Source organism: Hymenobacter aquaticus (assembly GCF_004765605.1).
In the GTDB taxonomy this organism is placed as follows: domain Bacteria; phylum Bacteroidota; class Bacteroidia; order Cytophagales; family Hymenobacteraceae; genus Hymenobacter; species Hymenobacter aquaticus.
Window position 1 is genome coordinate 2350191 of sequence record NZ_SRLC01000001.1, and the last position, 55547, is coordinate 2405737.

The window sequence follows — 55547 nt, forward strand, 5'->3', positions numbered from 1 at the left end:
CGCCGCCAACCGGCCCGACGTGCCCCCGCAGTTTGTGGGCGGGTCGGAAAAGCTGAGCGAGTTTTTTCAACAGCAGGTAAAGTATCCGGAGGCGGCCCGCGTCAAGCAGGTTACCGGCTCGGTGCTCACCCGCTTCACCATCGAGGCCGATGGACGGGTGAGCAACGCCGGCGTGGTGAAAAGCCTCAGCCCCGAGTGCGACGCCGAAGCCCTGCGCGTGCTGGGCCTGATGCCGGCCTGGAAGCCCGCCACCCGCAAGGGCCAGCCCGTCGCCATTCAGGTGCAGCTGCCCGTGCCCTTCGCCGACGCCAGCACGCTGAAAGTAGAGCCGGGCAAAACGAAATTTGAGTAAATGCTTGTCGTGCGGCCTGTTTACGGGCTGGTCATTAGATAAATAAATCCGGCCGCTAGCGGCTCCCATGTCTTTCGCAGCTGCTTACCGCTGCCCTTAGCCTGCTCCCGCCCCTCCCTACCCCCCACGCACCAAGCACCACGCACTAAGTACCCAGAATGGCCAGAAGTGGAATGAATACCAGCGGCACGACCCTCGATCCGGATGTGCCCAAAAAGAAAATTACCAAGGAAAGCTTCCGGCACGGCCTGCGGATTTTCCGCTACGTGCTGCCCTACCGCCTTAAGTTCATTGTCGGCATCGTGCTGCTCACGCTGTCCAGCGCCACGACCATGGCCTTTCCCTGGGTGATTGGCAAGCTCACGGACACGGCCAACGGCAAGCCCTTCGTGCTGCCCAACGGCACGGCGGTCAGCATCACCCAGATTGCCGCCGGCCTGTTTGCCGTGATTCTGTTGCAGGGCACCTTCTCGTTTGGCCGCATCTGGCTGTTTACCCAGGTCAGCGAGTTTACCGTGCGCGACATCCGGCAGGCCCTCTACCGCAAGTTCGTGACCCTGCCCATTCCCTACTTCGAGAAGCACCGCGTGGGCGCCATCACCTCGCGCATCACCTCCGACGTAGGCCAGATCCAGGACTCGTTTTCCCTGACGCTGGCCGAGCTGTTCCGGCAGGTCATGACGCTGATAGTCGGCATCACCTTTATCATGCTGGTATCGGTGAAGCTGTCGTTGTTTATGCTGCTCACGTTTCCGCCCATCGTGGTGGTAGCCATGATTTTCGGCCGCAAAATCCGGGTGCTGGCCAAGGCCACCCAGGACGAGCTGGCCAAAACCAACGTCATCGTGGAAGAAACCCTGCAGGGCATCAACACGGTGAAGGCCTTCACCAACGAGGAGTTTGAAACCCGGCGCTACACCTCGTCTCTGACGCGCACGGTGCAGGCCGCGCTGCGCAGCAACCTCTACCGGGGCGGCTTCGTGTCGTTTGTCATCATCGGCTTGTTCGGGGGCATTATTCTGGTGCTGTGGCGGGCCGCCACGCTGGTCGCCGCCGGCCAGATGACCATCGGCGACCTGACCTCCTTCGCCCTCTATACCATCTTTATCGGAGCTTCCGTGGGCGGCCTGGGCGAGCTGTACGGCAAGGTGCAAAGCACGCTGGGCGCCTCCGAGCGGATTCTGGAAATCCTGGACGAGCCCAGTGAGCCCACCCACCGGCCCCGCGTGGCCGGCACCGCCCCGCTGCTGGTGCGCGGCGACATCGAGTACCGCAACGTGGCCTTCAGCTACCCCACCCGCCCCGATCTGCCGGTGCTCAAGAACATCGACTTCGACATTCAGGCCGGCGAGAAGATTGCCCTGGTGGGCCCCAGCGGCGCGGGCAAAAGCACCATCGTGCAGCTGCTGATGCAGTTCTACGAGCTCAGCGGCGGCAAAATCCTCATCGACGGCCGCGACATTCAGTTCTACGACCTGACCGAGCTGCGCCGCCACATCGGCATCGTGCCCCAGGAAACGCTGCTCTTCGGCGGCTCTATCCGGGAAAATATTGCTTATGGCAAAACCGCCGCCACCGACGAGGAAATCGTGCTGGCGGCGCGCAAGGCCAATGCCTGGCAGTTTATTTCCACCTTCCCCGAGGGCCTCGACACGCTGGTGGGCGAGCGGGGCGTGAAGCTCTCGGGCGGACAGCGCCAGCGCATCGCCATTGCCCGGGCCATCCTGAAAAACCCCGCCATCCTGATCCTGGACGAAGCCACCTCGGCCCTCGACTCGGAAAGTGAGAAGCTGGTGCAGCAGGCCATGGACGAGCTGATGCAGAACCGCACCAGCATCATCATTGCCCACCGCCTGAGCACCATCCGCAAAGTCGACAAGATCCTGGTTATCGACGGGGGCCGCATCGTGGAGCAGGGCACCCACGACGAGCTGAGCAGCAGTGAAAACGGGCTGTACGCGAATTTGCTCAAGCTGCAGTTCGAGCTGAGCTAGACCACGGACTTTAGATGAATTAGTCGGATTTTGTAGTTAATAAAAGGACGAAGCGGGGCTTCGTCCTTTTTCGTTGTATGCTGGCTTATTGCTATCTTATCGGTTTACGCCGATACCTATGGCCAGCAGCACTGTATACCGTATTCGCCGCCCTGTGCCAAGCCTGCCCGATTTGGGTCCTTGGGCTGGAATTATGTTCATACTATGCGCCCTGATGATGGCTTCCGGCGGCCGGTTCAAGCTGCCCGTTCCGCCAGTCGAGGTGCCCACCGGAACCCACAGATCCACAGTCTGCACCCTCACCGAGAGTCCGATGATAGTACTCTCTATTGACGCCAAGAACCGCGTTTACCTAGATACCGAACAAGATACGGCTCTACAAACCGCCCTGATTCAGCGGGTGGCCCAGCAGCGGGGCGCTTTCGGCGGCCCAGTTGCGGCAAGTTGGGCAGTTGCCCTTTCTGGATCAGCGCGTGGAGCAGCTACCGGCCTGGCTGGCAGCTTCCCCGGCCCAACGGCTTACCTTTACCGTGGGCATTCCTCATGGAGCCAGCGACGACCAGCTTTCGACTTACGTTGCCGCCAGCATTAGCGCCTACCAAGCAGAATTCAATCATATGCCCCTTTTCGGAATCCGCGCGGACCGGCGCCTGAGCTTTGCGCAGCTTAAGCATATTACTGGCTTGCTGCAAAAGCAGGGGATTAACCGGTTCAGCTTATTAACAGATGCCCAATCTTACTAACTGCTACCCAATAACGCTTAGCCTCCTTGCCGACTGCTGCCCTTTCTCGCTCCGCTCCCGTTCAGGTAGCCCCCACTGCCGTTTCCTTCGCCGAGTACCAAGCCATTCACCAGGAGCAGCAGCGCCGGCGCCACCCCGCGCAGGAGACGCCCAAGCCCGAAACCGCCGACCCGTGGAAGATGAAAGTGCAGCGCTGGGCCGCCGTGGTGGCGGCCGGGGCCGCGGGCAGCTTCTGGCTCCAACCTAAAAAGCTGGTGGGCTGGCTGGTGCTGGCTACCGTGGGCACAGCGTTGGGCCTGCTGCACCAGTGGTGGGAATACCGCCGCGCCTACCGGCAAGGCCCGGCCCAGCAGGCTTCCACTAGCTTCGCGGCCGAGGCGCGGGGCATCTATGTCGAGCAGGCGGGCAAGCGCCGGTTCTACCGCTGGCAGGAGTTCTACAGTATTCAGCCCGTGGGCCACTGGCTGCTGCTCTACACGTCCGTGGAGCACTGCTACTACCTGGATTTGAACCGGATAGAGCAGCCGGCTACGGCCGACGAGCTGCGGGCACTGCTGCCGGCGGCGGCAACGGCGGCAGAATAGCCATCTTTGCGCCGATGCAGCCTATTGTCTTCGCCGACGTGCGGATTTCCTACCCCGAGTTTCAAAAAATCAACCACCGGTTTGCGCTGAAACAGCGCTGGTACCGGTTTCTGCTGCTGCCCCTGCTGGTCTTTGCGGCGCTCTGGAGCGTGGCTTCCGGCCAGGATGACCCGTCTACCGTGCCGGTGCTCATCGGGACGGGGCTGGCGGTGTCGGCCCTGGCCCTGGCCTACGCGGTGTTCAACTTCAACCGCAGCCTGAAACACCAGTACCAGGCCAGCCCGCTGCTGCAAGCCACCGCCACCTACACCCTAACCGACCAGGGCATCCAAGTCGACAGCCCGATCTGGCGCGGCACTACCAGCTGGGCGGCGGTGCTGGGCTACCGCAAGATTGATGGGTGGTATTACCTGGCCGCTTCCGCCGCCGCCGGCTTTCTGCTCGACCCCGGCTGCCTGCGGGCCCCGGCTACCGTTGCCGAGGTAGACCAGCTGTTCCGGCTTCACGGCCTTCGTTCCCTGTAATTTCCCTGCTTATGCCCGTCGTTACGCTGCCGGAAGTCCGTTTGTCCTTCCCGCAATATTTCCGCACCAATCTGCGCCTGCTGTTCAAGAAGCAGCCGACGCTGTGGTTCATTTTGCTGCCCGCGCTGTCGGGGCTGACGGTGCTCTACGTGCTGCTCACCGGCCAGGCCTCCCTGGCGCAGCTTTGGGCAACTAGCAAAGTGGGCTTGTTCATGGCCGCTTTCGTGGTGGGCTGGCCCGTGCTGCTGTGGTTCAGTATGCGCAAGCAGTACCGGAGGGCTACAGTGCTGCAAGCCCCGACGCGGTATGCGGTGAGCGAAACGGGCCTCGCGGTGCAGAACGAGCTGGTGCAGGAGGAGCTTAGCTGGCCGGCGGTGCAGGAAGCCTGGCACATCGGCGCTTGGCTGGTGCTGATGACGGGCAGTGCCAGCGGCTATTTCCTGGATCTGCGGCGGGTGCAAAGTCCGGCCGACGCGGCCGGGCTGCTGAGCCTGGTGCGGGCCGGCGGCGTGACCATAAAGTAGCGGCCCGCACGATTAGCCGCTCCAAAACCCGCGCATGCAGCGGGTTTTGCTATTTTTACCCCGATTAATCTCCACAATTCCTCTCGTATGCTTTCTACTGCCCTTCTGAAATCCTCTTCCCGCACCCTGGGTGCTACCCTGCTCGTAGGCGGCCTGCTGCTGAGCGAAGCGGCCACGGCCCAGATTACGACGCCCGCCGCCAGCCCCAAAAGCACCGTCACCCAGCGCGTGGGCCTCACCGACGTGACCATTACCTACTCCCGCCCCAGCGCCAAGGGCCGCGCCGTATTTGGCACGCTGGTGCCGTTTGGCAAGCGCTGGCGCACGGGTGCCAACCAGACCACGACCATCAAGTTCTCGGACGACGTGACGCTGGAAGGTAAAAAGGTGCCGGCCGGCGAATACGGCCTCTACACCATCCCGAACAAGACCGAATGGCTGGTCGTGCTCAACAAAAGCACCAAGCAGGGTGCCGACGTGGACGGCTTCAAGGACGACCAGGACGTGGTGCGCTTCTCGGCCAAAACCTACAAGCTGGGCGCCAAAGCCGAAACGTTCACCATGGGCTTCTCTGACATGACCCCGGCCACCGCCAACGTCGACATGCAGTGGGAGCTGACCGGCGCCAAGTTCAAGCTCAGCACCGACGTCGACCCCAAGGTAATGGCCCAGATTGACGAGAAGGTGGTGAAAAACGCCAACGCCTCGGCCAACGACATGGCCGCCGCCGCCGTGTATTACTACGACAACGACAAAGACCTGAAGCAGGCCCTGACCTGGATTCAGAAAGCCAACGAGAAGGACCCCAAGTTCTGGAACGTCCACACCGAGGCTAAAATCAAGCTGAAGCTGAAGGACTACAAAGGCGCCACGGCCTCGGCCGAACAGTCGCGCAAGCTGGCCCTCGACGCCAAAAACGCCGACTACGTGAAGATGAACGAGGACCTGATTGCCCTGGCGAAGAAAGGCAAATAGCCGGGTAATGTGCTGAGGTGCTAATGTGGTTGAATGTGCTAATGCTGAACTCGTGTCCTTGCGAGCAGCGCGTAGCTAATCCGTCTTCTGCTTAGTACGACCCGTCCTTTTACCAGAAAGCCCTTTCCTACCGCGTGTAGGAAAGGGCTTTTTGCTGTAACGCGAAGTTCCACTTCGCGAGGCGTTGCACGACAGTCGTTGCAACGGCGCGGCCGGCTCGCGAAGTGGAACTTCGCGTTACACTGCAGTAAGCAGTGGCGCATCGCCCCCATTCCTCAGGCGCGCATAGGAACCCGCTGCGGCTCGGGGTGGAGCTTCTGGCTGAGCAGGCTGATGCCCATGACCAGGGCGCAGCCGATGATGTTGTACCAGAGGTAGGCAATGTCGGTGGTGAAGAACAGCAGGAAGATGAGCAGCTGGGCGGCAATGGCGGCCCGGAACACGGCCCGGCTGCCGATGCTCTTCATAAAGAAAGCCACCACGAAAATGCCCAGAATGGTGCCGTAGAAGATGGACCCCAGGATGTTGACGGCCTGAATCAGGTTTTCGAGGCGGGCGGCAAACAGGGCGAAGCCGATGCCCAGCACGCCCCAGCCGACGGTGGCCCAGCGCGAGGCCCGCACGCAGTGCAGCTCGCCCAAGTGGGGGCGGCTGGGCTTGTAGAGGTCGATGATGGTGGTGCTGGCCAGAGCGTTGAGGCCGGCGGCGGCCGAGCTCATGGCGGCGCTCAGCACCACGGCAATGAGCAGGCCCACCAGGCCGTGGGGCAGGTAGCGCAGCACGAAGCTCAGAAAGATGTAGTCGGTATCCTTGGCTTCGGCGGTGGGCGCGGCCTTTTTCAGGAACTCCTTGGTGTCGGCGCGCAGGCCCTGGGTGGCGGCTTCCGTGGTTTGCAGGTAGGCGCGGGCGGCGGCAATCAGGTCGTCGTTTTCGGTTTGCAGGGCCGCTACCAGCTCGGTGGTGGCGTCGCGCTTGGCCAGAAACAGCCTGGTCTGGCGCTTTTCCAACTCCATCAGGCCCCGGGCATACTGCGGGCTTTGGGCAATCTGCTCGCGCACGGGAATGTTGAAGGTGAGCGGGGGCTGATTGAACTGGTAGAATACGAACAGCAGCACGCCGATGAGCAGAATGCCGAACTGCATGGGCACTTTCACCAAGCCGTTGAAGAGCAGGCCCAGGCGGCTTTCGGTGGTACTCTGCCCCGAGAGGTAGCGCTGCACCTGGCTTTGGTCGGTGCCGAAGTACGACAGGGCCAGGAAGAGGCCGCCGGTCATGCCGGTCCAGAAGTTATAGCGGTCCTTGGGGTCGAAGTGGAAGTCGATGAGGTTCATCTTGCCGTGGAAGCCCGCCACCTGCACGGCCTCGGTGAAGCCCACGTTGGCCGGCAGGTAGTGCACCAGCAAGTAGCCCGACACGACCATGCCGGTGAAGATGACGCCCACCTGCCACTGCTGGGTGACGGCCACGGCGCGGGTGCCGCCGGCCACGGTATAGCTGATCATCAGCCCCCCGATCAGCCAGACGGTCAGGCTGACGTTCCAGCCCAGGATGGCGGATAGCACCAGGGCCGGGGCGTAGAGCGAGAGGCCGTTACTCAGGCCGCGCTGCACCAGAAACAGGATGGCGGCCAGGGTGCGGGTCCGGCGGTCGAAGCGGGTTTCGAGGTATTCGTAGGCCGTAAAGACGCGCAGGCGCTGGTAGATGGGCACAGCCACGGCGGCAATGAGCACCATGGCCAGCGGCAGGCCGAAGTAGAACTGAATGAAGCGCATCCCGTCGTCGTAGGCCTGACCGGGGGTGCTGAGGAAGGTGATGGCCGAGGCTTGGGTGGCCACGATGCTCAACCCGATGCCCCACCAGTTGGCCTGCCGGCTGCCCAGCAGGTAGGCATCGAGGGTGCGGCTGCCGCGGGTGCGCCAGGTGCCGTAGCCCACGATAAACAAGAGCGTGCCGCCGAGCACCAGCCAGTCGAGCAAACTCATGCGAAGGCGCGGGTGAGAATGAGGAATAGCACCAGCTCGGCGGCCAGGGCGGCCATGACCAGGGCGTACCAGGACCGCCAGGTGGGCAGCAGCGGTGGTTTATCAGTTTCGGGAGCAGCGGGCAAGGGCAGGCAGGTTAAAGGGCGGAATCAGGCGGCAAGATAGGTTCCGGTGGCTGGATACTGGTAGGGAATGGCGGGCGGTTGGTAGGAGCTATGTGGCGCTTGGTAGGGAATGTCTGTCCGGTGGTAGGAGAAGACTGGCGGTTGGTAGGAGCTATCTGGCGGACGGTAGGAACTATCTGGCGGTTGGTAGGAGAAGACTGGCGGACGGTAGGAACTAGCTGGCGGACGGTAGGAACTAGCTGGCGGACGGTAGAGGCTATCTGGCGGACGGTAGGAGCTTGCTGTCCGTTGGTCGGAACTGTTTGCATGTGGCTTAAAGGCTCCGGCTTGTGACGCATTTTTACCGCCCTGCCCGCTGATTCGCATTGCGGGAGAGATGCTTCGACTCCGCTCAGCATGACGAGTACCATTGCACACGAGATGTCTCGCCCTGCTCGACCTAACCAGCCCGCGAGATGCTTCGGCTGCGCCTCTGCATGACGGGCTGGTTTGGTGCCTTGGTACTGATAGACGCTATTCCGGGCTCAGCGCTGCTTGGGGGCCGGCAAAGGCGGGCAATTGGACCAGCTGGCCGGCCAGAAAGGTGAAGAGCACCACGAGCCAGACGGAGAACAGCACGTCGGAGAGGTAGTGCATGTCGAGCACGAGGCGGCCCAGGCCGATGAGCACGGGGAAGATCAGCAGCGGCAGGCGCTGGCGCGGGTAGGCCACGGCCAGGGGCGCAAACAGGCTGAAATAGATGGCCGTGTGGGTAGAGGGGAACGAGCCGGTGTTGGGCGCGTCGTAGCCGAAGCCCAGGTCGTGGTAGGAGCCGGCGAACAGGGCCACGGGACGCAGGCGCAGCAGCACGCCCTTGAGCACCCGGGCCGCCACCATGCTCAGCTCGTGGGTGAGCAGCAGCACCAGAAACAGGCCGGCGGCCGGACTTTTCAGCACCCACCGGCCCACGGCATAGGCCGCGCCCAGCAGCAGAAAAATGGCCGGAATACCCAGCCCGTGCGTCATGCTCACGTCGTGCGCCTGGTCGGCGGTGCTGGTCAGCGTCTCAAAAAACGGCCGCAGGGCCGCGCCGTGCCGGTGGATAAACAAGGCCAGGGGCTGGTCGAAAAAGACAATCAGCAGGGCGCAGGCGGGCAGCAGCAGGATGGTAAGACGCAGAAACTGACGCGGGGTGAGCAGCGCGGGACACGGCATAGGCAGGCGGCGGGTGGAAGACGTGAAGCTACGTAGTGGCGCTTTGCAAACCCAGCCCGGCGGGTGGTTCGTTCCGTTTTCGCCTGAGGAAGAGCCGTGCGGAAACGAGTCGAGCCGCGTAGCGGCAGCATGTCTATAGCGCCCGTCAGCAACGTGTTGTTGAGCCGCGTAGCGGCGCCATGTCTATAGTATCCGACAACGAGGTGTTGTTGAGCCGCGTAGCGGCGTCATGTCTATAGTATCCGACAACGAGGTGTTGTTGAGCCGCGTAGCGGCGGCATGGGTATAAAACGACCCATGACGCACGATTATGCCGCGTGGACGACCAATGCCGCCGCTACGCGGCTCAACAACACGTTGCTGACGGGCGCTATAGACATGCCGCCGCTACGCGGCTCAACAACACCTTGCTGACGGGCGCTATAGACATGCTGCCGCTACGCGGCTCAACAACACCTTGCTGACGGGCGCTATAGACATGCTGCCGCTACGCGGCTTTTGTACCTGATAATACCGCTACGCTAATGGCACCTTGGCACATTCCTCACATTCGCGCATTAATAATCCTACTTGCCCAACGACACCATGTTGGTCAACAACCGGTAGGCGCCGGGGACGCCGGCGGGCAGCTCGCGGAAAAGGCTGAGGCCGGTGTAGATGTAGTGGCCTTTGCCGTAGTCGGCGACGAGGATGGCGCTTTCCTTGGCGGTTTCGCCGGGGTCGTGGCTGCTGATGACGGTCTGGTATTTGGGGTCCCAGCTGCTGGGGTAGTAGAGGCCCTGCTCCTGCTGCCAGCCTTCGAAGTCCTTGGCGGTGATTTTGTTGGGCGAGTTCAGCAGGGGCTGCTTGGGGTTGAGGAAGGTCACGGCGGCGTTTTCGACCGTCACCCGGTCGGAGCTGAGCTTGAGCGGGTACGGGCCGATTTCGGGCAGCACCGTGCCCCGGTTCACCACGTACTGCACCACCACGTTGCCGCCGTTTTCGACGTACTGGAGCAAGTTAGGCTGGAGCGTTTTGAGCCGGTCGACGGTGTTGTAGGCCCGGATGCCGAGCACCACCGCGTCGAAGCGGCGCAGGTAGTCGGCGCGGATATCCTCGGGCTTGAGCAGAGTCACGTTGTAGCCGATCTGGCGCAGGGCGTCGGGCACCTCGTCGCCGGCCCCCATCAGGTAGCCGATTTCCTGGCCTTTGCGCTTGAGGTCGAGCTTGACGAGCGGGGCCACGGCTTCGGGAAACAGCGTCTGGGTCGGAATGTGGTTGTACTGAATGGCCTGGTAGCCGCGCGAGTACGCCTGGCCCTCCACGGTAGCCACGGCTTTTACTTCCGATTTACCCTCGGCGGCCCCGGCCCCGGGCTGCACCTGGAACAGCACGGTTTGCTCGGCGTCTTTGGCGGCCAGGTCGAAGCTGGCGGTGGCGGGCTCAGCTTTCCAGCCGGCGGGCAGCGTCAGGGCCAGGGTGCCTTTCACGCCGGCCTTCCCGGCGCGCAGGGTCACGGGGATGGTTTTGGGCAGGTTATCGGCGAAGACGTAGGCCCGGCCCCCGATGTTGACGGCCACGGGCGGCACCACCGTCAGCGGGCGGTACTTCTCCCCTTCTACCGGGTCGGTGCTTTTATACTGGACAGGGACGGTAAATGTAATGGTGTCTGTTGCACCGGCCACCCCCTGCATTTGGCTGACAAGCAGCTTCACCTGCACTGTAGCAACAGGTTGGTTTTCAGGTTTGCCTCGCTGCAACTGGTTGGCTACGCTGTACATGCCGACAGTGCCGGTTTGACTTAACCAATAGGGCTCGGTTAAAGAGCCTGTAGTTGGCAGGATAAGCTTCTTGCGAATCGTAAAAAGCTTTTCCTTGTCTAAATAGCGGCTAATTGCTGTATCCTGCCCCACCTCTGGGAAACGCACCGATTCCAAGCGCACAAAATTCACTTTTCGATTTGCGTCTGGCCCACGGCTTACGATATCCAGATTGACTGTCAGCGGTTGCCCCACTGCAATTTGTGCCTGTGCTGAATTTGCCTCCAGATATAGGCCCATACAGGCCCTGATTAGCTGTTCAACTTCACTTTCTTTCTCGTCGGACCAGAATTTATTCGCCTGCCCACTTGATTGCCAGTTCTTGGTAAGCTCTTTCCGCACCTTCAGCAGCCCCGCCACGCTCGCCACTGGGTTACTCGGGTCATACTTGCGAATCACCTCGTCAATTAGCTTGCCCACGGCCGCGCCGCCGGGCACCCGGTTCCAGGTCATGTCCACGCCCTCAAACAGGTCCTGGGCGGCCTTGGCGCCTTTCACGGGCTGGAAATATTCCAGGGCCTCGCCCCGGGTAGCGGCCGAGCCGAAGCCCTGGCTTTTGTGCTGGGAGCGGCTGCGGGCGGCAATTTCGCCGTAGCTCTGGCCCAGCAGCGGGTTGTAGCCGCCGGCATCGAGCTTGAGGTAGCCGTCCATGTTTTCGCCGGGCTTCACGAAGAAGGAGCCGGTGTTCCAGAACAGGCGCTTGGGCTGCCAGGGCTGCACGTACTTGAGCTGCTCGGGGAAGCGCTTGGGGTCGCCGGCGGCGTCGAAGGCTTCGGCGGCCAGGATGGCGGAGGCGGTGTGGTGGCCGTGGCCGGCGCGGGCGTCGGGCGGGAAGCGGGTGATGAGCACGTCGGGCCGGCGCTGCCGAATCACCCAGACCATGTCGGCCAGGACCTGCTCCTTGTCCCAGATGGTGAAGGTTTCCTCGGCGGTTTTGCTGAAGCCGAAGTCGTTGGCGCGGGTGAAAAACTGCCGGCCGCCATCAATGCGGCGGGCCGCCAGCAGCTCCTGGGTGCGAATCACGCCGAGTCCTTCGCGCAGCTCGGGGCCGATGAGGTTCTGGCCCCCGTCGCCGCGGGTGCAGCTCAGGTAGCCGGTTTCCAGGAGGCGGCCGTTGGCCATGTAGGCAATCAGGCGGGTGTTTTCGTCGTCGGGGTGGGCGGCCAGGTAGAGCACCGAGCCCAGCACGTTCAGCTTTTTCAGGCCCAGCAGGATTTCCGAGGAAGTGTAGGTTTTGGGGGCCTGGGCGGTGGCGGTGAAGGTGTGCGTGAGGGAAGGAGAGAGAAGCAGGGCCAGCAGCGCGGCGCGGAGGCGGGTCAGACGCATGAGGAAGGGCAGGTGAAAGAAGAGGCGGTAAAGGTAAGCGGGTTTTGACGTTGGGGTAGCGTTGTTTGTGCTGGCCCCCGTCTGTCATCCTGAGTGGAGCGAAGCGGAACGAAGGACCTTCCTCGCCTACCCCACTGCTGTTCTTGCCCATGTGACCAGGCTGTTTAAACGATGTAGAGACGCCACCTTGCATTTGCCACGCTGTTGCGCTGTTGCCAACAGCTTGGTCACGTTGAATTGAGCTTGTCACTCAGGTGAGGAAGGTCCTTCGCTTTGCTCAGGATGACAGACGGGGAAATGACAGGTTAAACACCAGTCGCCGGCACCATCGGGAACATATAGCGGGCCGAGAATGGTTGGGAGCTGAAAACCCGCTGACGCGGCAACGGTTCAGGCAAATTAGCGTCAGTGGTCTATCTTTCCCCGCATCTTCTCCCCGACTATCTGCCGCATGAGCGTATTTCCGCATTCCTTTCTGACTTCCCTGGGCCTGGCTCTGCTGCTGCCCGCGGCTACTTTCGCCCAAAGCGCGGCGACGCCCACCCCGGCCCCCGCGCCCACCGTGCAGCAGTGGACCCACCTCGACCCGACCAAGGACAAGGTGATGGGCATCAGCACCCAGCGCACCTACGACGAGCTGCTGAAAAACCGGACGGCCTCGCCCGTCATCGTGGCCGTTATTGATGCCGGCATCGATACCACCCACGAGGATCTGAAGCGCGTGCTGTGGAAAAACCCCAAGGAAATCGTCGGCAACGGCATCGACGACGACAAGAACGGCTACGTGGACGACATTCACGGCTGGAACTTCCTGGGCGGCAAAGACGGCCGCAACGTCGACGTTGACCTGTATGAGGAAACCCGCCTGGTGGCCAAGCTCAAGCCGCTCTACGAGGGCAAAACCCGCACGGCCGTGCCCGCCGCCAAGCGCGCCGAATACGACCTCTACCAGAAGGTAAAAAAGGACTACGCCGAGAAGGTAGACGACGAGAAGCAGCAGCTCAAGGACATTGACATGACCCTTGGCAACCTTATTCCCCTCGCGGCACAGCTGAAAATAATGCTGAACGTGGAAAAGGTTGATACCACGGCTATTAAAGGAATAAAAACGGATGAGCCGCGGGTTAAGCAGCTTCAAAAGGCCATGTATGAGTATCTGGTAGCCACCGGGGCTCCTGATCTGGACTCGGCCATCAACCAGATCAAAGACGCGGGCACCGAAACCAAGAAGCACCTGGAATACTCGCTGAACCTGGACTACAAGCCCCGCGCCATCGTCGGCGACGACGAAGACAATACCAAGGACCGCAGCTACGGCAACGCCGACATTACCGGCCCCGATGCCCTGCACGGCACCCACGTGGCCGGCATCATCGCCGCCGACCGCGACAATAACCTGGGCATTCAGGGCGTGGCGGGCTCCTCGGTGCGCATCATGGGCGTGCGGGCCGTGCCCAACGGCGACGAGCACGATAAGGACGTGGCCAACGCCATCCGCTACGCCGTCGACAACGGGGCCAGCATCATCAACATGAGCTTCGGCAAATACTACTCGCCCCACCGCGACGCCGTGGATGCGGCCATCCGCTACGCCGAAGCCAAGGGCGTGCTGCTGGTGCACGCGGCCGGCAACGAGTCAAAGAACATCGACGCGGTGGTGCACTACCCGGCTCCCACGCCGCTGTCGGGCGCTACGTATGCCAACTTCATTACCATCGGCGCCTCGGGCAGCACCAACGACGAGCTGCTGACGGCCAACTTCTCCAACTACGGCAAGAAGGTCGACGTTTTCGCGCCCGGCGTGGGCATCTATTCCACCATGCCCGGCAGCAAATACGGCAACGAAAGCGGCACCAGCATGGCCGCCCCCACGGTGGCGGGCGTAGCGGCGGTGCTCAAGTCGTACTTTCCCCAGCTCACCGCCGCCGAGCTGAAGCGCATCATTATGCAGTCGGCCGCGCCGGTACACACCAAAGTGCCCCAGCCCGGCGAGAAAAAAGCCGTTGATTTTACCCAGCTTTCGAGCACCGGCGGCGTGGTAAACCTCTACAAAGCCGTGCAGCTGGCCACCCAGCAAACCCAGAAGGGCAGCAGCTCGGGCCAGTAAGTAACTGTAGCGTACAGTAGTGCGAAAAGGGCTCCGGCGCAGGCTGGAGCCCTTTTTGTTTTTTCGCGCCGGCCATCATCTGGCCTACCATCTGTCATCCTGAGCCGGCGAAGAACCTTCATTAGGACTTCGAACGACTAGCACAACCACTGCTTGTGCCTGGGTTATAAGGTCCTTCGCAAGCTCAGGATGACAGCCAAGCAATGGTGTTGGTAACTCCTGCCCAGGGTCGTTGCGGCGGGCTTTCCTTAACGCAAGCTCCTGCCGGGCCGTACTACCGAGCAACGCCAGACCATTCCATGCTTATTCCCCAGCTTATTACCCTCGACAAGCTCCGCAAGCAGCGGCGCTCCGAACCGCCCCGGCGGCGCTACCGGCGGCCCCCGCGGGCCCTGGCCGCGCTGCGCAACCGGCGCTGGTGGCGGCGGCAGCTGACCAACGTGGCCTTTCTGGCGGCCGGCATCTTTTCGGCGGCCCTGGGCCTGAAGGGCTTTTTGCTGCCCAACGGGTTCATCGACGGCGGCGTGACGGGCATTTCCCTGCTGGTGGCCCGGGTGTTCGGGTTGCCGCTGCCGCTGCTTATCGTGCTCATCAACATTCCCTTCGTTATTCTGGGCTACTTCCAGATCGACCGGATATTTGCTTTCAAGACCCTGCTCACCATTCTGGCGCTGGCCGGCGTGCTGGTGGTCATCACCTTCCCCATCCTGACCCAGGACAAGCTGCTGATTTCCGTGTTCGGGGGCTTTTTCCTCGGGGCCGGCATCGGGTTGGCCATGCGCGGCGGCGGCGTGCTCGACGGCACCGAAATCCTGGCCGTGTACCTGAGCAAGAAAACCAGCCTGACCATCGGCGACATTATCCTGGGGCTCAACATCCTGATTTTCGCGGTGGCGGCGGCCGTGCTGTCCTTCGAAACGGCCCTCTACTCCATTCTGGCCTACTTATCTGCTTCCAAAACCATCGACTTCATCATCGACGGCATCGAGGAATACACCGGCGTCACGATTGTCTCGGGCCGCAGCGACGCCATCCGGCGCATGATTACCGAAAAGCTGGGCCGCGGCGCTACCGTCTACAGCGGCAAGCGCGGCTACGGCGTGCGCGGCGAAGTGCCCCAGGCCGTCGACATCGTCTTCACCGTCATTACCCGCCTGGAGCTGGGCCGCCTCACCGACGAAGTGGAAAAGATTGACCGCAGCGCCTTCCTGGTCATGCACAGCGTGAAGGAAACCAAAGGCGGCGTCATCAAGAAACGCCCCCTGCACTAGAATGAATGTGCTGATGTGCTACTGTGGGGAAGGTGCTAAAGCTTTGCAACGACACCTTTTCCACCTTCCACTACAGTCGAAATACATTAGCACTTGAGCACATTCAACCACATTAGCACGCATTAGCATTCAAGCACATTCAACCACACTAGCACCTTAACACGCATTAGCATTTTAGCACATTCAACCACATTAGCACCTTAACGCGCATTAGCACTTGAGCACATTCAATCACATTAACACCTTAACGCGTATTAGCACTTGCGCCCATTAACCCCTTCCTTTGGGGCATGGCCACATCCCTTGTCCTTTCCGACCTCTACATCTACCCCGTCAAGTCCCTGGGCGGCATCCGCGTTACCGAAGCCGTGGTGGAGCCCCGCGGCCTGCGCCACGACCGCCGCTGGCTGATCGTGGATGAGCGCAACCAGTTTATGACCCAGCGCCAGACGGCGGAAATGGCCCTGCTGAAAGTACTGCCGGCCTACAACGGCTTTCTGCTGACCCACGCGGCCCGCCCCGAGTTGCTGCCCCTCTACATTCCCTTCGAGGCCACGCCCGAGCGCACCCTGTTCGTCACCGTCTGGGACGATATGGTGTTTGCCTGGCGCGGCACGCCCCAGGCCGACGCCTGGCTGAGCGAGGCCCTGGGCCGGCCCTGCAAGCTGGTCTACATGTCGGATATGGTGATGCGCGGCACCGATGGTGGGGCCGTGGAGGGCCACGTGAGCTTTGCCGACGCCTACCCGTTTCTGGTTATCGGCCAGGAGTCTTTGGCGGATCTGAACCGCCGCCTGGCGCAGCCCGTGCCCATGGACCGCTTCCGGCCCAACCTGGTCTTCAGCGGCGGGCAGCCCTACGAAGAAGAAACCTGGCGCGACTTTCTCATCGGCGACCTGGCTTTTCGGGGCGTGCGGCCCTGTGGGCGCTGCGTAGTCACGACCATCGACCAGGCAACGGCCCAGAAAAGCGCCGAGCCCCTGCGGACGCTGGCCCCTTACCGTACCGACGGCAGCAAGGTGATGTTTGGGCAAAACGTAACCGGCCCGGCCCGGGGCGTGCTGCGCGTCGGCGACGCGGTAGCCGTGCGGAGCCTGCTCAGCTAAAACGGCGGTTACGGCCCGTAGAATGCGCTTTTCGCGGCACCATTTGCCGGTTTCACGCCTGGCCTTAAACCCTATAAGGTCAAAAAGTTAGCGGGCGGCTTGGCGGGCGACGAATTTCACCTTAGCTTTGAAAATCAATTTAAACCGTAAATAATTCAACTGCGCTTCTGGTAGCCGGTTTCGCCGGAGGCAGTTTTGGTTTACTTGGTGCCCGTAGCGCTGCTACTGCCTTTTCCGCCGACCTGCCCTCCTACTCTGACACCTGATTTGCGCATGAAGAACCCCTCTGCATTTACCTGGCTGCTGGCACTCCTGACGTGGTTTGCCACCAGCCTGCCCGTAGCGGCCCGCCCCGCAGAGGATGCCCCCGCCCCCGCTTCGCTGCACAGCCCCTGGACCGACCTGCTCCGCAAGCACATCACCCGGGACGGATTCGTGGACTACGAGGGCTTTATCGAGGACGAAGACCAGCTCGACGCCTACCTGCAAAGCCTGCGCAAAACGCCGCCGAATGCCGCTACCTGGTCGAAGCCCGACGTGGAGGCCTACTGGCTGAACCTCTACAACGCGGCTACGATTTACACCGTGCTGCAGTATTACCCCGTGGCCAGCATGAGCGAAATTCGGGTGAAGGTGCTCAAGGGCTATAAGTCGGCCTGGGAAGACAGCTGGATCAATGTGGGCGGCAAGCTCTACTCGCTCAATACCATCGAGAAGGAAGTGCTGCGGCCCCAGTTTCAGGACCCCCGGGTGCATTTTGCCCTGGTGTGCGCCGCTACTTCCTCGCCGCCTATGCTCAACGAAGCCTACGACGGGGCCCGCCTCAGCCAGCAGCTCGATGCCCAGGCCCGCCGGTTTCTCACCCACACCACTCTCAACCAGCTGGCTCCCACGCAGGTGCGACTGTCCAGCCTGTTCGACTGGTATGCCGCCGAGTTTGGGGAGGGCGAAAAGCTCATTGCCTTCCTGAACCGCTACGGCATCGTCAAGATTGACCCTAAGGCTACCATCGAGTTTCTGTCGTTTAGCTGGGCCCTGAACAACGGCCGGCAAACGCCCGATACCCAGGCCCTGCGCCAGCGCTAAGCCCGGCTCCCGGCTTGGCAGCCACGCCCCAGCTCCGGTTTCCTTCGCGGGAGGCCGGAACTGTTGTTTTTTAGCGGTTTTTTCATGCGCTCCGGCAGCTTTTTTCCGGCTTTTGGTGTTATCCTACCCTATGAATCGACAATTTCTTCTGACGTTTCTGCGCGAGCTGGCGGCCAACAACCACAAGACCTGGATGGATGCCAACCGCGCCGACTATCACAAGGCCCGGGCCGTCTTCACCGAGTTTACCGCCGAGCTGCTGGAGCGCAGCCAGCGCTTCGAGCCGCGCCTCACCGGCCTCACGCCCTCCGACGTGATGTTCCGCATCAACAAAAACGACCGGTTTCAGCAAAGCAACGAGCCCTACAAAACCCACATGGGCGCGGGCCTCAAGCCCGGCGGCCGGCACAGCCCCTGGGCCGGCTACTTCGTGGCCATCGAGCCGGGCGGCGAAACCTACGTGGGGGCCGGCCGCTGGATGCCCGAGCCCGCCCAGCTGGCCCGCATCCGCCAGGAAATTCACTACTCGCCCGATACTTTTCACCAGCTGCGCCAGGATGCGGCCCTGCTGCGCGAGTTTCCCGCCGGCCTCGACATGAGCCAGAGCCTGCGCACCGCCCCGAAAGGCTACGACCGCGCCGACCCGGAAATCGAGTGGCTGCGGCTGAAAAGCTTCTTCGTGTGGCGCTCCTTCCCCGACAAGGAAGTGCTGCGCGCCGATTTTCCCGACCGGGTGCTCACGGCCTGGGAGGCGGCCCAGCCCTGGGTGCATTTCCTGAACGAAGCCATGACCGAAGGCTAAACCCGCTCCTGCTGGCAAGCAAAAAAGGCCCGTTGAATCCTCAACGGGCCTTTTTTAGTGCGTAGCCGATTCTAAAACAGCCCGAACAGGGTGCTGTTGATTTTGTCGATGATGATGCCCAGATCTTCGGGGTTGTTCACGTAGTCGAGGTTGTTCACGTCCACGATCAGCAGCTTGCCGTAGCTGTAGTTGCTGATCCACTTTTCGTAGTGCTCGTTGAGGTTTTTGAGGTACTCAATCTTGATGTTGTTCTCGTAGTCGCGGTTGCGCTTGTCGATCTGCTGGATCAGCTTGGGCAGGTCGGCTTTCAGGTAGAGCAGCAGATCCGGGGCGTCGACCATGCTGATCATCGACTCGAACAAAGCCAGGTAGTTCTGGTGGTCCCGCTCGCTCATCAGGCCCGACTCGTGCAGGTTGGCCGCGAAAATGTGGGCATCCTCGTAGATGGTGCGGTCCTGAATAACGCCCTTGCTGGCACTTTGCAGCTTCTTGATGTGCTGGGTCTGACGGAAGCGGCTGTTGAGAAAATACACCTGCAGGTGAAACGCCCAGCGCGGCATATCGTCGTAGAAATCCTTCAGGTACGGGTTGTGGTCGACATCTTCCAGGAAGACTTCCCAGTTGAAATGATGCGCCAGTTTATTAGCCAGCGTGGTCTTGCCGGCTCCAATGTTGCCGACGATTGCAATATGCATGAGCGGGGTGCGGTAGCGAAACGAAAAAAGAGCTTACAAAAGTAGCGGAAAGCTACCAACCACCCGCAGGTAAAAGCCCGGCTGTACCATATTGCCCTTGCCCCGGAAATTTCGTAACTTATTAGCCCGACCTGTTTCTTACTAAGGTGGTTTCCTGGGGGCTGCTTGCCCACGCCCTGCTGCTGAACCGCCCTTCCTCTGCCCCCAACCGCCTGATACCCTTCTATGCCAGCCCCGTCCACAGTCTACACCGACCTGGGGACCGTCCTCGACGCGCACGGTCAGCCCATTGCTTCCTTCCGGCTCTATCCTGAGCAGCAACTGCTCTACATCTGCTGGACGGGCAACCTCACCGGCACGGAAGTCATTAAAGTAGCCACGGCGGCCGGCCCCATTCAGCAGCAATACCACTGCCCGCTGCTACTCAACGACAAAACCGACTCCACCGGCGACTGGTCCGAGGCCCTGCCCTGGCTGGAATACGAATGGCTGCCCCAGGCCATGGAAGAAGGCCTGCGGGCTTTTGCCTACGTATTTTCGCCCGACATGCAGAACCAGAGCATCAGCGTAGAATTTGCTGAGCGCGTCGGCAAGCACCTGCCCATCCAGCTTTTCTACGACGTCGACTCGGCCTGGGACTGGCTGCGGCGGCAGCGGGCGGCGGCCTGAGCCACAAAAAAAGGCCTCCCTGCGGAGGCCTTTTGATTTTGGAAGCTGGCGGCGGGGCGCGGCTATTCTTTCATGATGTCTTTCACGTCGCGGGCCTTTTCCAGGGTCCGGAACTCGGCCTGCATCGAGCGGATGCGCACCCGCTCCTCCAGGGGCAGCTGCTCGCGCACCTGCTCGTAGCGGGCGTTCAGGCGCTCCAGCACGGCGCTGGCGGCGCTCCAGTCGGCCTGCGTCCAGGTGCGGCGCCTTTCGCGGGTGGTTTCCAGCAGGTGCAGATACAGCTCGGGCAGCTCGTTGGCGCGGGCCTTGCTGATGGTCACGGTTTCGTTTAGCAGGCGGCGCTGGGCCGCGCTGGCGGTTTCGGGCTCCCGGGCCGCGGCATCCAGGCTGTCCTGCTTGGACTCCCAGCTTTGGTAGCGGCGCTTCTGGGTGCTGTATTCGCGCTTCGACTGGCTCGAAAGGCTGTCGACGGCTTTATCGAGGCGGCGGCTCTGGCGCTCAAAATCCTCCTTGATGCGGGGCAGCTCGCGGCGCACACCCACTTCGGCGCGGTCCAGCTTGTCGTTTACCCAGTCGCTGAACACGTCCAGGTCCCGCTCGATGGCCGAGGGCGTAGACGCGGAGGGCTGCTTGGCCGGGGTGGTTTTTTGCTGGGCGGCGGTGTCCAGCGGGGTGGCGCTGAGGCCGGCGGCCACGAGGCAGATCGGAAGCAGGAATCGTTTCATAAGGCAGGGTACAGGGCGAAAGAGTACGAACGACGGGGAAAGGAACCGTCGTATGCCGCTTGGCAATTTCTGGCCCAAAACGTGGTTTGGCGCGGTTGAGGTTCGTTTTTTCGCTAAAAAATGCCGTTTTTGCACCATATGTCTGCTTCCTCTGCTCCTGCCGTTACCATTCAGCCCGCCACGCTGGCCGATATTCCTACCATTATTCAGCTGGCCGAAGCTACCTGGGAGCCGACCTACCGCTTCATCATCTCGAAGGACCAGATCGAGTACATGTACCGCGTGATTTACACGCCGACCTCCCTGCAGCGCCAGATAGCCGAGGAAGGGCACACCTTTCTGCTGCTCTACGCCGATGGGCACCCGGCCGGCTACGCGTCCTTCTCGCGCCTGCCCGCGGGCGACGCGCTGTTTAAGCTGCACAAAATCTATATTCTGCCGTCGCACCAGGGCCAGGGGCTGGGCCACAACCTGCTTGAGGCCGTGGAGGAAGCCACCCGCCAGATGGGCGGCAAAACCCTGGAGCTGAACGTAAACCGCCACAACCCGGCCATTTCCTTCTACGAGCGGCTGGGCTTCCAGCGCCACCGCGAAGAAGACATTGCCATCGGGCCCTATTGGATGAACGACTACGTAATGCGCAAGGAACTGGCGTAATTGCGCCGTCTTTGAAGTTTCCTTTTTCCTTCTCTATGGGTGTTTCTACTGCTTTTTCGCTGCGCCGCCTGGCGGCCGTGGCCACGTTTGTACTGCTCAGCCAGCTTAGCTTCGGCCAGATTCTGAAGCAAAAGCACCTGGAGCTGATCAAGGCCCGGAGCGAAACCTGGAACAAGGCCTTCAACAGCCGCGACACCACCGCTTTCTACGGCCTGTTCAACCCCGGCATCACCGTTTCTTCGGCCAGCGGCAGTCGCACCACCGAGGCGGCGGCCCGGCAGTGGTTTCGCGGCCGCTTCCGCCAGCGCCCCGACGTGACCTGGATGAACCGCACCATGAACGTGGAGGTCAGCGACCTGGGCCAGCTGGCCTACGAAACCGGCGAGTGGGCCGAAGCCTGGACCGACCCCCAGGACAAAAGCAAAAACCGCATCATCGGCAAGTACTGGCTGATGTGGAAGTTCGAAAACAACGCCTGGACCATCCTCTCGGCCACCTATACCCCCCTTTCCTGCGCCACCCGAAACTGCCTCGACTAGGCGGGTCGGGGGCTCATCCCGCATTTTTTCACTTAGATTTTTCTCTTTTTCATGGCTACCAAACTTACTGTACTCAACAACGGCTCCCTGCGCGTAGAGGGCGACTTCGAAATTGTGGATGCCCAGGGCCAGCCCTACGGCTTGGCCGGCCGCGAGCGGGTCAGCATCTGCCGCTGCGGCCTGTCCAAAAACAAGCCCTTCTGCGATGGGTCGCACAAAGGCCACTTCGAGCACAACGCCGAAGCCTTCGACCTGCCCGCCCCTAAAGTATAGCCCGGCGGGCTGAGCGTAACGCGAAGTTCCACTTCGCGAGGCGTCCGCGTCGTTGCAACGATTGTCGTTCAACGCCTCGCCAAGTGCAACTTCGCGTTACCGCAAAAAGCCCCTTACTACTGCTGGTAGTAAGGGGCTTTCTGGTAAAAGGGCGGTTGTCAACAGCAGAGGACGGATTGCTTCGTGCCTCACAATGACAAGAATTATCTAGGCACCTTGAAACAAGGAATTGACCAGCTCCACGTATTCCTGACGGGCGGCGTCCTTGCTTTTGCCGCTGAGGCTGGCCCAGGCGTCGTATTTGGCAATGCCCTTGAAGTCGAAGCCGCCGGGCCGGTCGCCGGATACGTCGCCTTCGGAGGCTTGCTTGTAGAGGGCGTAGAGCTGGAGCAGCACCATGTTGTTGGGCTTGGTGGGCAGTTGCTGGGCGCGCTGGGCGGCGGCTTCAAATTCTTCGTGCGTAGCCATGAAAAGCAGGAAAAGAGAAGAGGATGGTGGAGAAAGGCCCCGCACCGGCAGGGCCGCCGTCAAGGTACGGATTCCGGCGGATTTAGGCGGCATGCAGCGTTTTTCTATGTCGTACCTTGATGCCCCACTTCCACCGCTGTTTCCATGCTCGCACTTCGCCCCTCGGCCCTGGTGGCCGCCCTGCTTTGCTCCTTTTCCCTGACCCCGGCCCTGGCCCAGAAAACCTACCTGCACTGCGGCCGCCTGCTGGATATGCGCGCCGCCAAAGCCCAGCCCCAGACCGAAATGACCCTGGTAGTGGAAAAAGGCCGCGTGGTGGCAGTGCAGCCCGGCTACACCACCGGCAGCGCCGCCGACCAGGTTATCGACTTGAAGAACAAGACGGTGCTGCCCGGCCTGATTGACTGCCACGTGCACCTGGAAGGCGAAACCAGCAAGGACAGCTTTCTGAAAGAGCTGACCGAAAACCCGGCCGACGTGGCTTTTGGCTCCCTCGACCACGCCCGCAAAACCCTGCTGGCCGGCTTTACCACCGTGCGCGACCTGGGCGGCTCGGGCGTGAACGTGGCCCTGCGCAACGCCGTGAACCGCGGCCAGGTGGTAGGTCCGCGCATCTTTACGGCCGGCAAAGCCATATCGGGCACCGGCGGCCACATGGACCCCACCAACGGCTACCGGCAGGATTTGATGGGCCTTCCCGGCCCTGCGGATGGCGTGGCCAACGGCCCCGACCAGTGCCGGCAGGCCGTGCGCGAGCAGTACAAGCGCGGCTCCGACCTGATTAAGATTGCCTCGACCGGCGGGGTGCTGAGCGTGGCCAAAGACGGCAGCAGCGCCCAGATGACCGAAGAGGAAATAAAAGCCGTGGTGGAAACGGCGCGGGATTTAGGCCTGAAAGTAGCCTGCCACGCCCACGGCGCCGAGGGCATGAAGCGCGCCATCCGGGCCGGCGTGGTCAGCATCGAGCACGGCACGCTGATGGACGACGAGACGATGAAGCTGATGAAGAAGTTCGGGACCTGGTACGTACCGACCATCACGGCGGGCAAGTCGGTGGCCGACTCGGCCAGGATTCCGAACTACTACCCGCCCCTGGTGACGCCCAAGGCCCTGAGCATCGGCCCCAAGCTGCAAACGACTTTCGGGAAGGCGTACAAGGCGGGAGTGAAAATTGCGTTTGGCACCGACGCCTCCGTGTATCGCCACGGCGTGAATGCCCTGGAGTTTCAGTACATGGTGGAGGCCGGCATGCCCGCCTACGAGGCCCTGCGGGCGGCTACGGTGGCGGCGGCCGAGCTGCTGGGCCAGACCGACAACCTGGGCACGCTGGAAGCCGGCAAGCTGGCCGACGTAGTGGCCGTGGATGGCGACCCGACCCAGGATATTACGGCCATGCAGCGGGTGCGCTTCGTGATGAAGCAGGGCGTGGTGTACCGGCAGCAGTAGCCACTGACAGTCAGTGGGTACCGGGCGCGCAATTCGTCCTTAGCGTTGAGCTGACCCGGTATTTCGCACGGAGGAGCTTGCCGAGACAGAGGGCTAACCTAACGCGCAAAAGCCAGTATAGAGGCTCAAAACCCGCTTTGCTCCGTCCCCCTATGAAACAGGCTGATATTGCTGCCCTCGTCAAGCGTTTTATTCAGTACAAGCTCACGCTGGCCTTTGCCGAAAGCTGCACGGCCGGCCTGCTGCCCTCGGGCCTGATTGAAGCCCAGGGTGCCAGCAGCGTGCTGCTGGGCTCCATCGTAACCTACCACCCCATCGCCAAGCGCAAGCTGCTGGGCGTCAGTCAGCAGACGCTGGACGTGTACACGGCTGAGTCGCAGCAGGTGACCAACGAGATGGTGATGGGCCTGCACAAGAAGCTCGGGGCCGACGTGTGCGTGGCCGTGACGGGGCTGTGCGCGGCCGGCGGCTCGGAAACCGACGAGAAACCCGCCGGCACGCTGTTTTTCACCTTTCTCTACCAGAACCGCGCCGAGGAGCACCGCCAGGAGTTTGAGGGTAGTTGCCAGAGCGTGCGGCAGCAGGCCGTCGACTTCGTGTATACCAAGCTCAACGAGCTGCTCGACCGGTTTCCGCCCGACCAGAACAAGCTGACCGATTAATAGGGGCGCGGGCGGGCCAGCAGCATCATTTTCAGGTTTTGATGCACCACGTCGCCCATGTTGCGGCACCGGTCGAAGACGTCAGTGCCGTAGTGCAGGTTGAGTTCCTGCTTGAGCTGGGCCGTTTTTTCGGGCGTCGACACGTCGTCGCGGCGCATCACGTCCATCAGGTCCTTGAGGCGGTAGCGCTCCAGGCGCACGCGCCGGGCAATGAGGGTGCGCTCCTCGGCCTGGTACTGCCGGATGGTTTCGGCCTTGAGCAGCTTGCCGCACATCTGCACCACCGGGCGGTTATCCTTGAAAAACTGGGGCAGGTACATGTTTTTCTTGCCCTCGTAGCTCTGCTGGTCGAAGTCGATGGCCCGCACGCGGTACTGCTCGTCCTCGAAGTCGGGGGTGGCGATGATGACGTAGTTGTAGGCCCGCATGTCGCCGAGCAGGCGGGCAAAGCAGCGCTCATTAAACTTGACGAACTCCTTGGCGATGCGCACCTGGTTGAGGTGGGGCCGCTGCAGATGGTCGCGGATAAAATCGTCGCCGGGAATGCCGGCAATGTGTTCCTCAATGAGCGAGTCGCCGCAGACGAGGTAGTTGATACGGTTCGGCGACAATAGGTGCTCCAGCTCCAGGCCGTACACCCGCGAGGCATCGGCCCGCTTCACGTAGAAATAGTCGTAGTTGTCGTTGAGCTGATTCACGATGCGCACCCGAAACGGGTTGCTGTTGCCGAACTGGCAGTAGTCGATGCGGTCGGCAATGAGGTGGTCGGTAAATGACAGGTCGCCGTCGGTGCGCAGCAGGGCGTACACCTTGGCCAGGTCGGCCGACAGCTCGACCAGGGTGCTGGGCTCGTAAAACACGGTCTGCCAGAGCGTGTCGCGGCCCTGGCGGTCCAGCAGCGGAAACGAGCCGCTGTGGCGCAGCAGGTCGCGGTAGGTAACCGGCAGCTTGGTTTCCCGGTCGTAGTCGTGCAGGTAGGCGCGCAGCTCGGGGCTGATGGCGTAGTTAATTTTCTTTTTCGAAATCAGGGTCATACGGAGCGGGTGGGAAGGATTGGGGGCTAGGGCTAACGCAGCGCAGGATAGGCAGGATTGGGCAATATAGCGGCGCGGCGGCGGCAACGGTTGTTAGCGGGGCCTGATTTGGGGCGGGCGCGGCCGCCAGGCATACGTTATTAGTCCAAAATCCCGAACTTCGCGAAGCCTGAGGTACGGGCCTTATTTCTTCGTATGAAAAAGCATTTACTGACGTTGGCCATCGTGCTGCTATGCCCGTTTTTGTCGTCGGGCTGGGGCTTTCTGGCGCATCGCACCATCAACCAGGTAGCCGTGTACACGCTGCCCAAGGGCATGCAGGGATTTTACTACCGGCACATGCCCGAAATCGTGCGGCTGGCGACGGCCCCCGATGAGCGCCGCGACGACGACCCCAAGGAAGCGCCCAAGCACTACATCGACATGGACCACTACGGCGACGACCCGTTCGGGGCCATGCCCAAGCTCTGGGAAAAGGCCGTGGCCAAGTATTCGGCCGATACGCTGCGCAAGTACGGCACCGTGCCGTGGATTGTGATGGAAACCAAGGAGGCGCTGACCGAAGCCTTCCGGGCCCGCGACACGGTGGCCATCGTGCGCCTCTCGGCCGAGCTGGGCCATTACGTGGCCGATGCCTACGTGCCGCTGCACACCACCGTCAACTACGACGGGCAGCTGACCAACCAGCAGGGCATGCACAGCCTCTGGGAATCGAAGCTGCCGGAGCGCCACCTGGCCGAGTGGAAGCTGGACTCGGAAAAAGCCGAGTACCTGAAAGACCCGCTCAAAGACATCTGGCTGGCCGTGCAGCAGTCGTACGGCTTTCTGGGCGACACCTTCGACAAGGAAGAGAAAGTAACCCGGAACTTCACGACCGAAACCAAGTACACGTTTTCGCACAAGTACGGCAAAACCCGCCGGGCCTATTCCGATGCTTTTGCCGACGCCTACCACAAGGAAGTGGGTGGGCAGGTAGCCTACCGCCTCAAGCAGGCCCCCACGCTGGTGGCCTCGATGTGGCTCACGGCCTGGCAGGACGCGGGCAAGCCCGATCTGGAGCAGCTGATGGGCAAAAAAGTCAGCAAGGAGGAGAAGGAGAAGCTGGCCGTGGAGCTGAAAGCCTGGGACAAGAACGAGCTGATTACCCAGGACTTGCTGCTGGCCCTGCACCCGGAAAAAGCCGTGGAAAAAGCCGACCAGATCAACTCGGCCAAGGACATGGCCCCGGCCCCCGTGGAGGAGCCCGCCGTAGCGGCCCCGGCCGCCCCCGCTGCCCCGGCCCCGGCTGCTGCCGGGCCCGAAAAAGTGAAGGTGAAAACTAAAACCGACGAGGGCAGCAGCAAGCGGAAGGAAAAGAAAAAGAAGGAGGAGAAGCCCGCCAACGACGGCTGGAACTAACCCTCCGCCAGCCCTTGCAGCGGCCGTTGCGCCGCAGCAGGGCCAACGGCTAGGAGCGCCGCCCGGCGGCGTATGCCGCCGGGGCTTTACTTTTGGGTTGCTGCCGTCGTAGTAGAGGGCAGCAACCCTTTTGCGTTTATGGCCCTTTCCCCTATTCTCCGCGCCCTGATCTTTCCCGCCATGACTTCTTTCTTCCGGTCGGCTTTCGTGTATTCTGCCGGTTGCGCCGCGCTGCTCGCCGCCGCCGCTGGCACGAGCAGCTGCAACCAGGCCCCGCCGCCCGCCGAAACGGCCGCCCCCGCTACTCCCCCACCCGTGCCCGGCCCCGACCTGCGCAAGCTGTCGGACAGCAGCGTGGTGGCGTTGCTGCCCGACTACCTGCGGCAGTACCCCGGCTCCGAGGTTATCGTGCACACCCGGCTCGGCGACATGCGCATCAAGCTCTACGACGATACGCCGCTGCACAAAGCCAATTTTCTGCTGCTGGCCCGCAAAGGCGTGTTCGACGAAACCGTGTTCAACCGGGTGGTCAAGGGCTTTGCCATTCAGGGCGGCACTTCCGACCACCGCACCATTCGGATGGCGCGCTACCACGTGCCACCCGAAATCCGGCCGGCGCACTTCCACAAGCGCGGCGCCCTGGGCATGGCCCGCTACGACGACGACCAGAACCCCGGCAAGCTGTCGTCAAACACCGACTTCTACATTGTGCAGGGCGAAAAGCTGACGCCCTACCAGGCGCAGGCTATGGCCGGCCGCAAGCTGACGCCCGCGCAGGCCAAGGCCTATGCCACCGTGGGCGGCGTGCCTTCCCTGGATGGCAAATACACCGTGTTCGGGGAAGTGGTGGAAGGCCTGGAGGTAATCGACAAAATTGCCGCCGAGCCCGTGGACCCCTACAAGTGGCCCAAAAAGGACGTCGACATCAAGATTGAAGTAGTGAAGTAGCCGGCGGCTACTGCGCGCGGCGCACCCGCACCAGCTTGGCCTTGTTGACGTCGCCGGGCTGCTCGCGCAGCAGCTCCAGCAGCTCGGCCTGGGTGTAGACCATCGTGTTATCGGAAGCCCGGAACTCCGGCTGGCTCAGGTCGGCATCGGCGGTGGCGGCGTCCTTGTAGGCCGGGTGCAGGTAGGCGCTGTCGGGGGCGGTCCGGAACACGTGGTAGAAGAAATAGCGGCTGCCCAGGTTGTTGGGGCGCTGAAACTGCACCACGTACACGTCGCCCACCTGCGGGTGCAGCACCTGGCTGCGCAGCCGCGCGGCGGCCGTATCGACGGCGGCGGCGGGGGCGGCGGCCGGCTCCTGGGCGGCGGGCTGAGAGTCCGGGGAATTGCAGGCGCCGCACAGCAGCAAGGCCAGCAGCAAGGTCGAAGGCAGCGTTTTTTGCATGCCGCAAGATACGGGCAAGGCCGGCAAACTGCCCAACTTGCCCCTGCTGCCTGCCGCCTTACCTCCTGGCTGCACCCGCTGCCCGCCTTGCCGCAGGCCCAAGCCCTTCTCCCGCAGCTCCCGGCTTGTCCGATGGCCCGGCCGCAAGCGCCCAAGAGCCGGGCCGGACGACCGAAGCCGCGGAAATAGCTCTTTTTAGTGCTTCGGTCGTTCTTTTTCCTTCTTCGGTCAGCCTGTCTAGGGCTTCGGGCGCGCTTGCTGGGGCTTCGGGCGTCCTGGGTGCCGCATCGGTTACCCTTGGCACTACTTCGGCCCCTCTTTCTACGACTTCGGTCGGCCTTTCTCCGGCTTCGGCCAGACTGCGGACTTACCGTAGCCGCCTCGGCCCCACTCCCCTGGCCCAAACGAAAAAAAGGTGGCTGGCACCATGCCAACCACCTTTTTTGCCGTAGTAAACTACTTCGCTGCTACCAGATTTTGGCGCGCTGGGCCTGGGCCCGCACCATCTTCGCGTCGTCTTTGCAGCCGAACGCCTCGAAGAACTGGGGCATGTTTTGCAGCGGGCCGTTGGTGCGGTACTGGGCCGGGGAGTGCGGGTCGGTGAGCACCTGCTGGCGAATGGCCTCGGGGCGCTGGTTGGTCCGCCAGATCTGGGCGTAGGCCAGGAAGAAGCGCTGCTCGGGCGTGAAACCGTCGATTTTGGTCTTGGGCTTGCCGGCCAGCGTCTTTTGCAGGGCCGTGTAGGCAATGTTGAGCCCTCCCAGGTCGGCCAGGTTTTCACCCATCGTCAGCTTGCCGTTCACGTGCACCGAATCCAGGGGCGTGAAGGCATCGAACTGGGTGCCCACCAGGGCGGCGCGCTGGTCGAATTTCTCGGCGTCTTCCTTGGTCCACCAGTCGCGCAGGTTGCCTTCGGCGTCGTACTGCCGGCCCTGGTCGTCGAAGCCGTGGGTCATTTCGTGGCCGATAACGGCCCCGATACCGCCGTAGTTTACCGCGTCGTCGGCCTTGGGGTCGTAGAAGGGCGGCTGCAGAATACCGGCCGGAAACACGATTTCGTTCATCGGCGGGTTGTAGTAGGCATTCACCGTGGGCGGCGTCATGCCCCATTCGTTGCGGTCAATCGGCTTGCCCAGCTTGCTGTTGTCGACGTTGGCGGCAAACATGCGCGAGGCCAGCACGTTCTGCAGGTAGGAGTCGCGGGTGATGTTCAGGGCCGAATAGTCCTTCCACTTGTCAGGATACCCGATTTTCACGGTAAAGGCGTTCAGCTTTTTCAGGGCTTCGGCCTTGGTGGGGGCGCTCATCCACTCGTTCTGCTGAATGTGCTCGGCAAAGGCGGATTTCAGGTTATTCACCATCTCCAGGGCCTTTTGCTTGGCTTCGGGCGTAAAGGCCTTATCCACGTACACCTGGCCGAAGGCTTCGCCCAGGGCCAGGTCGGTGGCGCGCAGCATGCGCTTCCAGCGGGGCTGCATTTTCTTGGCCCCGGTCAGCGTCTGGGTGTATTTGAAGTTCTCATCCACGTAGGCTTTGGGCAGCGCGGCCGACAAGGAGCTAACCAAATGCCAGCGCAGGTAGGTTTTCCAGTCGGACAGCGGCTCGGCTTTGAGCATCACGTTGGCTTCCTTCACGAAGGCCGGCTGGCCCACGATAATCGACTTGGCCGACGAGAGGTTCTGCTGGGCCAGCAAGGTGGGGAAGCCCACGTTGGGATACTGCTTCTGCAGCTCCGCCACGGTCAGCTTGTTGTAGTTGGCGTAGGGGTCGCGCAGGTCGACGCGGCTTTTGCTGGCTTTGGCCAGCCGGGTTTCCAGGCGCATCACGGTAGCCGCATTTTTGGCCGCCGTCGCGTCGTTGTCGCCCATCAGCTTGAACGTATTGGTCATATACGTCACGTAGGCGTTGCGAATGGCCTTGGAGCGCGCGTCGTCCTTCAGGTAATAGTCGCGGTCGGGCATGCGCAGGCCGCCCTGGTAGAGCAGCACGGCATACTGGGTGCTGTTTTTCTCATCCTGGCCCACGCCCATGTTGAACACCGAGCCGCTGCCGATCAGCTGCTGGCGGCCCAGGGAGGTTTGCAGGCCTTTCAGGTCCTTGATGGCGGCAATGCGGTCCAGCTCAGGCTTCAGCGGCGTAATACCGGCTTTCTCAATGGCCATCGAGTCCATGGCCGAGGCGTAGAAGTCGCCGACTTTCTGGGCGTTGGTGCCCTTGGCGGCCGAGCGGTCGGCGGCGGCCTCTTCCAGAATCTGGCGCTGCACGGCGCTGTTCTTGTCGAACAGCTCGTTGAAGCTGCCCCAGCTTACTTCCGAGGCCGGAATCGGGTTGTTTTTCAACCAGTTGCCCGAGGCATACTGAAAGAAGTTGTCGCAGGGTGCTACCGACTGGTCGATGTTGGCCACGTTCAGCCCTACGCCTTTTACTTCGGGTTCCTGGGCGGGAGTGGCAGCCGCCGGAGCGGCAGCGGTAGTAGCGGTGGCGGCGGGCGTGTTGCTGGCCGCGCAGCCAGCCAGCGTCAAGCCTGCAGCGGCCACGGCGGCCAGCGTCAGGCTGTTTCGGTTTTTCATACTATAAGGCAGGAAAAGGGTGAGGAAAGGCGGATTGAGGCTAGAAAGGTAAAAGAAAAACCGCAAGCCCGGCGCGGGCAGCCCCTATTGCCGAACTTTTGGCGCGGGCGGCCAACATTGGCCCGCCGCCGGGGTTGCATAGGCGGCTTTCGGGTATTGATGCGGCCCGGAAGCCAACCGTTGCCCCGCCGGTGCTGGTTGCCGCGCCCCGAATTTGTACCTTGCCGCCCTATGCCGCCCCTTTTCAATCGTCGTCCGGAGCCGGGCCTGACCACGGCCCTCCCGCTGGTGCCGCTGCCCCTGGCCGAGCTGCTGGTGCGGGTGCGCCAGACGGTAGAAACCCGCTTTGCCGAGTCGTACTGGGTGGTAGCCGAAATTGCCGATCTGACCCTGCCCCGCCACGACGGGGGCCACTGCTACCTGGTGCTCACCGACCAGCACGTGACCGGCCGCGGGGCCCAGCTTAAGGCCCAGGCCCGGGCCACCATCTGGAGTCAGCGTTTCCAGCAGCTGGCCCCGGCTTTTCTGGAGCACACCGGCCAGGAGCTGTGCCTGGGGCTGAAGGTGATGCTACGGGTGCAAGTCAAGTTTCATGAGCAGTACGGCCTGAGCCTCGACGTGCTGACCATCGACCCCAGCTACACCGTCGGGGATTTGGCCCGGCAGCGCCTCGAAACCGTGCGCAAGCTCGAAGCCAAGGGCCTGCTGGAGCGCCAGAAACAGCTGCCGCTGCCGCTGGGTCCGCAGCGGCTGGCCGTTATTTCGTCGCCCACGGCGGCCGGCTTCCAGGACTTCGTGCAGCAGCTGGGCGAGTCGCCCTACGACTTTGCCGTGACCCTGTACCCGGCCACCATGCAGGGCACCGAGTCGCCGGCCAGCATTCTGGCCGCCCTGGACGCTATCCGGCCCCGGCGCGCAGATTTTGACGCGGTAGTCATTATCCGGGGCGGCGGGGCCAAAACCGACCTGCTGGCCTTCGACGACTACGGGTTGGCAGCGGGCGTCGGCTCGTTTCCGCTGCCGGTGCTCACCGGTATCGGCCACGAGCGGGACGAAGCCGTGCTGGACCTGGCCGCCCACCTGGCCCTGAAAACGCCCACCGCCGTAGCCGCGTTTCTGGCCGAGCGTCTGGCCCGCCTCGACGCGGTATTCTCGGGCTATGCCGACCAGATTCGCGGCCTGGCCGCCCGGCAGCTCGACGCGGCCCACGACCTGCTGACCCAGGCCGGGCGCTACGTGCATCGCGCCGCCCAAGCCCAGCTGCACGAGCACCGCGCCGGGCTGCACCAGCGCATGCGGGCGGCGGCTACCGTGCCGCGGCAGCAGCTGCAGCAGCAGCACCGCCAGCTGAGCCGCCACCGCCACGGCCTGCACCGCGCCGCGCGCCGCGCCCTGGGCCAGCAGCAGCAGCAACTGCGCACCTTCGGCCGCACCCTGGCCCAGCGGTTTCGGCGGCTGCACCGGCGGCGGCGCGAGCAACTGCTCCGCTCCCGCTACCAGGTGCAGCTGGCGGCCGAGCGGCTGCTGCACCGCGCCCAGCTGCGGCTGGCTCAACTCAACGTAGCCCCCTTTCCTGATGCCCCCACGCTGGCGCGGCACGGCTACGTGCAGCTCATCACCGACCACCAGCAGCCCGAAGCCGCCCTGCAACCCGGCGACGAAGTACGCCTGCTGCTGCCCCACCTGACGCTGGCGGCCCAGATTGTGGACCGCACGCCCCACCTGGCACCACCCGGTGCTTCACCTGCTAGTTCTGCCCCAACCCCATGACCAACGATACCACCTACCGCCAGGCTATAGAAGAGCTGGAAACCATTCTGCGGGCCCTCGAAACCGACACCGTGGACGTGGACGACCTCACGGCCCGCGTGCAGCGCTCCGCCGAGCTGATCCGGCTCTGCAAGCAGAAGCTACGCCATGCCGAGTCGGCCATTGAGCGGGTCTTCGAAAACCTGGAAGAGGAAGATGAGTCAGACCCGGAAAGCGGGGACGACACCCCCACCGGTCCGGGTCCGGGCTTGCCCGAAAAGGAGCAGTCGGGTCGTGGACTTTCGGGGCGGCTGCCCTTCTAGGCCAGGTTTCGAAGATGGCGAAGGAAACGCGGCTGCTTGCATCCAATAGGCTTTAACCTATATTTGAATGTTCTACCGCCAAGTAGATTCATTCAACATTTTCTTTATTACCTCCTAACCGAACCTCAGCATGTCAGTATTCGACGGCAACGAAGGCACCATTGTAAACCAGACCGTAGCGGCGGGAATGACGCATAATTACCGGGAATGCCCGGATGGCGACAAGCCCGTGTACAACGCGCAATTCTTCGGCGTCAACAAACTCAGGGCCCTGATGGACGATTGTGGCGACGACTTCATCGGGTTGCGCATCTACAACGGCATCGACGACGCGGGCAACCCCACCTTGGTGCTGGTAGGGGCCAAAGCCGACCAGAACGACATGTACGATCGGACGATGCTGGCCTCGGGCCCGCGCTGCCCGAACTGCTGCGCCACAGCCAGTCCGCTGAACCCATAAATCTTCCGTTACTTTGTGCATGCCAACGTTGGATAGTACCGTCCTGGTAGACATAGCCAAGCAGCTCAACATTCTGGCTGTCGTGGCTTATCTAGTGCCCATAGCGGTATGCATCCGGCGTTGGCCTCACTTAGCCCCCCCGACCCGCCCACTCATCCTGACCGCCCTGGGTATCAGCCTGCTGCTAAACGTATTATCGGAAGTCGGCCGGCAGGTCTGGAACACTAATATTCTCTTTATCTACTTTATTACCTGGACCGAAACCCTGTTTCTGGGTTGGGCCTACTACCAGGCGCTGCATACTCCCCGCAGCCGGCAGCTGCTGGGCGGAGCCGCCGCCGTTTTTGGGCTGGTGGCCCTGGCCGAACCGCTGATGCACGGCTTCTCCGGGGAGCAGACCTACACCCGCACGGCCCAGAGCATCCTGCTGATTGGGGCCGCCCTGGCCTATTTCGAGCAGGTGCTGCACGAACTGCGCAACATTCGCCTGGAGCGGGACCCGATGTTTCTGGTCAGCGTGGGCGTGACGCTGTACTACTCGGGTACGCTGATGGTATTTGTGCTGGAAGACTCCATGCAGAAACAGCACCAGATAAGTCAGATCTGGATTATGTACATTATTCAGGCGGTGCTGTCCATCATGCTCAGCGGCCTGATTGCCTGGGCCCTGCACCACGCCGCCCGCCGCACTCAGGAGCATTTCAACCGTAGCTTTTAGCTTCGGCCAAGCTCAACCGCCGCGCCGCGTGCCGGCCGCGTGGTCCTTGCCAATATCGGCCAAACCGGTATCTTTCGCAGGGTAGCCGCCTTCTGCCGCTCCCGCCGCCCCAGTGTCCTATTGCTCCTTTTCGTGCCGTGCGTATGCTTTCCGGGATTGACAGCACGCAGCTTACTGCCTTTGCCCGGCAGTTTAACAACGTGGCCCTGCTCACCTACCTTATTCCCCTGAGCATTGGCCTGCGCCGCTGGCCGACGTTGCAGCCGGTGTACCGCCCGCTGGTATGGCTGGTCCTGATTTCGGGCTGCGTGTTCAACGGGGTGCTGGCCGAGCTGGGCCGGCACGTGTGGCACAACAACATCATTTTCCTGCAGCTGGGCACCGTCACCGAAACGCTGTTTCTGGGCTGGGCCTATTTTCACGCGTTTCACTCGGTGCGGGGCCGCCGGGTGCTGCTGGCCGCCCTGGGGCTTTTCCTGCTCACGTACCTGCTGGAAGCGTTTGCAATTCACAGCTTTAGCCAGGGCCAGGATACGTATACGCACGTGGCCCAGAGCATTTTGCTGGTGGCTGTGGCCGTGGCCTACTTCGAGCAGACCCTGCGCGAGCTGCGCAACATTGCCCTCAGCCAGGACCCGATGTTCATGGTCAGCGTCGGCACCATTCTGTACTATGCCGGAACCCTCATGGTTTTCGTGCTGGAAGGGCCCCTGCAGTCGCAGCCCGACCTGATCTGGACCATGTACATCATCCAGTTTATCCTGCTGATCGTGCTCAACTGCTTCTATTCGCTGGCGCTCTGGTATGGGCACCGCCAGCCCGCGCCCGAGCAGCTACCCGAAATATGGCCGCCCCGGCACCTGTAAGCGGCCCCGCGTAATTCTGCGGCCAGGGCTGCGGCGATAATTGCCTGGGTGGAATATTATTTTGTATTTTTCTTCCGCCCTACGCTTCTTCTCCGCTCCCACCTTTGCCACGCCTTGCATGCAGATTCCTTCGTGGCTTCTCACTTTCTGCGAATACCTGGAACATACGGCCAGCCTAGTCGTGCTTGTGCCGTTGGGCTTGGCGTTCTGGAAATGGCCCCGCCTGGCGCCCGCGCTGCGGCTGATGACCGTCTACCTGGTATTTGCCGAGCTGATTCTGCTGGCTTCCAGCATCGTCGAGCTGTATTGGCCCGCCTGGAACAACGGTATCTGGCACCTGTTCACGCTGGTGCAGACGCTGCTGTTCTTCCGCATCTACTACCTCACGCTTTCCTCCCGCAACATTCGCCTGCTGATTCAGGGGCTGGCCGCTGGTTTCACGGTTTTTGCCCTCGCCGACTCCCTGTACCTGGAGGGCCTGCGGCAGGTCAACTCGTACACCCACGTGCTGCAAAGCGCCCTGCTTATTGGGCTGGCCCTGCTGTATTTCGAGCAGCTATTGAACGAGTTGCACGTGACTCACCTCGAGCAGGACCCACTTTTTTTGGTAAGTACTGCGGTAGTTTTGTATTTTTCGGGTACCGTATTGTTGTATGTGTTCGTCAATAAGTTTTCCGCCCCCGCCGATTATGCGAGCCATCAAGTGATTTATACCCTTAACGCAATGGTTAATTTGATTCAATACGTACTCTTTGCCCTGGCCTTCTGGTATGCCGGCCGGCCTTTGCCTTCCCAGTCGTCATGAATAGCTGGCTGCTCCCGGTAATGCTGGCCACGCCGGTGCTGCTGCTGCTGGCGCTGGGCATCGTGGGCTTCGTGCTGCGCTACCAGCGGCGCCTGCTGCGCCAGCAGGAGCAGCTGCGCCAGGTGCGCGACGCCTCGCAGCAGCAGGCCCTGGAAGCGGCCCTGCTGGCTCAGGAAGAAGAGCGGCGCCGGATTGCCGCCGACCTGCACGACGGCGTGGGCACGACCCTGGCCATTGCCAAGCTCCACCTCAGCACCCTGGGCCAGCCCAACCTGACCGAAGAAGCCACGGCCCTGCTCGATCAGGCCATCGGCGAAGTACGGCGCATTTCGCGCAATCTGCTGCCGGCCGCGCTGCAAAAGTTCGGCCTGCCCTTCGCCCTCGACGCGCTGGCCCGCACCGTGCCCGCCGATGGGCCCACCCACGTCGTGATTGAGCAGCGCGGGCAGCCCCGCCGCCTCGACCCCAAACGGGAGCTTATCGTGTTTCGGGTGGTGCAGGAGCTGCTGGGCAACGGCCTGCGCCACGCCCACGCCGAAACCATCGAAGTCAGCGTGGATTTCGGGCCCGACTACCTTTCCCTGCAGTACCGCGACAACGGCATCGGCTTCGACCCGGCCGCCGGCGACCTGCCGCCCGCGCCGGGCTCCCGCTCGGGCCTGGGCCTCACCAACCTGCGCAGCCGCGTGGCCGTGCTGCAAGGCACCCTGCGCCACGACTCGGCCCCCGGCGCGGGTAGTAAAGTTTGGATTTCCTTCCCTATTCCGTATCTTCCGGCCGATCAAAAGCCCGCCCTAACTACCTCTGTATGAGCACACCTACTATCCGTTTAGCTGTAGTCGACGACCATATCCTTTTCCGAAAGGGTTTGCGCGCCCTCATCAGCGGCTTCCCCGATATGGAAGTTCTCTTCGAAGCCGGTGACGGTCAGGAGCTTTTGGAACACCTCGACCAGGGAATCCGGCCCGACGTGGTGCTGATGGACCTGCAAATGCCCACGCTCGACGGGCTGCAAACCGTGCGCCTGATGCGGGCCCAGTATCCGCAAGTGCGGGTCGTTATCATTTCCATGCACGACGAGCCCGAGCTGATTGACAGCCTGCACGCCGAAGGGGCCCACGGCTACCTGCTGAAAAATGCCAATCCGGAAGAAGTACGGGGGGCCATTCTGGCGGCCGCCGAGCAGGCCGCTCCCACCCGTCCTAAGCTGGCCGTGCTGTAACCGGGTCATACCCGATTTTCTGGGCTGAAGTCAACCGCAAAAGCCACCGCCCGCCGGTGGCTTTTGCGGTTTTTACCGGCTTGGCTTCAAGCTTTTTCTCCGCCCGATTGGGTTCATTAGCCCTAACCGTTCACTACTACTATCCGACTTTGAAAACCCGCTTTTTCCTCCTGCTATTTCTGGCACTCTATTCGGTGGCCCATGCGCAAACGCCCATTTATCAGGTTAGCTTGCGGGAGCAAAAGCTGGTAGTAGACAAGGCGGCCTTTCATATTACCGAAGTGCTGGACTTACGCGTCCAGCGCCAGACCATTGGCTGGGTGCAGCGCGGCATGAACAATATTCGCATCCCCGCTAATCTGCAGGGTGGCTTGCAGGATGGCCTGGGCGGCTGGCTACAGATGCAGCTCCCGCCCCGGCCGGGCAGCCGCCCGGTGCTACTGCGCGTGCATGAGTTGCGCATTGGGGAAGTAACCAAGGCCACCTCGGAAAAAGCCACGGCCAGCGTCGACGTGGATTTCGTGGTGCAGCAGCCCGACGGCTCCTACCAGGTGCTGCAGCGCTATATAGAGGAAGAGGAAAGCAAAGGGCTGGAAACCACCGGCCACCACGACGATAATATTGCGGCCTGCCTGCAGCGGATCTGCGTCCAGTTCAACGCCCTGGACTGGGCGCAGCGCCTGGCCCTTTCGCCCCCGCTAACCAAAGAGCAGGTATACTACCGCGGGGGCCGCCGGCCGGTGCCCTACGACTACGCCATTCTGACGGCTCCGGCCCCGCCGATGGGCATTTACGGCACTTTTCTGAACTTCCGCAACAACCAGCTGGCGCCGGCCGCCGACCTGGTAGCAGAAGCAACGGACGAGCCCGGCGAGGTCGACGCGTACCAGGGCAGCGGCGCGGCGCGCAAAGCGCTGGATGAGGTGTGGGGCTTCTCGGATGGGCAGCAGGTGTACATCAAGCGCAAGCGCCACTTTTACGCTCTGAAGCGCGCCGGCGACGACTTTACCTATACCGCGCAGTCGATGGACGACCCAGGCGTGATAAATACGGCGGGCGCGCTGGCCGGAGTGGCCGGGATGGCCATTGCCGCCGTTACCACCCACGGCGACCGGCAGGAGTACACCCTGGATATGGCTACGGGCCGGGTGGCCGACTTCGACTATCTGGAGCTACTGACCCGGCGCGACACGGCTACGGTGGTAGTATACCGCCGGCCCGGCGGCCCGGCCGCCCCGCTGACGGTGCTACTCAACGGCAAGGAACTAGCGGCCCTGCCCGCCAACGACTTCGTGCTGATTCCCTGGACCAGCAAAACCCGGGAAGTTTCGCTCTGCTTAGCCGATACCGACGGGGCGTGTTACTCGTTTATCCCCGTGTTTGGAGCCACTACCTACGTGGAGCTCAAAGCCCGGACGGCCGGCGAAAAGCCCCTGCTACAATACGTTCCGCAGAAGGAAGGCGACTATTACGTCAAGAAAATGCGCCGCCGCTAACCCAGCTCCACGCTGGGGTCCCAGAACCGGGTTTTGAAGTCCTGCACCTGGTCATCGACGACGGGAATGCCTTCGGCCTCCAGAAACTCCTGCATGGCGGTGGGCGTGGCAAAATGCAGCCGGCCCGTGAGGAGCCCCAGGCGGTTGACGACCCGGTAGGCAGGTATGGCCTCGGGACCCACCGTGGGGTGCGCGGCCATCATGGCCCAGCCCACCATGCGCGCCCCGTGGCGGGCTCCCAGATAGTGGGCAATTGCGCCGTAGGTGGTCACGCGGCCGCGCGGCACGAGGCGCACCACCTCGTGCACGTCGCGGAAGAAGTTGCGGTGAGCTTCGGTCGGCTCCTTGGGGGTTTGCATGCCCGAAAATACGCAGAAACCCTGAGCGGCCGCCGGGTAAAACCGAGCTCAACACCAGAAAGAGCCCCGTTGTTTTTGCTGAGAACTGCTTGCAGAGTGTCGCGCGCCGGCCGCTTAGCCGGCACGGCCGCCAACCACGCCGCCCGCCTGGGCTGCGCCGAAGTGGCCGAGCTTCCACGCCAGATACTGGAAGAGGAGCCGCTCGCCAACTTCAATCGTAACGAACTGGCTCAGAATCATATCGACCGGGAAGCCGGGTAGCTTCTGCTTCCGGCGTTCAGAAAAGCCTGCAACCCGCCGGCTTTTTTTGTGTCTTACCCCCTGAAACAAACCATCCACAGGATTTGGTCGAACCCTTCAGGGTAGCCTGTCGTTGTTGAACATCAGCAGTCCGAATAACGGGCCGTGCTGATTGAATTGGGAAATATCCCTGTATACATGCAATACGAAGAAGAAACGGAGTCGCGCACTGGGCGCAAGGTGTTGTGGATTGTAATAGTAGTGGCCATCATTGCCGCACTGGCCTTTGTCAAGATAAAGTTCTTTCCCTCCCCCAACGCTGACGCGAAAGGCGGTGGCGGCGGGCGCGGCGCGGCCGGCGGCGGTGGCAAGGGCGGAGCCGGCGGCAAAGGCGGCGGGCAGAAGCTACCGGTGCAGGTGTACGTGGTGCAACCCACCAACCTCTCCGACGAAGTAGCCGCCACGGGCTCGATTCTGGCCGATGAGTCGGTGGTTATCAAAAGCGAGCTGTCGGGCAAAATCACCAGCCTCAACATCCGGGAGGGCCAGCCGGTGCGCAAAGGCCAGCTGCTGTTCAGCATCAACGCCGACGAAGCCCAGGCCGCCATCCGGAAGCAGCAGTACAACATCCAGCTGTTCCGGGACCAGGAAAAGCGGCAGCGCACCCTGCTCGACAAAGAGTACATCAGCGCCCAGGAATACGAGCAGGCCAACAACCAGCTCCAGACTTCCCAGGCCGATCTGAAAGCCTTGCAGGCATCGTTGGCCAAAGCCTACGTGCGGGCCCCGTTTGACGGGGTGCTGGGTTTGACCACCGCCACGGTGGGCACCTACGTGAGCCCCGGCACCGAAATTACGACCCTCTCCCGCGTGCGGCCGGTCAAGATTGACTTTGCCGTACCGGGCCGCTTCGCCACCAAAGTCCGGGTGGGCGACGTGGTGAGCATCACCGACGAAGGCACCAACAAAAAGTACGACGCCAAAGTCTACGCCATTGACCCGCAGATTGACCCCGTGAGCCGCACCCAGCCGGTGCGGGCCCGCTACGCCAACACCAGCAACGAGCTGCGCCCCGGCGCCTTCGTGAAAGTAAACCTGCAGCTGGGCGAGTCGACGGATGCCTTGCAGGTGCCGACCGAATCGGTGATTCCGGAAGCCAGCGGCTACAGCGTGTACACCGTGAAAGAGGGCAAGATGGTCCCGAAGAAGGTTAAGATTGGGATTCGCTCCGACAAAGTAATCCAGATTACCGACGGCCTGGCCGTGGGGGACTCCGTGATTCGCACCGGTATTCTGCAAGTGAAGCCCGGCGACGCGGTACGCGTGACCAAATAGCATTTCACGCGGTGTCTCGCAGTGGTTTTCGCAGTGTTTCGCGGAGGCCTTTCCCTGCGAGACACTGCGTTTTCCACCGCGAAACACTGCGTGAAATAACATGAGCTTATCCTCAACCAGTATAAACCGCCCGGTTCTCGCCATCGTGATGAGCCTAGTCATCGTCATCTTCGGCGTTATCGGGTTTCGCTACCTCAGCATCCGGGAATATCCAAGCGTGGACCCGCCGATTATTACGGTGTCGGCCAGCTACACCGGGGCCTCGGCCGACGTCATGCAGGGCCAGGTGACCGAGCCGCTGGAAGAAGCCCTGAACGGCATTGCGGGCATCAAAAACCTGACCTCCAACTCCCGGGACGGCCGCACCCAGATTACGGTGGAGTTTGACCTCGACGCCGACCTGGAAACGGCCGCCAACGACGTGCGCGACAAGGTGTCGGGGGCGCAGGGCCGCCTGCCGCGCGACATCGACCCGCCCATCGTGAGCAAGGCCAACGCCGACTCCCAGCCGATTGTGATGACGTACCTGAGCTCGAACCAGCGCACCTTGCTGGAGCTGACGGACTACGCCAACAACACCTTGAAGGAACGCCTGCAGACGATTCCGGGCGTGTCGGAGGTACGGGTGTACGGGGAGCGGAAGTACTCGATGCGCCTGTGGATGGACCCGGTGAAGCTCTCGGCCCTGGGCGTGAGCCCCGTGGACGTGCAGGCCGCCCTGACCCGCGAAAACGTGGAGCTGCCCAGCGGCGCCGTGCAGGGCCAGAACACCCAGCTCACCCTGCGCACCATGGGCCGCCTGACCTCGGTGGAAGACTTCAACAACCTGATTATCCGCAAGGATGCCTCCTCGCTCGTGCGGCTTTCCGACATCGGCTACGCCGAGCTCTACCCCGAAAACGACCAGACCATCTTTAAGGTGAACGGCGTGCCGATGGTGGGCCTGGCCGTTATTCCGCAGCCGGGCTCCAACCAGATTGACATTGCCGACGAGTTCAACAAGCGCATTGCGCTGTATGGCAAGGACTTGCCCAAGGACCTGGTGCTCAAGCCGGGCTTCGACAACTCGGTCTTTATCCGCAAGTCCATCAACGAGGTTGAGCACACCATCATCGAGGCCTTCGTGCTGGTGGTCATCATCATCTTCCTGTTTTTGCGCGACTGGCGCTCCACGCTGATTCCGGTGGTGGCCATTCCGGTGTCGTTGGTGGGTATTTTCTTCGTGATGTACCTGCTCGACTTCTCCATCAACGTGCTGACCCTGCTGGCTATCGTGCTGGCCATTGGTCTGGTGGTCGACGACGCCATTGTGGTGCTGGAGAACATCTATTCCCGCATCGAGGAAGGCGAAGACCCCAAGGAAGCCGCCATCAAAGGCTCCGAGGAGATTCTGATGGCCGTTATCAGTACCACCATCGTGTTGGCGGCCGTGTTTCTGCCGGTGGTGTTCCTGACCGGTATTACCGGCCGCCTGTTCCGCGAGTTTGGCATTGTGGTAGCCGGCTCGGTGCTCATTTCCGCCTTCGTGTCGCTCACGCTGACGCCGATGATGTGCTCAGTGCTGCTCAAGCGCGAGGAAAAGCACAACTGGTTTTACCGCAAGACGGAGCCGTTTTTCGTCAGCATGATTGGCGGCTACCAGGACAGCCTGAAAACTTTCCTGCGCAACCGGTGGGTGGCCTGGCTGGTGGTGGCCGGTACGGGCGTGGGCATCTGGTTTTTCATGAAAGCCATTCCCTCGGAGCTGGCCCCCGTGGAAGACCGCAGCCGCGTGAACATCAACGCCACGGGCCCGGAAGGCGCGTCCTTCGAATACATGGACGCCTACATGAACCAGATCAGTAAGATGGCCATGGACTCGGTGGGCGAAAAAAGCCTGAGCAGCGTGTTTGCTGTCACCTCGCCGGGCTTCGGGGGCGGCTCCAACTCGGGCACGGCCCGGGTGCTGCTGCTCGACGCCGACAAGCGCCCCCGCACCCAGGACCAGATTGCCGCCGGCCTGAGCGCCGGGGTGAAGCGCCTCACGGCCGCCCGCACCTCCGTGTCGCAGGACCAGAGTATCGGAGGGGGCGGCGGTGGCGGCGGCCTGCCGGTGCAGTTCGTTATCCAGACCCAGGACTTCGACAAGCTGCGCGACGCGGTGCCGAAGTTTCTGGATGCCGCCCGCCAGGACCCCACGTTCCAGTTCGTGGACGTGAACCTGAAATTCAACAAGCCCGAGCTGCGCGTGAACATCGACCGGGAAAAAGCCCAGAGCCTGGGCGTGTCGGTGCAGAGCATTTCGCAGACCTTGCAGTCGGGTTTGAGCGGGCAGCGTTTCGGCTACTTCATCAAGGAAGGCAAGCAGTACCAGATTATCGGGCAGGTGGCGCGCGAAAACCGCAACCAGCCGCTGGACGTGCGCCTGCTGTCGGTGAAAAGTGCTACGGGTGAGCTGGTGCAGCTCGACAACGTGATTCGCCTCACGGAAAGCAGCACCCCGCCCCAGCTTTACCGCTTCAACCGCTACAACTCGGCCACTTTCTCGGCCTCCCTGGCCCCGGGCAAAACCCTCGGCGACGGAATTGCCGCCATGCGCAGCATCGCCGAGAAAAGCCTCGACGACACGTTTTCCACCGAGCTGTCGGGGGCCTCGCGCGACTTTGAGGAAAGCTCCTCGTCCCTGCTCTTCGCCTTTGGCCTGGCCCTGGTGCTGATTTACCTGGTGCTGGCCGCGCAGTTCGAGAGCTTCCGCGACCCGGTCATCATCATGGTGACGGTGCCGCTGGCCTTGTCGGGCGCGTTGCTGAGTTTGTGGTACTTCAACCAGACGCTCAACTTGTTTTCCCAGATCGGCATCATCATGCTCGTGGGCCTGGTGACCAAGAACGGTATCCTCATCGTGGAGTTTGCCAACCAGCAGGTCGAGAACGGCAAGGACTACATGACCGGCCTGATTGAGGGCGCTACGGCCCGCTTCCGCCCCATCCTGATGACTTCGCTGTGCGCCATTCTGGGTATTCTGCCCATTGCCATTGCCACCGGCGCCGGGGCCTTGAGCCGGCGGGCCATGGGCATCGGCGTGGTGGGCGGCCTGTTCTTCGCCACGGGCCTGACGCTTTACGTAGTGCCGGTGATGTACTCGTACTTCGCCACGGCCAAGAAGCACAAACACAAGCAGAAAGAAGCCGAGCCCCAGCAGGCCGTTACGGCGTAATGCCAATACGAACGTCATGCCGAGCGAAGCTGAGGCATCTCGCCCGCTTCGTTCGGATTAGTATTCAGACGTCAGCACGCGAGATGCCCCGGCTTCGCTCGGCATGACGGCCCAATTTAAACTTCCCGAATGCAGTTTTCCGCTCGTTTTCTTTCCTTCCCACACCTGGCAGCGCTTTTTCTGCTGGCTTTGCCCCTGCCCCTGCTGGCCCAGCAGCCGGTGCCCATGCCCCGGCAGCCCGCCACTCAGCCCCAGGCTAAAGCCCAGACGGCAAAGCCCGTCACGGTGGCGCCGGCCGCCCCCCTGACGCTGGCCGAGGCCATCCGGATTGGGCTGGAAAACAACTACAACATCCGGCTGGCCCGCACCGACGAGCAGATTGCCGACAACAACGTGACGCGCGGCAATGCCGGCCAGCTGCCCGTAGTGAATGGCAACCTGACCCGCAACTTCACCCGCAACAACGTGCGGCAGGAGTCGTCGAGCCGGCCCGAGCCCAGCACGGCCAGCAACGCCGCTTCCAACCAGCTGAATGCCAACGTAGCGGCCACCTGGACCGTGTTCGACGGATTCGGAATGTTCATTGCCTACGACCGGCTCAAGGCCCTGAACCAGAGCCAGCAGCAGTTGACGCGGGCCACGCTGGAAGAAACGGTGGCCGATATTACCAGCGCCTACTTCGCCGTGGTGCGCGAATCGGGCAAAATCAAGTCGATTGAAGAAGCCCTGAAAATCGGGCAGGCCCGCATCGACCTGACCCAGGCCCGCGTCGACGTGGGCGTCAGCGCCAAGGTGGAAGTGCTGACTGCCCGCGTGGATTACAACGCCGACCAGTCGGTGCTGATTCAGCAGCAGGAAGCCCTGGCCACGGCCAAAATCAACCTGAACAACCTGCTCGGCCGCTCGGCCCGCCTCAATTTTCAGCCCGCCGACTCCATCGTGGTGGCCCGCGACCTGGACCGGGACGCCGTGGCCCAGGCCATTCAGCAAAACAACCCCCGCCTGCAAAACGCCCGTACCAACATTGAGGTGGCCACCTACGACCGGAAGCTGGTGCGCGCCTCCCGCTTTCCGCAGCTGGGTCTTACCTCGGGCTACGGCCTGAACCGCAACGTGAACGGCGCGGCCTTTTTCGGCAACCAGCTCGTGACCAACACCAGCCGCAACTACGGCCTCAACTACGGCGTGGTGGCGTCCGTGCCCATTTTCGACGGCTTCAACCGCCGCCGCCTGGAGCAGAACGCCCGCATCGGGGAAGAGCAAAGCCAACTGCAGCTCAGCCAGACCCAACTGCAGCTCGAAGCGGAAGCGGAACAGGCCTACGCCCAGTACCAGAACCGCCTGCAGCTGCTGGAGCTGGAAGAAGCTAACATTCTGCTGGCCCGCGAAAACGTCGCCATTGCCCTGGAGCGCTACCGTCTGGGTTTGCTCACGCCCCTGGCCCTGCGCGAGGCCCAGCGCACCCAGCTCGACGCCGAAGTGCGCCTGCTCGACATCCGCTACCAGGCCAAGCAGGCCGAAATCGTGCTGCGTCGCCTGAGCAGCGGGCTGGTGCAGCAACAAGGGCAGTAAAACGCGCCGGGTTACGCGGGCTTCTGTATCTTGGCAACCGGCTTCCTACTCATCCCGGGAGGCGCTGCTTAACGTATGTCCGCTTCTGAGTCTGCTGCCCGCAGCATTACCTACCGCCCCGACCTGGGCCTGCTCATCGGCCGCTGGTTTATGAATGCCCCCGTAGCCACCCTTCAGGCCGACTACCGCGCCCTGCTGGCCGCGGCCCAGGAACACCACGTCGGGCGCTGGCTGCTGGACGTGCGCCGCCGCGACCAGCTCGACCCCACGCTGGGCCAGTGGACGACCGGCACGTTTTACCCGGAGGCCAGCCGCCAGCTGGCCCCGCTGCAGTTGCGCATTGCGGTGCTATGTTCCCCGGCCCGGCTGGCGGTATACGCCGACAGTGCCCGCCAGCAGGAATACCTGAATTACGGGCTGGCAGCCGAACGGCCCTACCAGCTGCAGCTTTTTGGCGACGAAGGGCAGGCCATGAACTGGCTTAACGGGTAAGTTCTATCGGCTATCTTCGGCCCGGCTGGTCGCTCTACCAGGCCAGCACAGCTTCCCTCGCCCATGCCTGATTCTATTGACCGGTCGTTGCTTGATCTGCAGTATCGCCCCGATCTGCACATTCTTACGGCCCGCTGGCTGCGCGATGCTTCCCTGCCCGAACTGCAGCAAGCCCACCGGGCCCTGCAGGCTACGGCTCAGGCTCACAATGCCTTCCACTGGCTCATGGACCGCCGGCGGTTCAGCCCCAATCCGGAAATAGCCCAGTGGGTGGCGCACGAGTGGCTCCCGGACATAGCCCGCACCGCTTCCTCCCACCTGCGGCTCGCGTCGTTGGTTTCTCCGGAACTGTGGCACCTGATCAGCACCCAGCCGGACTTTCAGGAAGCTACCAACACGGCACTCAATGCGCAGCAGCCCTACTCCGTCCGGGTATTTATGGATGAGGGCGAAGCCGTACGGTGGCTGACAAGCAGCTAATTCCACGTTCCTTCCCCCCGCTACATTGAGGTAGCCAGCGGAAGACACCGCCAGCCCAGCCGCTACTTTGCAGCCGTCGCGCGCAGCTGTTGCAGCGCTTCCTGGGTTTCCTTACGCTTGGCTGCTTCTTTCTCCTCTTCGTCTTTCGGCTCCTTGGCCGTAGTGCCAAAGAAGGCCAGAATGTTCTGCTTCTGCGGCTCCGTTATGCCGTCGAACTTCGCCTTGGCCAGCTGCCGCACCCATTCGCCGTAGGTTTCGTCGGCCAGCGCATACTCGCCGGCTTTGGTCTGGTGGCCGGTGTCGAAGTCGGCATTGACCAGGCGCGGGGCGGCGGCCAGCGTGTCGCTGGGCTCCTGCTCCACCAGCACGCAGTAGTTCTTGATGACCTGCTTGAAGCTGGTTTTGAACAGCTCCTGGGCCTGGGGCGTGGGCGGGCGGAAAGCAAACGGCGCCAGCGGCCCGATTTTGGGCATTATCCGCACGAAGTACGAGAGGATACGGGCCCCGGTGCCGGGGTGCTCGTAGGCCGTGCCGTACTGCTTGCGAAACTTCCGCTCACTCTCATGGTACACGTATTCGCGGCGGCGGGCCCGGGGGCTTAGCTCCCGGATTTCTTTTTTCTGCGACTGCCAGGCGGCCCGGCTGGCTACCGGAATCAGCTGGCGCACGGCGAAGCGGAAGGAGCCGATGCTCAGGTCCACGTTGAAGATTACTTTGCCCAGCTCCAGGCCGTAGGTTTTCTGAAATGCCGTTTCCAGCACCCGCTTGCTGACCTGAAAGCCCACGTAGCGCTGGTAGTCGCTGGTGCGGTAGCGGCCGGCGGCCACCTGCACCACGTCGAAGGCAAACTCCAGCTGAGTGTGCTGCTTGGGCGCCTCCTCGTAAGTAATGTTGTTGCCGTACTGCTTGGCCAGCTCGGGATACACCAGCGGCATGGCCTTGTTGGTGCCCACCGGGTGCCCGTTCAAATCGGCGGCGTAGTGGCCCAGGGCCCCCAGGGCAAACGCGTATTCGTTGCGGTCCTTGGCCTCGTCGAGCAGGTTGCGCACGAAGTCGCCGCTGCGCACGTAGTGGGTCAGGTTGGTAAACAGCGTGGAGCCGAAGGGGTAAAAGCCCATGTCCTGAATAATGGAGCCGCCGTAGGCGTAGGATTTGGCTTCGAGCAGCTGCTCCTCGGTAGCGCCGGGGTAGCGCCGCTGCAACAGCGGCGCCAGGCAGCGCTTCCAGGTCGAGTCGATGTTGGCCTGGTGGGTGAGCACCGAGTAACCGGAGGCGGAAAGCGGCGCGAGCAACAGAGCCCAGACGCTGCAGAATAACCATTTGAGCATGCAATAGGAGACTTCCGCGCGGGACTACGGCGTCGGGGTGGGAAGCTATGACAGTACGGGAAAGCTGAACCGGAGTTGTAAGCCGCCAGGCCGCGCCGGTGCCGGGCAAAAAAGAAAGGCAACGACCCGGGGCCGTTGCCTTGTCCCTACCAGCGCAAGGCTGCTGTATGGCGCGCCGGGCGCTTTACAGAAAGTGGTACAGAAACGTAATGACGCCGCTGTACGCGGGTTTTCTGGCGTCTTTTACCTCCATCGTCACCTCGATGCGGGCTTTGGCGATGCCGCGCAGGTCTTTCACCGTGAGCAGCTTGGCCCGCAGCCGCACCTCGCTGTTTACCGTCACGGCCTGATTGAAGCGCAGGCTTTCGATTTCGTAGTTCACCTGCATTTTCAGGTTTTCAATCTGCACGATCTGCGTCCACAGATACGGCAGCAACGACACCGTGAGGTAGCCGTGGGCAATGGTAGCGCCAAACGGCGACTCGGCCCGGGCTTTTTCGGGCTCGGTATGAATCCACTGGAAGTCGAGCGTGGCGGCGGCAAACTGGTTGATCTGCTCCTGGGTGATGGTGTGGTACTCCGAGACGCCCAGCTCCTGGCCCTCGTATTGCTCCAGCTCCTTGAGGCTGTTGATGATTACCGTGCTCATGCGGTTTGGGGGATTGGTTGAAGTGTAGAGACGCAGCTTTGCGCCCGGGCGTTGACCCATTCGGCCACCAGGCCGGAGTGGCTGTTGAGCGCCCGGCCGCAAAGATGCGTTTCCGGGCTCGTTCTTTCACCGCCCAGACCCGCGCGGCAGTATATTAAACCCGCTGGCCGTTTCGTAGCGGGCCGAATGCCAGGCCGCACCCGCGCGGCGGCTCTTCGCTTCATATTCCCTTCACTGCCCGCGCCGGAAGTTGCCGCCGAAACGTTCCGCGGCCTGCCAGCCAGGTTTTTTCTCATATTGTCCCTGCGTAACCAACCGCCGGGCCCGCGGGCCGTTGGTTGTCATTCCCCACCCCGTTTCGCCTCTTACGACTACCCTCCCCTTATGAACGTGCTGATTGTTGAAGACGATGAGGCCCTGGCCCAGGAGCTGGCGCTGTATCTGCAACACGAACACTACCACTGCGACTTTGCCCGCACCGGCGCCTCGGCCTCGGAAAAGCTCTACGTCAACGAATACGACTTCGTGCTGCTGGACCTGGGCCTGCCCGACCAGGACGGCCTGCAGCTGCTGGCCGAAGCCCGGCAGCAGCACAACAGCCAGGCCTCCATCATTATTCTGAGCGCCCGGGGCTCGGTCGACGACCGGATCAGCGGCCTGCAGCTGGGCGCCGACGACTACCTGCCCAAGCCCTACTCCCTGATGGAGCTGGCCTCGCGCATGCAGGCCATTACGCGGCGCAAACACGGCGTCACGCAGGACACGCTCTCATTCGGCGACTTCGTCATCAACCTCAGTGAAAGAACGTTGCGCCACGGCAGCACCGAGGTGGTGCTCACCCGCCGCGAGTTCGACCTGCTGCACTACCTGCTGCTGCACCGGGGCCGGGTGCTCACCCGCATGCAGCTCAGCGAGCATATCTGGGGCAACATGATCAGCGACCGGGACGACCACGACTCCAACTTCATCGACGTGCACGTGAAGAATATCCGCAAGAAGCTGGCCGCCCACGACCCGCGCGACTGGGTCGACACGGTGCGCGGCATCGGCTACCGGTTTAAGCCCACCCAGGAGGCGTGAAGCTCCAGCAAAAGCTCGTCCTGCTGACCACCCTGTCGAAGGCCCTGATGGCGGCGGTGCTGCTGCTGGCGTTGCCCTGGCTGGTCGAAAGCTTGGCCATGCGCCACACCGACGAGTCGTTGCGCGGGGAGCAGCGCCAGGTGATGCGCCGCATCGGGCAGGTGGGCATCGGGAGCTTCCTGACCGAGTCGTACCCCGGCCGCAAGGTGCACTACGACCTGCTCCAGGACGAGTTTATTGACCTGCGCCACGCCACCACTACCCAGCCCGACACGGTGGCGACCCTGCCCCGGCAGCGGCACGGCTCCCTGGTCGATTTTCGGGTGCTGCGCCACACGTTCCAAATGAATGGGCAGGCCTACGTGCTAGAAATCGGCAAAAGCATTGCCTCGGTGGAAGACGTGTACGCCCTGCTCCGCTCCCTGGCCGCCTACGCCCTGGCCTTCGCCGTGCTGACGACGCTACTGATTGAGCTGGGTGTAATCAACTACCTGCTGCGGCCCGTCGACCAGATTGTGGAGCGGCTGCGGGCCGTGCAGGGCCCCACGCCCCCGCCCCTGCCGCCGCTGCGCACCACCACGTCCGACTTTAAGTACCTGGACGCGACGATTCGGCGCATGCTGCAGAAAATAAAGCTGGTGTTTGAGCAGGAGCGCGAGTTCATTGCCAACGCCTCCCACGAGCTGCTCACGCCGGTGAGTATTCTGCAAAACCGCTTCGAGAACATGCTACAGGCCGAAATCCTGCCCGAAGAGGCCGAGCAGCAGATCGTCACCTCGCAGCGCACCCTGCACCGGCTCACGGCCACGCTGCGCACCCTGCTCATGATTTCACGCATCGAAAACGAGCAGTACGCCCGCAACGACACGGTGGCCGTGCGCACGGTGCTGCAGGAAGTGGTAGCCGAGCTGGAGGACCGCATTGCCGACGAAAACCTGACCCTGGAGTGGGACCTGGCCGGCGACCCGCGCGTTGTGTCGGCCAACGCCAGCCTGCTGTTTACCTTTTTCTACAACCTGCTCAGCAACGCAGTGAAGTACAACCACACCGGCGGCCTGATCCGGCTGACGGGGCAGCAGCAGCCGGGCCAGCCCTACCTGCTCCAGGTATTCAACACCGGCCGCCCCATTCCGGCCGAGCACCTGCCCCACCTGTTCGAGCGGTTCCGGCGGGCGGCCAACGTGCACACCACCGAAGGCTACGGCCTGGGGTTGGCCCTGGTGCGCACCATCGCACAGTTTCACGCCTTTCGCCTGGAGGTGGCCTCCCACGAGGCCGGCACCACCTTTTCCATCTGGCTGCCCACGGCCACGCTGGCCGGGTAAGTCCGCCCAACGACAAACACTCCAAGCCCCGGTTGACCAGGATGTCGGCCGGGGCTTGGAGTATTTGTCGTTGGGCCCGCAGGGCCGTTGTGGCGGGCAGAAATCCGGTTTGCGGCCCTCCGTATCCGGGTGGTTGCAAACACGATAAGCCCAACGCATCCGCCGTATCTTCGTTAGTATTGTTGTTTACTCTCCCCGTCTGCTGTCTTTCCGGTTTTTGCGTCGCCTGATTTCCATAGCGCTTTGGTTTCACTTCCTGCTCCTTTTGGGGCTGGGGTGGCACTTCGCGGCTCCTAATCAGGTGGCGGCGGCTTCCCGCCCGGCGGCGGTAGTACAGGCCGGGCACGCGCCGGGCTCCTACCAGCACCAGGCGCTGGGCCGCGAAGATGCTGCCGTGGGCAACGAAGCCCTGGCCGTCGGCAAAGAGCTGCGTTCGGCGGGGGGCAGCTGGGCGCTGCCCCCGGCTCTGGCCCCGGGGCTCCTGGCTTACACAGGCTTACGCAGCCTCCGCGGCCCGAAAAGTCACCCGATTATCGGGGTGCCGGTGCTGCGGGGCCGGTTGCAGGCATCCATTATTCCGAACGCGCCCTAGCCTGGCCGCTGGCTTTTGCTCAACCCGAGCGGGCGGCAACTGCCGGTCCGCGCATCTTCCCGTTACCCGCCGGCCCAGGGCCGCGCGGGCTCCTTTCATGGCCGTATCGTTTCAGCGCCAATTATCCGGCCCTGAAACTCCTTTGGCTTTTTTCCCTCGCCTGATGCCTGTCTACACCACCACGCTGGTCATTCTGGGAGTGGCTATTCTGGGCGTTGCCTGGCTGCCCTCGCTGCTGGAGAAATACCCGCTGTCCTACCCCGTAATCTACCTGGCGCTGGGCATGGGGCTTTACAGCCTGCCCCTGGATTTGCCCACCGACCCGTTTCAGCACCAAACCCTGGTAACTCACCTGGCCGAGCTCTGCGTGCTGATTGCCCTGACCGGCACGGGCCTGAAAATTGACCGGCCTTTCTCCTTCCGGACCTGGCGCACGCCCCTGCTGCTGGTGCTGGTGCTGATGGTACTGACCATTGCCGCCTTGACGCTGGCGGGCTGGGCCATTGCGGGCCTGCCCCTGGCCAGCGCCCTGCTGCTGGCTGCCGCCCTGGCCCCCACCGACCCCGTGCTGGCCGGCGACGTGCAGGTGGGCGACCCGGGCGAGGGGCGCGAAGACAACGTGCGCTTTGCCCTGACCGGCGAAGCGGGCCTCAACGACGGGCTGGCCTTTCCCTTCGTGTACCTGGCCCTGGCCCTGCTGCCGGCCACCGGCGCGCTGTCGGCCAAGCTCGGGCACTGGCTGTGGCTGGACGTGCTCTACCGCACCGGCGCGGCGCTGGTGCTGGGCATCCTGTCGGGCAAGCTGCTGGCCTATTTGATTTTCAACCTGCCCAAGCGCGTCAGCATTAAGGCCGGGGCTTACGGCTTCGTGGCCCTGGCCGTCACGCTCATCACCTACGGCATTACGGAGCTGGTGCACGGCTACGGCTTTCTGGCCGTGTTTGTCGCGGCCGTGGCGCTACGCAGCCGGGAGCGGCGCCACGAGTACCACAAGCACATGCACGCCTTCACCGACCAGCTCGAGCGGCTGTTCATCGTCGTGATTCTCATCCTGTTTGGCGGGGCCGTGGTGCGCGGCCTGCTGGCCCCGCTTACCTGGCCGGGGGTGGCGCTGGGGCTGCTGCTGGTGCTGGTTATCCGGCCCCTGGGCGGCCTACTGACGCTTGCCCGCTCCCCGCGCGTGACCCTGGCCGAGCGCGGCGTCATCTCCTTTTTTGGTATTCGCGGCATTGGCTCCATCTTTTACCTGGCCTTTGCCCTGGAAAAAGCCGACTTTCCCGGCGCCCGCCAGCTGTGGGCCATTGCGGGCTTCACCATCCTGGTTTCCATCAGCTTACACGGCATCCTGGCTACGCCGGTCATGAACTGGCTGGACCGCCGCCACGGCCGCAAAATCACGGCCGAGCTTAGCGAGCCGGTCGAAGCCGAGTAAGCGGTTTTCACTCGTCTCATGCTTCTTCCCCAACTTATTATTCTGCGTAAGCTCCGGCAACGCCTTCCCCCTTCCATGACTTCCGTTCCCGCCCCCGGCCCTCAACCCGCCAACCTGACCGAGAAAATCAAAAACTTCGGCCTTATCGTGCTGGGCATTCTGTGCGCGGGCATGGGCCTGAAAGGCTTTTTGCTCAGCAGCCACTTCATTGATGGTGGCGTAACGGGCATTTCCATGCTGATTTCGGCCAGCCTGAACGTGCCGCTGTCCTGGCTGCTGCTCATCATCAACCTGCCCTTCGTGGTGCTGGGCTACCGTCAGATCGGGCTGGGCTTTGCCCTGAAAAGCGCCGCCGCCATTGCCGGCCTGGCCTTGTGCCTGGTGGTGGTGCCCTACCCCGACGTGACCAAGGATTTGCTGCTCACCGCCGTTTTTGGCGGGGTCTTTATCGGGGCCGGTATCGGGCTGGCCATGCGGGGCGGGGCCGTGCTCGACGGCACCGAGGTGGCCGCCCTGCTCATCAACAAGCACACGCCCCTGCTGAAGGTGAGCGACGTGATTCTGGTGCTCAACATCTTCATTTTCGCCGTGGCGGCCTTCGTGCTGGGCGTGCAGGCGGCCCTCTACTCCATTCTGACCTACGTATCGGCCTCCAAAACCTTGGACTTTCTGCTCAACGGCATCGAGCAATACACCGGCGTCACGATTATTTCGGCCCAGAGCGAGGCCATCCGGCACGCCATTACCACCACGCTGGGCCGGGGCGTCACGATTTACCAGGGCAAGCGGGGCTTTGGCAAGCGTGGCGGCCAGGATATGGACATGGACATCGTGTTTACCGTCGTGACCCGCCTGGAGCTGCCCCAGCTGCGCACCGAAATCCGCCGCATCGACCCGCAGGCCTTCGTCATTCAGCACAGCATCGACGACGCGGAAGGCGGCATGGTGAAAAAGCGGCCGTTTCACTAGCCGCCCGGCAGCTCATTTTCTCTTCACGGAGCGGGCCGTATTCTGACCCGATGGTACCGTATTCCGCCTTTCAGAATTTGTCGGCCGCCGAGCAGCAGGCCTTGGTTACGCAGGGCGGCACGTTTCTGCTCACGCGCCCGGCCGGCGTCTTTCTCGTCGACCTGTACTACCTGCCCGGCTACTACTGTGAAGTGTGGCGCCAGCTTCCCACGGCCGCCGTGGCGTATCTGCACGCCTTTACCGAACAGGCCGGGCTGTACCCTTACCTCGCCCACATCCGGCTGCCCCCGAATATTCTGGTCTGAGGCGGAGCCGCCGCACGGAAGCTTTCGGCCCCCTTTCCGGCCCTGATAACTGCCGCTTTCTTTCGGGGAGGCGGCAGTTACTTTTTACGCTAACTCATTATTATACAATGGATAATCAAGCAAGCAAAATCAAACAAACTAACAAACGTTTGTTTTTGTAAGCCAGCTTCTATACTTTTAATACCCTGCTCCTTCCCGTCGTATTGCCATGCTCTTCCAACCTGAAATCGAACGGATGCCTCTCGCCCAGCTGCGGGAGCTACAGAATACGCGCCTCAAGCGGCAGGTCGAGTACGTATACCACCGGGTGCCTTTTTACAAGGCCAAGTTCGACGCGCTGGGCATTCACCCCTCTACTTTCCAAGGCCTGACCGACCTTACCCGGCTGGGCTTTACCCGCAAAACCGACTTCCGCGACAATTACCCCTTCGGCCTGTTTGCCGTGCCCCAGCCCGAAGTGGCCCGTCTGCACTGCTCCAGCGGCACTACCGGCAAGGCCACCGTGGTGGGCTACACGGCTCAGGACCTCAATATTTTCGCCGAGGTGGTGGCCCGCTCCCTGGCCGCGGCGGGCTGCCGGCCGGGCATGAAGCTGCAGAATGCCTACGGCTACGGCCTGTTTACCGGCGGCTTGGGTATTCACTACGGGGCCGAAAAGCTGGGCCTCACCGTCATTCCCGTCTCGGGCGGCGGCACCGACCGGCAGTTGCAGCTGCTCCAGGATTTCCGGCCCGAAATCATCTGCGCCACGCCGTCCTACGCCCAGGTGCTGGCCGAGGAAATTCAGCGGCGTGGCATTGCCCCCGAGGCGCTGAACCTGCAATATGCCGCCCTCGGGGCCGAGCCCTGGACAGAAACCATCCGCCAGCAGGTGGAAAGCGGGCTGCGGGTGCAGGCTACCAATATCTACGGGCTGAGCGAAATTATGGGGCCGGGCGTGTCGCAGGAAGACGTGAACGAGCGGGGCACGGGCAGCTACGTCTGGGAAGACCACTTCCTGCCCGAAATCGTGGACAAAGACACCGGGGAGCCGGTGGCCGAGGGGGAGCTGGGCGTGCTGGTGTTCACCACCCTGACCAAGCAGGCCATGCCCATTCTGCGCTACTGGACCAACGACATTACCAACCTCTACTACGGCGAGTCCCGGAGCCGCACCCACGTGAAAATGGGCCCCATCCGCGGCCGCGCCGACGATATGCTCATCATTCGCGGCGTCAACTTCTTTCCTACCCAGGTCGAGGATATTCTGCGGGGACTGGACCACGTGAGCCCGTACTACCAGGTGGTGGCCTCCCGCCGCGGCAGCCTCGACGAGGTGGAAGTCAGCGTGGAAATCAGTGAGGAGCTGATGCGCGGCCTGGAACTGGCCGCCGTGACCGAAGCCGCCGTGGCGCAGCACGAGTGCCTGCGCACCTTGCGGGGCACGTTGGCCAAGAAAATCAAGGACAACATTGGCCTGAGCATGCACGTGCAGCTGCTGGGCTTTGGGCAGCTGCCGCGCAGTGAGGGCGGCAAGCTCAGCCGGGTGCGCGAC

General features: G+C 62.5%; 55 protein-coding genes (2 of these 55 cut by a window edge). 41 read left to right on the forward strand and 14 right to left on the reverse strand.

Translation table 11 applies throughout. The features are described 5' to 3' along the window. The 7 genes from E5K00_RS09685 to E5K00_RS09715 all read left to right on the forward strand — a co-directional run. Positions 1-352, forward strand: the 3' portion of a protein-coding gene (locus tag E5K00_RS09685; protein ID WP_135463019.1) for an energy transducer TonB. It extends 119 nt beyond the left edge of the window; the window shows 352 of its 471 coding nt (coding positions 120-471); the start codon falls outside the window, past its left edge; it ends in the stop codon at positions 350-352. A gap of 158 nt (positions 353-510) precedes the next feature. After that, positions 511-2346 (forward strand): ABC transporter ATP-binding protein, encoded by a 1836-nt coding sequence (locus E5K00_RS09690; protein WP_210114290.1) that lies wholly within the window; start codon positions 511-513, stop codon positions 2344-2346. A gap of 452 nt (positions 2347-2798) precedes the next feature. Next, positions 2799-3089, forward strand: coding sequence for a hypothetical protein (locus E5K00_RS09695; RefSeq protein WP_167856820.1), 291 nt, complete (start codon positions 2799-2801; stop codon positions 3087-3089). Between the two features lie 26 nt (positions 3090-3115). Next, positions 3116-3673, forward strand: a complete 558-nt coding sequence (locus E5K00_RS09700) for a YcxB family protein (RefSeq protein ID WP_135463021.1) — start codon at positions 3116-3118, stop codon at positions 3671-3673. Between the two features lie 14 nt (positions 3674-3687). Further along, positions 3688-4197: a hypothetical protein gene (locus tag E5K00_RS09705; RefSeq protein WP_135463022.1), complete on the forward strand. Its 510-nt coding sequence runs from the start codon at positions 3688-3690 to the stop codon at positions 4195-4197. A gap of 11 nt (positions 4198-4208) precedes the next feature. Further along, positions 4209-4721 carry a YcxB family protein gene (locus tag E5K00_RS09710; RefSeq protein ID WP_135463023.1) on the forward strand — a complete coding sequence of 171 codons (513 nt, stop codon included), beginning with the start codon at positions 4209-4211 and terminating at the stop codon, positions 4719-4721. An 87-nt stretch (positions 4722-4808) separates the two neighbouring features. After that, positions 4809-5696: a DUF2911 domain-containing protein gene (locus E5K00_RS09715; RefSeq protein ID WP_135463024.1), complete on the forward strand. Its 888-nt coding sequence runs from the start codon at positions 4809-4811 to the stop codon at positions 5694-5696. Between the two features lie 275 nt (positions 5697-5971). Here the strand turns inward: E5K00_RS09715 and E5K00_RS09720 are convergent, their stop codons facing one another. The 4 genes from E5K00_RS09720 to E5K00_RS09735 all read right to left on the reverse strand — a co-directional run bounded on the left by E5K00_RS09720 (position 5972) and on the right by E5K00_RS09735 (position 12122). Then, a complete protein-coding gene (locus tag E5K00_RS09720; protein ID WP_135463025.1) occupies positions 5972-7678 on the reverse strand; it encodes a sodium:solute symporter in 1707 nt (568 codons plus the stop codon). Next, positions 7675-7803, reverse strand: a complete 129-nt coding sequence (locus tag E5K00_RS23195; protein WP_262710075.1) for a hypothetical protein — start codon at positions 7801-7803, stop codon at positions 7675-7677. Before E5K00_RS23195 ends, E5K00_RS09720 begins: the two co-directional genes overlap by 4 nt. Before the next feature lie 513 nt (positions 7804-8316). Then, entirely contained in the window at positions 8317-8997 is a 681-nt protein-coding gene (locus E5K00_RS09730) for a phosphatase PAP2 family protein (RefSeq protein ID WP_135463027.1), read from the reverse strand. A gap of 566 nt (positions 8998-9563) precedes the next feature. Next, complete coding sequence (locus E5K00_RS09735) at positions 9564-12122, reverse strand: PIG-L family deacetylase (RefSeq protein ID WP_135463028.1); 2559 nt, start codon at positions 12120-12122, stop codon at positions 9564-9566. A 451-nt stretch (positions 12123-12573) separates the two neighbouring features. Here E5K00_RS09735 and E5K00_RS09740 point away from each other — a divergent pair, with 451 nt between their 5' ends. The 5 genes from E5K00_RS09740 (at position 12574) to E5K00_RS09760 (ending at position 18494) form a co-directional block, all read left to right on the forward strand. Beyond that, complete coding sequence (locus E5K00_RS09740; protein WP_135463029.1) at positions 12574-14229, forward strand: S8 family peptidase; 1656 nt, start codon at positions 12574-12576, stop codon at positions 14227-14229. A 299-nt stretch (positions 14230-14528) separates the two neighbouring features. Beyond that, positions 14529-15500 carry a YitT family protein gene (locus E5K00_RS09745; RefSeq protein WP_135463030.1) on the forward strand — a complete coding sequence of 324 codons (972 nt, stop codon included), beginning with the start codon at positions 14529-14531 and terminating at the stop codon, positions 15498-15500. Positions 15501-15790: 290 nt separating this feature from the next. Continuing rightward, positions 15791-16606, forward strand: a complete 816-nt coding sequence (locus E5K00_RS09750; RefSeq protein ID WP_135463031.1) for an MOSC domain-containing protein — start codon at positions 15791-15793, stop codon at positions 16604-16606. Positions 16607-16879: 273 nt separating this feature from the next. After that, on the forward strand, positions 16880-17692 hold the full coding sequence (locus tag E5K00_RS09755) for a DUF547 domain-containing protein (protein WP_135463032.1): 813 nt from the start codon (positions 16880-16882) through the stop codon (positions 17690-17692). Between the two features lie 130 nt (positions 17693-17822). Continuing rightward, positions 17823-18494 carry a DUF2461 domain-containing protein gene (locus tag E5K00_RS09760; RefSeq protein WP_135463033.1) on the forward strand — a complete coding sequence of 224 codons (672 nt, stop codon included), beginning with the start codon at positions 17823-17825 and terminating at the stop codon, positions 18492-18494. Positions 18495-18565: 71 nt separating this feature from the next. Here E5K00_RS09760 and E5K00_RS09765 read toward each other — a convergent pair whose 3' ends face one another. Further along, entirely contained in the window at positions 18566-19189 is a 624-nt protein-coding gene (locus E5K00_RS09765) for a deoxynucleoside kinase (protein ID WP_135463034.1), read from the reverse strand. A gap of 225 nt (positions 19190-19414) precedes the next feature. Here E5K00_RS09765 and E5K00_RS09770 point away from each other — a divergent pair, with 225 nt between their 5' ends. Continuing rightward, positions 19415-19858, forward strand: coding sequence for a hypothetical protein (locus tag E5K00_RS09770; RefSeq protein WP_135463035.1), 444 nt, complete (start codon positions 19415-19417; stop codon positions 19856-19858). Between the two features lie 62 nt (positions 19859-19920). Here E5K00_RS09770 and E5K00_RS09775 read toward each other — a convergent pair whose 3' ends face one another. Continuing rightward, complete coding sequence (locus E5K00_RS09775) at positions 19921-20583, reverse strand: DUF6565 domain-containing protein (protein ID WP_135463036.1); 663 nt, start codon at positions 20581-20583, stop codon at positions 19921-19923. Positions 20584-20721: 138 nt separating this feature from the next. On the opposite strand from E5K00_RS09775, the gene E5K00_RS09780 reads away from it, so the two are divergent. The 3 genes from E5K00_RS09780 to E5K00_RS09790 are packed head-to-tail and all read left to right on the forward strand — an operon-like array spanning position 20722 to position 22052. Continuing rightward, positions 20722-21240, forward strand: coding sequence for a GNAT family N-acetyltransferase (locus E5K00_RS09780; RefSeq protein WP_135463037.1), 519 nt, complete (start codon positions 20722-20724; stop codon positions 21238-21240). A gap of 35 nt (positions 21241-21275) precedes the next feature. After that, complete coding sequence (locus E5K00_RS09785; RefSeq protein WP_135463038.1) at positions 21276-21779, forward strand: YybH family protein; 504 nt, start codon at positions 21276-21278, stop codon at positions 21777-21779. Between the two features lie 51 nt (positions 21780-21830). Continuing rightward, entirely contained in the window at positions 21831-22052 is a 222-nt protein-coding gene (locus E5K00_RS09790; RefSeq protein ID WP_135463039.1) for a CDGSH iron-sulfur domain-containing protein, read from the forward strand. 207 nt (positions 22053-22259) lie between these two features. On the opposite strand, the gene E5K00_RS09795 is transcribed toward E5K00_RS09790, so the two are convergent. Beyond that, entirely contained in the window at positions 22260-22520 is a 261-nt protein-coding gene (locus tag E5K00_RS09795; protein WP_135463040.1) for an acyl-CoA-binding protein, read from the reverse strand. Between the two features lie 144 nt (positions 22521-22664). Here E5K00_RS09795 and E5K00_RS09800 point away from each other — a divergent pair, with 144 nt between their 5' ends. Together E5K00_RS09800 and E5K00_RS09805 are read left to right on the forward strand one after the other, a co-directional pair. Beyond that, complete coding sequence (locus tag E5K00_RS09800; RefSeq protein ID WP_135463041.1) at positions 22665-23966, forward strand: metal-dependent hydrolase family protein; 1302 nt, start codon at positions 22665-22667, stop codon at positions 23964-23966. 152 nt (positions 23967-24118) lie between these two features. Beyond that, positions 24119-24628, forward strand: coding sequence for a CinA family protein (locus E5K00_RS09805; RefSeq protein ID WP_135463042.1), 510 nt, complete (start codon positions 24119-24121; stop codon positions 24626-24628). Here the strand turns inward: E5K00_RS09805 and E5K00_RS09810 are convergent. After that, positions 24625-25662 carry a hypothetical protein gene (locus E5K00_RS09810; RefSeq protein ID WP_135463043.1) on the reverse strand — a complete coding sequence of 346 codons (1038 nt, stop codon included), beginning with the start codon at positions 25660-25662 and terminating at the stop codon, positions 24625-24627. The two genes, E5K00_RS09805 and E5K00_RS09810, sit on opposite strands and share 4 nt — an antisense overlap. A 195-nt stretch (positions 25663-25857) precedes the next feature. Between E5K00_RS09810 and E5K00_RS09815 the strand changes: the two genes are divergently transcribed. Both E5K00_RS09815 and E5K00_RS09820 read left to right on the forward strand, forming a co-directional pair. Beyond that, on the forward strand, positions 25858-27060 hold the full coding sequence (locus E5K00_RS09815; RefSeq protein WP_135463044.1) for a zinc dependent phospholipase C family protein: 1203 nt from the start codon (positions 25858-25860) through the stop codon (positions 27058-27060). A 138-nt stretch (positions 27061-27198) separates the two neighbouring features. Then, a complete protein-coding gene (locus tag E5K00_RS09820) occupies positions 27199-28008 on the forward strand; it encodes a peptidylprolyl isomerase (RefSeq protein WP_167856821.1) in 810 nt (269 codons plus the stop codon). Positions 28009-28015: 7 nt separating this feature from the next. Here E5K00_RS09820 and E5K00_RS09825 read toward each other — a convergent pair whose 3' ends face one another. Both E5K00_RS09825 and E5K00_RS09830 read right to left on the reverse strand, forming a co-directional pair. Next, on the reverse strand, positions 28016-28450 hold the full coding sequence (locus E5K00_RS09825) for a hypothetical protein (RefSeq protein WP_135463046.1): 435 nt from the start codon (positions 28448-28450) through the stop codon (positions 28016-28018). Positions 28451-28917: 467 nt separating this feature from the next. Further along, positions 28918-31020, reverse strand: a complete 2103-nt coding sequence (locus E5K00_RS09830; protein ID WP_135463047.1) for a M13 family metallopeptidase — start codon at positions 31018-31020, stop codon at positions 28918-28920. 231 nt (positions 31021-31251) lie between these two features. Here E5K00_RS09830 and xseA point away from each other — a divergent pair, with 231 nt between their 5' ends. The 9 genes from xseA (at position 31252) to E5K00_RS09875 (ending at position 38659) form a co-directional block, all read left to right on the forward strand. Then, the gene (gene xseA / locus E5K00_RS09835) at positions 31252-32790 is read left to right on the forward strand and encodes an exodeoxyribonuclease VII large subunit (protein WP_167856822.1); all 1539 of its coding nucleotides are present in this window, start codon (positions 31252-31254) and stop codon (positions 32788-32790) included. Further along, positions 32787-33092, forward strand: a complete 306-nt coding sequence (gene xseB, locus E5K00_RS09840; RefSeq protein WP_135463049.1) for an exodeoxyribonuclease VII small subunit — start codon at positions 32787-32789, stop codon at positions 33090-33092. Before xseA ends, xseB begins: the two co-directional genes overlap by 4 nt. 130 nt (positions 33093-33222) lie before the next feature. After that, positions 33223-33552, forward strand: a complete 330-nt coding sequence (locus E5K00_RS09845; RefSeq protein WP_135463050.1) for a hypothetical protein — start codon at positions 33223-33225, stop codon at positions 33550-33552. Positions 33553-33571: 19 nt separating this feature from the next. Further along, positions 33572-34270, forward strand: a complete 699-nt coding sequence (locus tag E5K00_RS09850; protein ID WP_135463051.1) for a hypothetical protein — start codon at positions 33572-33574, stop codon at positions 34268-34270. A 143-nt stretch (positions 34271-34413) separates the two neighbouring features. Continuing rightward, positions 34414-35136, forward strand: a complete 723-nt coding sequence (locus E5K00_RS09855; RefSeq protein ID WP_135463052.1) for a hypothetical protein — start codon at positions 34414-34416, stop codon at positions 35134-35136. Positions 35137-35254: 118 nt separating this feature from the next. Next, positions 35255-35941, forward strand: a complete 687-nt coding sequence (locus tag E5K00_RS09860) for a hypothetical protein (protein WP_135463053.1) — start codon at positions 35255-35257, stop codon at positions 35939-35941. Next, positions 35938-36753: a sensor histidine kinase gene (locus tag E5K00_RS09865; RefSeq protein ID WP_135463054.1), complete on the forward strand. Its 816-nt coding sequence runs from the start codon at positions 35938-35940 to the stop codon at positions 36751-36753. Before E5K00_RS09860 ends, E5K00_RS09865 begins: the two co-directional genes overlap by 4 nt. Beyond that, positions 36750-37163 (forward strand): response regulator, encoded by a 414-nt coding sequence (locus tag E5K00_RS09870; RefSeq protein ID WP_135463055.1) that lies wholly within the window; start codon positions 36750-36752, stop codon positions 37161-37163. Before E5K00_RS09865 ends, E5K00_RS09870 begins: the two co-directional genes overlap by 4 nt. 149 nt (positions 37164-37312) lie before the next feature. Then, the gene (locus E5K00_RS09875; protein WP_135463056.1) at positions 37313-38659 is read left to right on the forward strand and encodes a hypothetical protein; all 1347 of its coding nucleotides are present in this window, start codon (positions 37313-37315) and stop codon (positions 38657-38659) included. Here the strand turns inward: E5K00_RS09875 and E5K00_RS09880 are convergent. Together E5K00_RS09880 and E5K00_RS23200 are read right to left on the reverse strand one after the other, a co-directional pair. Next, positions 38656-39018, reverse strand: a complete 363-nt coding sequence (locus tag E5K00_RS09880; RefSeq protein WP_135463057.1) for an MGMT family protein — start codon at positions 39016-39018, stop codon at positions 38656-38658. The two genes, E5K00_RS09875 and E5K00_RS09880, sit on opposite strands and share 4 nt — an antisense overlap. A 114-nt stretch (positions 39019-39132) precedes the next feature. Next, positions 39133-39258, reverse strand: a complete 126-nt coding sequence (locus E5K00_RS23200) for a hypothetical protein (RefSeq protein ID WP_262710077.1) — start codon at positions 39256-39258, stop codon at positions 39133-39135. Between the two features lie 198 nt (positions 39259-39456). Between E5K00_RS23200 and E5K00_RS09885 the strand changes: the two genes are divergently transcribed. From E5K00_RS09885 to E5K00_RS09905, 5 genes are all read left to right on the forward strand, one after another. Further along, the gene (locus E5K00_RS09885; protein ID WP_135463058.1) at positions 39457-40593 is read left to right on the forward strand and encodes an efflux RND transporter periplasmic adaptor subunit; all 1137 of its coding nucleotides are present in this window, start codon (positions 39457-39459) and stop codon (positions 40591-40593) included. 100 nt (positions 40594-40693) lie between these two features. Next, positions 40694-43789, forward strand: a complete 3096-nt coding sequence (locus tag E5K00_RS09890; protein ID WP_135463059.1) for an efflux RND transporter permease subunit — start codon at positions 40694-40696, stop codon at positions 43787-43789. Positions 43790-43978: 189 nt separating this feature from the next. Next, a complete protein-coding gene (locus E5K00_RS09895) occupies positions 43979-45361 on the forward strand; it encodes a TolC family protein (RefSeq protein WP_167856823.1) in 1383 nt (460 codons plus the stop codon). Positions 45362-45436: 75 nt separating this feature from the next. Then, complete coding sequence (locus tag E5K00_RS09900; RefSeq protein WP_135463061.1) at positions 45437-45853, forward strand: hypothetical protein; 417 nt, start codon at positions 45437-45439, stop codon at positions 45851-45853. A 63-nt stretch (positions 45854-45916) separates the two neighbouring features. Continuing rightward, positions 45917-46333: a hypothetical protein gene (locus E5K00_RS09905; protein ID WP_135463062.1), complete on the forward strand. Its 417-nt coding sequence runs from the start codon at positions 45917-45919 to the stop codon at positions 46331-46333. A gap of 62 nt (positions 46334-46395) precedes the next feature. Here the strand turns inward: E5K00_RS09905 and E5K00_RS09910 are convergent, their stop codons facing one another. Continuing rightward, positions 46396-47661 carry a zinc dependent phospholipase C family protein gene (locus E5K00_RS09910; protein ID WP_135463063.1) on the reverse strand — a complete coding sequence of 422 codons (1266 nt, stop codon included), beginning with the start codon at positions 47659-47661 and terminating at the stop codon, positions 46396-46398. A gap of 184 nt (positions 47662-47845) precedes the next feature. Next, entirely contained in the window at positions 47846-48310 is a 465-nt protein-coding gene (locus tag E5K00_RS09915) for a MaoC family dehydratase (RefSeq protein WP_135463064.1), read from the reverse strand. 384 nt (positions 48311-48694) lie between these two features. Here E5K00_RS09915 and E5K00_RS09920 point away from each other — a divergent pair, with 384 nt between their 5' ends. The 7 genes from E5K00_RS09920 to E5K00_RS09950 all read left to right on the forward strand — a co-directional run. Next, a complete protein-coding gene (locus E5K00_RS09920) occupies positions 48695-49390 on the forward strand; it encodes a response regulator transcription factor (protein ID WP_135463065.1) in 696 nt (231 codons plus the stop codon). Next, positions 49387-50715 (forward strand): sensor histidine kinase, encoded by a 1329-nt coding sequence (locus E5K00_RS09925; RefSeq protein WP_135463066.1) that lies wholly within the window; start codon positions 49387-49389, stop codon positions 50713-50715. The genes E5K00_RS09920 and E5K00_RS09925 overlap by 4 nt, the downstream gene beginning before the upstream one ends. 217 nt (positions 50716-50932) lie before the next feature. After that, a complete protein-coding gene (locus E5K00_RS09930) occupies positions 50933-51307 on the forward strand; it encodes a hypothetical protein (protein WP_135463067.1) in 375 nt (124 codons plus the stop codon). Positions 51308-51470: 163 nt separating this feature from the next. After that, positions 51471-52739, forward strand: coding sequence for a cation:proton antiporter (locus tag E5K00_RS09935; RefSeq protein ID WP_135463068.1), 1269 nt, complete (start codon positions 51471-51473; stop codon positions 52737-52739). A gap of 75 nt (positions 52740-52814) precedes the next feature. After that, positions 52815-53708: a YitT family protein gene (locus E5K00_RS09940; RefSeq protein WP_245328252.1), complete on the forward strand. Its 894-nt coding sequence runs from the start codon at positions 52815-52817 to the stop codon at positions 53706-53708. Positions 53709-53758: 50 nt separating this feature from the next. Next, entirely contained in the window at positions 53759-54013 is a 255-nt protein-coding gene (locus E5K00_RS09945) for a hypothetical protein (protein ID WP_135463070.1), read from the forward strand. Between the two features lie 208 nt (positions 54014-54221). Continuing rightward, on the forward strand, positions 54222-55547 hold the 5' portion of the coding sequence (locus E5K00_RS09950) for a phenylacetate--CoA ligase family protein (protein WP_135463071.1). 33 nt of this gene lie beyond the right edge of the window; the window shows 1326 of its 1359 coding nt (coding positions 1-1326); its start codon is at positions 54222-54224; its stop codon lies beyond the right edge, outside the window.

What these genes read in the sequence shown, in the direction of transcription:
- E5K00_RS09770 (WP_135463035.1), top strand. Translation starts at nt 19,415, where the DNA reads ATGCCAGCCCCGTCCACAGTCTACACCGACCTGGGGACCGTCCTCGAC.
- E5K00_RS09760 (WP_135463033.1), top strand. Translation starts at nt 17,823, where the DNA reads ATGAATCGACAATTTCTTCTGACGTTTCTGCGCGAGCTGGCGGCCAAC.
- E5K00_RS09720 (WP_135463025.1), bottom strand. Translation starts at nt 7,678, where the DNA reads ATGAGTTTGCTCGACTGGCTGGTGCTCGGCGGCACGCTCTTGTTTATC.
- E5K00_RS09905 (WP_135463062.1), top strand. Translation starts at nt 45,917, where the DNA reads ATGCCTGATTCTATTGACCGGTCGTTGCTTGATCTGCAGTATCGCCCC.
- E5K00_RS09740 (WP_135463029.1), top strand. Translation starts at nt 12,574, where the DNA reads ATGAGCGTATTTCCGCATTCCTTTCTGACTTCCCTGGGCCTGGCTCTG.
- E5K00_RS09945 (WP_135463070.1), top strand. Translation starts at nt 53,759, where the DNA reads ATGGTACCGTATTCCGCCTTTCAGAATTTGTCGGCCGCCGAGCAGCAG.
- E5K00_RS09710 (WP_135463023.1), top strand. Translation starts at nt 4,209, where the DNA reads ATGCCCGTCGTTACGCTGCCGGAAGTCCGTTTGTCCTTCCCGCAATAT.
- E5K00_RS09795 (WP_135463040.1), bottom strand. Translation starts at nt 22,520, where the DNA reads ATGGCTACGCACGAAGAATTTGAAGCCGCCGCCCAGCGCGCCCAGCAA.
- E5K00_RS09715 (WP_135463024.1), top strand. Translation starts at nt 4,809, where the DNA reads ATGCTTTCTACTGCCCTTCTGAAATCCTCTTCCCGCACCCTGGGTGCT.
- E5K00_RS09765 (WP_135463034.1), bottom strand. Translation starts at nt 19,189, where the DNA reads ATGCATATTGCAATCGTCGGCAACATTGGAGCCGGCAAGACCACGCTG.
- E5K00_RS09830 (WP_135463047.1), bottom strand. Translation starts at nt 31,020, where the DNA reads ATGAAAAACCGAAACAGCCTGACGCTGGCCGCCGTGGCCGCTGCAGGC.
- E5K00_RS09940 (WP_245328252.1), top strand. Translation starts at nt 52,815, where the DNA reads ATGACTTCCGTTCCCGCCCCCGGCCCTCAACCCGCCAACCTGACCGAG.
- E5K00_RS09860 (WP_135463053.1), top strand. Translation starts at nt 35,255, where the DNA reads ATGCAGATTCCTTCGTGGCTTCTCACTTTCTGCGAATACCTGGAACAT.
- E5K00_RS09885 (WP_135463058.1), top strand. Translation starts at nt 39,457, where the DNA reads ATGCAATACGAAGAAGAAACGGAGTCGCGCACTGGGCGCAAGGTGTTG.
- E5K00_RS09880 (WP_135463057.1), bottom strand. Translation starts at nt 39,018, where the DNA reads ATGCAAACCCCCAAGGAGCCGACCGAAGCTCACCGCAACTTCTTCCGC.
- E5K00_RS23200 (WP_262710077.1), bottom strand. Translation starts at nt 39,258, where the DNA reads ATGATTCTGAGCCAGTTCGTTACGATTGAAGTTGGCGAGCGGCTCCTC.
- E5K00_RS09935 (WP_135463068.1), top strand. Translation starts at nt 51,471, where the DNA reads ATGCCTGTCTACACCACCACGCTGGTCATTCTGGGAGTGGCTATTCTG.
- E5K00_RS09705 (WP_135463022.1), top strand. Translation starts at nt 3,688, where the DNA reads ATGCAGCCTATTGTCTTCGCCGACGTGCGGATTTCCTACCCCGAGTTT.
- E5K00_RS09785 (WP_135463038.1), top strand. Translation starts at nt 21,276, where the DNA reads ATGGGTGTTTCTACTGCTTTTTCGCTGCGCCGCCTGGCGGCCGTGGCC.
- E5K00_RS09730 (WP_135463027.1), bottom strand. Translation starts at nt 8,997, where the DNA reads ATGCCGTGTCCCGCGCTGCTCACCCCGCGTCAGTTTCTGCGTCTTACC.
- E5K00_RS09690 (WP_210114290.1), top strand. Translation starts at nt 511, where the DNA reads ATGGCCAGAAGTGGAATGAATACCAGCGGCACGACCCTCGATCCGGAT.
- xseA (WP_167856822.1), top strand. Translation starts at nt 31,252, where the DNA reads ATGCCGCCCCTTTTCAATCGTCGTCCGGAGCCGGGCCTGACCACGGCC.
- xseB (WP_135463049.1), top strand. Translation starts at nt 32,787, where the DNA reads ATGACCAACGATACCACCTACCGCCAGGCTATAGAAGAGCTGGAAACC.
- E5K00_RS09865 (WP_135463054.1), top strand. Translation starts at nt 35,938, where the DNA reads ATGAATAGCTGGCTGCTCCCGGTAATGCTGGCCACGCCGGTGCTGCTG.
- E5K00_RS09735 (WP_135463028.1), bottom strand. Translation starts at nt 12,122, where the DNA reads ATGCGTCTGACCCGCCTCCGCGCCGCGCTGCTGGCCCTGCTTCTCTCT.
- E5K00_RS09920 (WP_135463065.1), top strand. Translation starts at nt 48,695, where the DNA reads ATGAACGTGCTGATTGTTGAAGACGATGAGGCCCTGGCCCAGGAGCTG.
- E5K00_RS09755 (WP_135463032.1), top strand. Translation starts at nt 16,880, where the DNA reads ATGAAGAACCCCTCTGCATTTACCTGGCTGCTGGCACTCCTGACGTGG.
- E5K00_RS09775 (WP_135463036.1), bottom strand. Translation starts at nt 20,583, where the DNA reads ATGAAACGATTCCTGCTTCCGATCTGCCTCGTGGCCGCCGGCCTCAGC.
- E5K00_RS09745 (WP_135463030.1), top strand. Translation starts at nt 14,529, where the DNA reads ATGCTTATTCCCCAGCTTATTACCCTCGACAAGCTCCGCAAGCAGCGG.
- E5K00_RS09805 (WP_135463042.1), top strand. Translation starts at nt 24,119, where the DNA reads ATGAAACAGGCTGATATTGCTGCCCTCGTCAAGCGTTTTATTCAGTAC.
- E5K00_RS09855 (WP_135463052.1), top strand. Translation starts at nt 34,414, where the DNA reads ATGCTTTCCGGGATTGACAGCACGCAGCTTACTGCCTTTGCCCGGCAG.
- E5K00_RS09845 (WP_135463050.1), top strand. Translation starts at nt 33,223, where the DNA reads ATGTCAGTATTCGACGGCAACGAAGGCACCATTGTAAACCAGACCGTA.
- E5K00_RS09915 (WP_135463064.1), bottom strand. Translation starts at nt 48,310, where the DNA reads ATGAGCACGGTAATCATCAACAGCCTCAAGGAGCTGGAGCAATACGAG.
- E5K00_RS09870 (WP_135463055.1), top strand. Translation starts at nt 36,750, where the DNA reads ATGAGCACACCTACTATCCGTTTAGCTGTAGTCGACGACCATATCCTT.
- E5K00_RS09750 (WP_135463031.1), top strand. Translation starts at nt 15,791, where the DNA reads ATGGCCACATCCCTTGTCCTTTCCGACCTCTACATCTACCCCGTCAAG.
- E5K00_RS09850 (WP_135463051.1), top strand. Translation starts at nt 33,572, where the DNA reads ATGCCAACGTTGGATAGTACCGTCCTGGTAGACATAGCCAAGCAGCTC.
- E5K00_RS09815 (WP_135463044.1), top strand. Translation starts at nt 25,858, where the DNA reads ATGAAAAAGCATTTACTGACGTTGGCCATCGTGCTGCTATGCCCGTTT.
- E5K00_RS09910 (WP_135463063.1), bottom strand. Translation starts at nt 47,661, where the DNA reads ATGCTCAAATGGTTATTCTGCAGCGTCTGGGCTCTGTTGCTCGCGCCG.
- E5K00_RS09790 (WP_135463039.1), top strand. Translation starts at nt 21,831, where the DNA reads ATGGCTACCAAACTTACTGTACTCAACAACGGCTCCCTGCGCGTAGAG.
- E5K00_RS09800 (WP_135463041.1), top strand. Translation starts at nt 22,665, where the DNA reads ATGCTCGCACTTCGCCCCTCGGCCCTGGTGGCCGCCCTGCTTTGCTCC.
- E5K00_RS09825 (WP_135463046.1), bottom strand. Translation starts at nt 28,450, where the DNA reads ATGCAAAAAACGCTGCCTTCGACCTTGCTGCTGGCCTTGCTGCTGTGC.
- E5K00_RS09900 (WP_135463061.1), top strand. Translation starts at nt 45,437, where the DNA reads ATGTCCGCTTCTGAGTCTGCTGCCCGCAGCATTACCTACCGCCCCGAC.
- E5K00_RS09810 (WP_135463043.1), bottom strand. Translation starts at nt 25,662, where the DNA reads ATGACCCTGATTTCGAAAAAGAAAATTAACTACGCCATCAGCCCCGAG.
- E5K00_RS09820 (WP_167856821.1), top strand. Translation starts at nt 27,199, where the DNA reads ATGGCCCTTTCCCCTATTCTCCGCGCCCTGATCTTTCCCGCCATGACT.
- E5K00_RS09780 (WP_135463037.1), top strand. Translation starts at nt 20,722, where the DNA reads ATGTCTGCTTCCTCTGCTCCTGCCGTTACCATTCAGCCCGCCACGCTG.
- E5K00_RS09890 (WP_135463059.1), top strand. Translation starts at nt 40,694, where the DNA reads ATGAGCTTATCCTCAACCAGTATAAACCGCCCGGTTCTCGCCATCGTG.